We start from the raw sequence: 56,385 nt of genomic DNA on the forward strand, positions 1-56,385 counted from the left end.
GCAAGACGCCTGAGCAAAGACTATGAGAAAGACAGAGTCAATGCCCAGAGCATGGTCTATTTGGCGATGATCTCTATTATGTTAAAAAGGCCTTAATAGGTTTTAAAACAGCTTCTAATCCTGAAAATAAGAAGGGGCAGGCAATAAAGAAGTATGTTGACCAGAACTTCAATTTCTCTTTGACTCAAGAAAATAAGAAAGGCCTTATTAAAGATTTAGCCTCAAGCTTTGTGGATGGAGAAATTTGCCACTATCTCTTTATCAAGAACTCAGTTAAAATTGGAGAGGGATTCGACAATTGTGAAATAAATTACTTGAACCCTAAATACTTTCATTTGACGGCTGAACATCTTGAAATTTTAGGAGATGTATACATCCATTTAACCGATGAACTAAATTAAAAATAGTATCCTACAACAAGATAGTATCCTACAACAAGATAGTATCCTACAACAAGGTTTTATACCTTATGCTTCGGATGACAGCCTCGCACACGTTATACACAAGACGTTAGCGGCAAAATACATAAGAAATGAAACTCGTATATTAGTAGAGTTTTTAAATGAAAAAAGCATGGCAGCAAAAACGGTAAATATAGATACTATACTTAATCAGGTAAGGCAGCTTGATTATATGGACAAAATTAATTTATTGGAAAGGGTAATCTCATTGATCAAAAAAGAGAATGTGGTAAAAGAGCAGGTGAAACTGACCTCAATTAATGGGCTAGGCTCTGAAATTTGGGAAAATATGGATTTAGATAAGTATGTGGAGAATGAGAGACAATGGGACTAATAAAGTTCAAATCACAAAAAGTCTTTCTGGACACAGCCCCGCTAATTTATTTTATAGAAGGTAATACAGTCTACCAAACAAGTCTGATTAAACTATTTACCGCTTATGATAATGGTGACTTTTCATTCATTACCTCTACGCTAACGCTTCTGGAAGTTCTCGTTCAACCAATGAAATTGAATCGGCAAGATTTAGTTGAGCAATTTCAACGCATTTTATCCGAAGCATTAGGTATAGAATTAGTTGAAATTACAGCGGCTGTCGCAGTTAAAGCAGCTGAATTAAGAGCAAAATATGGATTAAAAACACCAGACTCTATCCAAGTTGCAACAGCTGTAACAAATGAAGCAAAGTATTTTCTGACAAACGACATTAGGCTAAAAACAGTCAAGGAAATTGTAACTGTTACTCCGAATGATTTATAGAAGCATATTGCTCAACCAAATGCGTACTTAACCCTACTCCCGGCAGCTTCAACTACACAGTGCCGAGCGGGAAAACGCGACCCAGCTTAAGAAGGGCCGCTACCCCAGGCGTGGAGCGCAAAGCAAGCTATGGAATAAGGCTGTTTGAGTTTTGAAATAACCGCTATATTCTCGAGTTAACGTAAAAGTACTCACCTATTGGCCGGGGGGTATAGTTGGTGGTTTAGGCAGGCCGAGGCTACCGGAGTTGCGAAGCGTTCCATACATTGTTATCTAGAAAAGTTTATTTATACATCCTCCATGAAGCATCCTGTAAATTTTATCGCCGCTTTGGGTATAGCACTGCTACAGTTCTTGCCTGCCTTGTCGTTTGCCCAAATCACAGACAAGAATTCGATAGTCGCAAAGGGGGCGCAGGTCGAGAAGCTGGGCGAGGGGTATACCTTTACCGAAGGCCCGGCAGTGGACGCGGAGGGAAATGTGTACTTCACGGATCAGCCCAACGATAAGATTATCCGCTGGGATGCGGCTACCGGCGAACTGAGCACCTTTCTGGACAAAACGGGCCGCTCCAACGGCATGTACTTCGACCAAAAGGGCAATCTGGTTACCACCGCCGACAGCACCAACGCGATCTGGGCCTTCGACAAAGCAGGCAAGCACACTGTGCTGGTCACCGATTTTGAGGGCAAGCTGTTGAACGGGCCCAACGACCTTTGGATAGCCCCCAATGGCGGAATGTACATCACGGACCCGCTGTACAAGCGCGGCTACTGGACCCGCGACCCGGAAATGCAGCCGGACGGCGAACACCTCTATTACCTGGCACCTGGCAGCAGTCGACTTATCAAAGCAGACGATAGCATGGAAAAGCCCAACGGTATTGTAGGCACTCCAAACGGCCGGAAACTATATGTGGCGGATATCGGCGCAGATAAAACCTATGTATATGACATTGCCGCAGACGGCTCCCTCAAGAACAAAAAGCTGTTTGCCCCGAAGGGGTCGGATGGCATGACCATCGATAGCAAAGGCAACATTTACCTCACGGGCAAAGGCGTGACCGTGTTCAACAAAAAAGGCGAGCAAATTGCCCACATCCCGATTGATGCAGGCTGGACGGCCAACGTGGTGTTCGGTGGGAAAGACCGCAAAACGCTTTTCATCACCGCCATGGACGCCGTATACGCCCTGAAAATGAAAGTAAAAGGCGTACAGTAATCATCCGAACTCCCCTCCTCATTTCGAAGGATGGTATACATCAGTAGCAACGAATTCTCAGGTAGGCAGTTTCGTACTTGCCTGCCTGTGGCTCGTGAGCTACTCATGTTGGGCCTCTGGCCCAGTCGGGTAGCATACCCGACTTTATTGATAAGCACGGATTACAAATCCGCGCCATGATAAGAAGCCTCTTCAGCCTTAAAACTCCCCTCCTTAATTTCAAGGAGGGGTAGTTCTAACACCTTGGTGTTCTCTATTCTGTATATGAACCAGCTGGGCCTTGCAGCATTACATGCCACGGACATCCTGCCACAACATTAGGCTACTGGCCCATTCGAGTCACAGACTCGAAATTATTGAAAGGCACGGATTACAAATCCGCGCCATGATAAGGAGCCGCTGCTGCCTTAAAACTCCCCTCCTTATTTTCAAGGAGGGGCAGGGGGTGGTCTTACACAAGCAGAACCTGAAGCCTCAAGAAGGTATAAACAAAATCTGCTTTACTTCTTTTACAACAGCAGCAACCCCTTCTCCCGCAATTCAAACCAACTCGGCGAGGCCAGGAACTCGGTAAAGCTCAGGTGCGCGTCCGTCGGGAAGGTTGCTTCCAGTTGCTTTAGCAGCACCGGCGCTGTATGGTCGGGGTGTATCTTTTGCAGCGCATCAAACAGCCACTGCCCGATGTTGGCAGTCGTCTTCACCTGAAAATCCTCGCCTTTCTCATAGAACGTGAGCACACAGCGCTCAATCGTCTGACCTTTTTTGGCGATCATGGTGAGCTCCAGTTCCGGCTGGTTGCCCAGCCACAATACGCGGGCGTTCGGTCGCTCTGCATCTGGTTTCTGGGGGTGCTGGATGGCTTTGTAGATCAGGTCCGGGCGGGTTTTCACACGTGGAACCTTGAAATCGAACCAGAACGAGAGCGGCTGCTCCAGTCCCACGCCGTGCATGTAATTGTAAATCGCCTTGGCCAGGCCCTGCCCGAACAGCTCGTGGTCGGTGCCGGTGGGGTCGTCGTGCCAGAGGTCGTTGTTGGCGAAGGGCCCTTCCTCCGGGCCGACTTTCACCACGCCATACTTCTCCGGGTTCTTGCCCACGGGGCTGTGCGCCGTCATGCTGAAGCGGTGCCAGTAGCCTGACTGTATCACGTTGTTGATGAACAGCTGCCGCACCACTTCCAGCGAGTCGACGGTTTCCTGGGCGGTCTGTGTCGGGAAGCCATACATTAGGTAGGCGTGCACCATAATGCCCGCCTGCGTGAACGCGTCGGTTACGCGGGCTACCTGCTCAATGCTCACGCCCTTCTCCATCAGTTCCAGCAGCCTGTCAGAAGCCACCTCCAGCCCCCCTGACACGGCAATACAGCCCGAGGCGGCCAAAAGGCGGCACAAGTCCGGGGAGAATGTTTTCTCAAAGCGGATGTTACCCCACCACGAGATCTTGACACCCCTTCGGATCAATTCAATGGCCATGTCGCGGAGCGGGGCAGGCGGCGCGGCCTCGTCCACAAAATGGAAACCGGTCTGCCCGGTCTGGGCGATGATCTGCTCGATGCGATCGACCAGCAGCGTGGCCGGGGCCACCTCGTAGCGGTTTATATAGTCTAAGGTGATGTCGCAGAAAGAGCAGCGCTTCCAGTAGCAGCCGTGGGCGATGGTGAGTTTGTTCCAGCGGCCGTCGCTCCAAAGGCGGTGCATCGGGTTGATCACGTCGATCACCGAAAGGTAGTCCTGCAACGGCAGGTCGCTGTAGTCGGGCGTCCCGATTTCAGTGTGCGGCACATCGGCGTCGGTGCTGCCGTTGCTATACTGCACCTCGCCCTCAGCCAGTACAAACGTGCGCTGCAAGGCCTCCGCGTCGCGCTGGCCCTGCAGGTGCTCCAGCAGTTTAAGCCAGGGTCCCTCGCCATCATCCAATGTCACAAAGTCGATGTAGTTGAACAGGCGCGGCTCGCGCAGGCTGCGCAGCTCGGTGTTGGGGTAGCCGCCGCCCATCGTGGTTTTTATGTGCGGATACTTCGCTTTTATATACTGCGCCATCCGGAGGCCGCCATACAGGTTGCCCGGAAAGGGTATGGAGAAGCCAACCACGGTGGGCTGCACCGCCTGCAGGCGCTCCTCCAGCAGTTCAAGCAGCAGTTGGTCCACCAGGTTGGGGGTTTCCTGCAGCGCCTCTTCCATGGGGTCGAAGTGCGTGGCCGACATGGCCAGGCTGTCGGCATAGCGGCTGAAGGCAAAGTAAGGGCAGATCGTTTCCTTAATCAGGTCGCCGAGGTCCTCTAAATACAGCGTGGCCAGGTAGCGCGCCCTGTCGGTGATGCCCATGCTGCCAAAAGCCCAGTCGATGTCCTCCACCTGGTCGAAGCGGGCGGCCTCGGGCAGAAAGCGGCTGAAGCTGATCTGCTGTGCCAGCGTGTTGTCCTTGTTCTGGAGAAAGCGGATCACGGGCTCAATCGTCTGCAGGTACTCGCGCTTGAGGCGCAGCATCCGCAGACTATTGTCCGACAACGCATACCCGCCTGCCTCGATGGCATCGAAGATCTGTTGCAGCCCTTTGCGGCTGAACATGCGCAGCACCAGTTCTATCCCCATATCGGCCTGTGTCACCTGATGGCCGCGGCCCGTTAAAAAGCCTTTCAGGTAAGCCGTGGCGGGGTATGGGGTGTTGAGCTGGGTAAGTGGGGGCGTGATGAGCAGTATGGCTGGTTTCTCCAAAATAAAATCAATATAAAATGACTGGGCGCGTGGGCGCTTACAGGCGCAAAGTTACGCAAAATAGTGCAGTCGCTGGCAACGGTGCCCTGGCAACAGCCCTCGCTGCCGGGGAGTTCAATATCCAGATTATATATAACCGTATCTATATTTTGACTACTTGATATGAAAGAATAAATATTTTGTATAAAAACTTTTATGTTGAAAAAAATTCATATATTTGTAACGTTCTATATAAGAACAAAATGATTATACGCCTCTGGCAACCTGTTACCAACGCACCCTAATCGCCCTTATCATGTTTTCACGAAAAAATATTCAGATGATTGTGACGGTTGCTTTGCTGATCATGGCAGCAGCCTGTTCGCTTTTTAAGCAGGATGTGAACGTTCCGCAGACGTTTGAGCTACGCCTGGACCGTCCGGCCGGTGCCGCCCAGCAGTTTGCCGTTTTGAAGGACGTGGACACGAACACAGAGGAACTGAAGAAATACAAAGGTGACGTGGAGTCTTTCGACATCAACTCCATTACATATAGGATTGAGGATTTTAAGGGCCACAGCGATGCGGTTATCTCCGGCAACCTGGAGTTTGCCGTTTCTGGCAGCAGCGAGTTTACCGTGCTGGACACGATATCGGACCTGCACCTGCGGAAGATGCAGGAAAGCGGCCAGCCGAACACCGTGGTGCTGCACGACCAGGCCGTGAAGCAAAAGCTGGCCATGCTCCTGCAGCGCGGCAGTGTGGTTACCTTCCGCCTGAACGCCACCACCACAGACAGCCCGATCGCCGCCAGCCTGATCGTGGCCATCGACACGAAAATGACTGTGGAGCTGTAAGGAAAAACCGCTCCGTAGCTATACCATACCATCTGAAAGCCTGCACCGCGTGCAGGCTTTTTTTATTTGACTACTTTGCTGGCGACGTAGTTTACGGCTGGCACAATGGCGAGCACCGTCACGGCGATCAGAACGAAAAACACCAGGGTGCTGTTCAGCCACCGGCCCGCAAAGCCAGCGGAAAACCCGAAGGTATAAATCTGGAGGGCAGAGCCCAGAAACAGGCTAACCAGCCCGATCAGCAGCAGGCTGCGTTTCAGCTGCGGCGAGAGCACTTGTTTTTTCATAAGCGAATACCGTAAGGGCGCAAAGGTATGCAGCGGCAGGCAGATATGTGTGTCAGGCGTGCCCTTTTTCTGCCTCCTCGTCTTCTTTGGCCGCGTCGCCAGCTTGCTTCTCTCCTGGTTGCGGTGGCGGCGACTGCTTGTCCTGCTTCACTTTTTCTATGTCCGACGAGTCGTCTTTTGTGGTTTCTGTCATTGGTTGTTTCGGCTTGTTGTCTTGCATGGGGTTTTGGTTTTGGTGGGATAGTCTGTTTACGGAGCGATGCGTGCCGTGGTGCCACTATTTCAACAATAAGCCTGCGGCGGACGTACATGAAGGGGTTGGCTGCCAGAAATGCAGCCGAAATATATGTTTAACCGGAAAGAGACGAATCAGATGAACAGCAATAAACTTAAGACACCTTTACTTACGCTGGGCGTAGCGGCGCTAACCACCTTTGGGCTGGCTTCCTGTAGCACAGGCACTGAGCCGGGCGACGTCAACATCGAGCGGAGCGATATAAAAGACGAGGGGTCGATGATAGGGGATGAGGACAATGAGGCCACCCGCGACAGCGACACTACCGACCTGGAGGAAAAATACTACGGCGACGACCGCAAAAACAGCGGCGAGGCCATCGGCGACGGTGCCTACGACGGCAAGGGCGATGGCAAGCAGCGCGACGAGGTGAAACAGTAGACACGCAGACAGGTATAAAAAAAGCGCCTTCCCGGCTTTCGGGGAGGCGCTTTTTGCATCTGGGGCAAGCCAGGTTAGAGCATGTTTAAATTTCGTTTTTGGAAGCGAAAATTGTTCAGGAAGGGTTCTGGCGAAGCGTTTTTTGAGCCGCATAGCAGCGCTATGGGGTGATAAAAAGGCGAAGTCAGGTTCCTTAATGAACAATTTGCAGCCCAAAAGATGAATTTTAAACATGCTCTTAGTTAAACACGAAGCCGTTCGGCCCAATGCCGACTTTAAACTCTTTCACCTTGGTGCCATCCGGCTGGTAAATGAAAACTGTTCCATCGCCGGAAAACCCGTTTTGGTCGGAGCCATAGATGTAGCCGTTGTCGGGGTCTATGCCCAGGCCGTAGAAGCTCCGGTTGATGAGGGGAGTAGAGGCAAGGCTGGTGGCACTGGCGCTTTGGGCATAGGTGGCACCCTGATAGTTGTAGTATAACTTCGCGCCGTCACCGGTTATGGCCAGGTTCCCGGGCGAAGCCTGGTTGCTGCCAAAGGTAAGTGTGTTCAGCACGGTGCTGTTGGCCGTGTTGATGGCAATCAGGGCACCGGGGGTTGTCTCGCTGTAGTTCACGGTCCAGTCGGAGTTGTACACGGTTCTGCCCTTGGCAAGCACCCAGAGCCTTTTGTCTGCGTCCAGTTCCAGTTCTGCCGGTCCGTCCGTCACTGTGATATCACGTTCCACCACGTCGGTGCTGGTATTGATGACGGTGACCACGTTAGACCCGTTGATGGCGACGTACAGCTTCCCGTCCGCTACCAGCAGCTCCTCGGGCAGTGGCCCAACAGGTATGGTTTTCACCACTTGCAAGGTTTTCAGGTCAATAACCGACACCTGGCCCGGCTGCCCATACGTTATCCACTCCGAAACATAGGCTTTGTCTGCGCTGGCGGCGGCAAAAAAGCGCGGCTGCTTCAGCTCTACCGCGCCCTCCGTCTGAAAGGTATAGGCATTCACCACCTCCAGCTTGTTGCTGTTGTTGGCCACAATATAAGCGCGGTCGCCTACAATGTCCAGGTCCATCACCACATCCCCCAGCGGGCGGTCGTTATTGGCTTTTTGCGAAATGCTGTTGATAACCGTCTGGTTGGCGCTATCGCTTAAGAAAGAAATGGAGCCGTTTGGTGTGCCGTAGTTGCCCTCGTTCAGGATAAAGACGCCGTGCTGGTCGTAGGGGCCCCGCACCTCGGTGCTGGTGGCAGGCGTTACGTCGTTGTCTTTATCGCAGCTGGTAAGGCCAAGAGAGCCGGAAAAAAGCGCTGTAGCCACAAAGAGGCTACGGAAGAAATTACTGTTTTTCATGGTATGTATTGGTATAGGTTGGTTTAGTTGCTATAAGATGATGCTCGGGAAGGGCAGTGATACCCGTGTGCCGGGTACCGGCGATTTCGTGCTGTTACGGCAGGCTGAAGCGTATGCTAAAGGTATAGCTGCGTGGTGGCATGGCCCGGTACGCCATGGTCTGGTACACGGTATTCGTCACGTTGTCGGAGCGGAGCGTGAGCAGGAGCGGGGTTTCCCAGAGCTCCAGTTTTTTGCTCAGGGCCAGCTGCAACAGCAGGAAGCCGTTTAGGCTGGTGGTTTCGGAGTTGGTGGTATAGCGCAGGCCGGTATAGTTCAGGTTGCCCAGCAGCGCCCAGTTGTGGTACTGCGCCGTTGTAGCGAAGATGGCCTTGTGCAAGGGCACATACATCAGTTGCTTGCCTTTGTCGCCTGTGCCGTCGTATACCTTCTCCTGCTCCGAGGAGGTATAGGTATAGCCGGCAGAACCGCTCAGCTTCATCTCGCCCACCGTGGCTGTTACCTGGCTGCTGAGCTCCACCCCCCTCGACCGTACCTTCTGCAGGTTGGCGGGCCTCCAACGGCCTATGTCGTCCGGTGCCCACTGGATCCAATCATCGATCAGCATGTGGTATGCGGTTGCCTCTGTCTCCAGCAGCAGGGTGCTGCCCAATGGCAGCACGTGGCGCAGGCCACTTTCGTAGCTCCAGCCCTGCTCAGGCCTCAGGTCGGGGTTGCCCGCGCCAATCCAGTAGCGGTCGTTTAGGGTAGGCACGCGGTAACTGCCCGAGGCGCTTCCTTTCAGGGATAGCCGGTGTTGGTGCTGCTTGTAAAACGTCCAGTCGAAGCCCAGCGCTGGCGTGGGCATGGGGCTATACCCCTCCACCAGCGCCTGTCGCAGATTCAGGCTCAGGGCCAGCGGGGCTACGGGGTTATAGCGGAAAAGCGCGAACACGGCAGCCCGGTTCTCCTGCTGCTGTCCGGCGTAGCCATCGTTCTCGGCCACAAAATGCTGTAGGTTTATACCCCCGCGCAGGCTCCAGTTGCTGCCCTTGGTATAGGTTTGCTCCGCCTGTAGCTGGTAGGTCTGCACGTCGGCTTCGGAGTTGGTGGTGTTGTCGGTATAGTGCAGGTAATCTTTGAAGTAAGCCGCCTTCACGTCTGTCTGGCCCCAGCGGCTGCTATGTTTCAGTTCCGCTAGCAGCCGCAGGTTTTCGTCCTTTTGCGCCGCGTTATCGGGGGCAGAGCCCATGGCGGGCTGCAGGTCGCGGGCGGTGTAGGTATACCAGCCGTGCAGCGCCACTTGCGTTTTGTCGGTAAGGTGATAGGTGATATCCTGGGTGATGCCGTGCTGCTGCAGGGCGGCGTACTCCTGCTTTACCCTGGGTGTCTGATAGCGGGAAAGGTCGGTATAGGTGAAGTCGTTCCCGGCGAGGCGCAGGTAGGCGCTGGCGCCCACCTCCAGCTTCTGGCTGCCATAGCTGAGGCGGCCACTGCCAAAGTAACGGCCAAAGCTCCCCGCTTCCAGTTGCGCCTCCCACCCAAGCCCTTCGCCTTTGTACTCGGGAGAGTGGAGCAGCACCGCCCCACCGATCGCGCCGCTTCCGTAGGTGGCCGCTGCCGCACCGTGCTGCACCTCCACTGCGCCGATGCCACCTACCGGCAGCGTCGAGAAGTCGGTTTGCCCCAGCGTGGCCGACGCAATATTCAGCCCGTTCCAAAGCACGGCGGTTTGAGACGCGTTGGTCCCCCGAAACGACACGGAAGACAAGCCGCTGGCACCGTAGCTTTTGAAGTAGAGGGGGGTGCGGGCCTGCAACGCATCTGCCAGCGAGCCGGAGGCATAGGTGCGGAGGTAGCTGCTGTCGATGGCGCTCACACGGCTGCCCGCGGCGTATACCTCGGCAGGCCTGCCAAACACCTCCACGGTGCGCAGTTGGTGCACAGTAGAATCGGGCTGCTGCGCCACTGCCGTAAACGACAAGGCCAGCAGGCAGGCGGTTAAGCCCCAAAAATCACGGAAAGAAAATAATGCCACGTACCCGGTTGCTTAAATCCCGAAGCATGCAAAACAGGCAGAAAGGCAGAGACAGCAAGCGCTAACATAGCGGAGGCCGTGCAGCTTTTTACCCGAAAGCATACGACAAATCAGTGTCGGACTGGCAGGTCTCCTGGCTCTCTTCAGTTAGCTCGCCTTCCCATGCAGCAAGTGCCGCACAGTGGCCGTTGGTATGGGCTAACCCCTTTTGTGAAGATGACAGTTGCGGGAACAGCACAGGTTTTGCACCTGTTTCCCTTTTAAGGCTCTTACCACGGCAGTAGTAAGCGCCACCAATCTGAGAGCAAAAGTAGTGAATAATTACGAATTACGAGTTACGAATTCCGAATTAGGTGGTACCAAAGGCGTTGCCGCTTTTAACCAGACCGCCACCCTATCGTACTACCAAACACAAACCACGAAATACGAACAACGAATAACACCCATATATTAAAACCATTTACGAACAACGAACAACGAAAAACAAACAACGACCGTGAAGCTTCCGAAAGAATTCTATACCCGCCCGAATGTGGTGGCGCTTGCCCAGGAACTGATCGGGAAGCATCTGTATACCGCTGTGGATGGCATCCTGACCGGTGGCATGATCGTGGAGACGGAGGCCTACTCCGGGGAGAACGACCGGGCCTGCCACGCGCACCTCAGCCGCCGAACCCCGCGCACCGAGATCATGTACCACGAGGGCGGGGTGGCTTATGTATACCTGGTGTACGGGATCTACCACCTCTTCAATATCATCACAAACACACACGGCAGAGCCGATGCCGTGCTGGTGCGGGCCATTGCGCCGGAAGAGGGGATTGAAGAAATGCAACTGCGCCGCAACATGGCCACCCTGAAACCGAACCTGACGGCAGGCCCCGGGGTGATGAGCAACGCCCTGGGGATCAGCAAAAAACTGTACGGTGCCGACCTGACCGGCGACACCATCTGGCTGGAGGATAGAGGGATGCGTTTCACTGCTGCAGAAATTGCCACAGGCCCCCGCATCGGCATCGACTATGCCGGAGAGGATGCCAGCCTGCCGTGGCGTTTCTGGCTAAAAGGGAACAAGTGGGTGAGCCGGAAAAAGTAGTATAGCGTGGACTCGGTTGGTATCAACGCCGATATCTCTATGGCGCAAGCGTCCGCTTGTGCCTCACAATGCAATCCCACCTGCCGCCTAACATGATAGGCACAAGCGGACGCTTGCGCCAGGGTTTATAGGCTCCAAAATCACGAAATAAAAATGCTCCAGTGCGCAACATCCATTCGATAATGGTATAACAGGTATTTTAAGTGCCTGAACTAAAGCAACTACAAAGTATAACTACCGCATTTCGGCTTGCCGGTGAAAACACGCGGCAAGGGCGGCGGGAGTTTTTGTGATTTATTTTGAGCGACCGCTTAACTCTTCCTTTTAGCAGAAGTTCTATATGCAATTTTCAGGTGCTACGGTTTATAATGGGCTTTCTGCGCTACGTGATATTATCGCCACAAATGAGAACTAAGATCTTTTCTGCGTTTTATAGCGGACTTACCGCTCTACTTCCGGCGCATCTCAGAAAATATGAGCAGCTTGATGTTCTGATCTGACTATTGAATTGGGTTGCTTGTATAAATGATGGATGATCAAAAAGAGGTATGATCACTGATTGCCGCGGTTATTTTACATTAGTATCTCGCAGCAGCTTTTACTTCCTGGCAGGCAGAATGCTTTTCAGGGCAAACGGCATGCGTTTGGCCCAGGCCGCCTCCGCATGTTTTGCCTCTGCGTCTTTCACCCAGATAAAGTCTTTTCCTGCTTCATACCCCTTTTCCTTCAAGGCGGCCAGCATGTCATCTATACCGGGTTGCAGGCGCTCTTCCAGGTCAATGCCGCCATTATCGATATAAAAGAAAAGGGGCTTCTTTTTGCCGTTGTAGCCACGGACGTCCTGCACATAATCGATATGCTGAATCTTGAAGGCCGGCGACATGCAGATGGCTTTGGAGAAAACATATGGGTGCTCCCAGGCCAGCATGAACGCCATGATGCCGCCAGCGGAGGAGCCGCCGGTATACGTATGCTTTCTGCCTTTTCGGGTGCGGTACGCCTGGTCGATGAAGGGTTTGGCGGTGTTCACCACGAAATCCATATAGGCTGTGCCTTTTTCTCCCGGCGTGTACTCGTCGCTTCGGTCGGGGGTGTTGTAGATGCCCACTATGATGGCGGGGGCCATGGCTCCGGCCCTGATCAGGCTGTCTGCCGTCTCGTCAATCTGCCAGTCGGTGCCGAAGGAGCTGGTGGCGGGGTCGAACACGTTCTGGCCATCGTGCATGTATAGCACCTGATAGCGCTTGCGGCCGGATTCATAGCCAGGCGGCAACCACACCATCAGGTCGCGGGGGCGGATGCCCTTGCCGGTGAGGTTTGTGTGCAGCCTGGTTGTGCCGGTTATACCCCCTTTGCTCGGTGCGGGCTTCTTTTCGAGCCAATACCTCACCTCATCTTTAACAAGGGTGTCTTTAGATGCCCGCACGCTGAAATTGGGCAGCGCCTGCGCCTGGGCGTCTGTGGCCTCGCGCTCCCAGGAGCCCAGGGTATACTTATAGGCAAACGACTGCGGCTGTTGCAGCTGTATCTGTTTTGCCCAGATGTGGTTTCCCTGGTAGGCCATTTTAACTTTTGCCGGGTCCCAGTCGCCTAACTGCCCGAGGCTGCCCGTGATGTATACCGCAGTGGTATCGGAGAGGGTGGGGGCATGCAGCTGGATCTGCACCCGGACAGGCTGTTGGGCGCAGGCCGCTGTCAGCGACAACACGAAAGAAGCCAACAAGAGAAGCAGTAGTTTCATGGTAGGGGGTATGAGTGGGTCGACTTAAGCGCACGTCTGAATTTCATCTTTTGGAAGCAAAGTTCAAAAATACGCCTGAACCCCAAGATATGGTTTTTGGAGCAAAACAGGGTTAGGGGTAAAACAAAACAGCCACAACGTATGCGGTTGTGGCTGTTTCAGGCAGTGCAGATGCGCTGTTACTTGTTGTGCTTTTTCACCTCTGCGTCCTGCTCGTTATCGGTGCGTGCCTGCGGCGTCTTGTCCTCTGGCATTTTGGTGTCGGTCACGTCGCGCTCCAGGCTGTTGGTGATGTCTTTCTTTTCGTCCTTGCCTTTGTTGGTCAGCTCCGACTGGTTTTGCTTGTTTTCCTTATCTGTGCTCATGGTTCTCAGGTTAAAATTAAAAAATAAAGTACTGCCCTGCGTGGAGCGATGCGCCCGCAGCTGCGGGAGGGTGCTACACACAGGGCTTTATTAGTACGGATGCCTGCCCCGGTGGTTTTGCAGGCGGGCACAGTCCGGGGAGATGCCGCCATAGGCGAAGCGCTGATTTGCCGGAAGCCGTTCTATGCCTTTCGGCAAATCAGCACCACAGGCTTTTGGTGCATGTCGGTGGTGAAGAAGAGGTAGGTATGGCCGCCCTCCCTGATACCCGTTTTCTGCCGGATGCCCGCCACCGTGTCGGGAAAGTTGCGCACCGTGATGTTGGCCTGCTTGCCTGGCAGGTGGCGCAGCAGCTCCTTTTTGTTGTAGCGGCTCATGGCCAGGCACACAAAGCTGCGCCCCGGAAAGTCAGGAACCAGCGTGGCGGAGGTATAGAGGTGGCTGTTGGGGTGTAGCTTTTGCAACTGCAGACGCTGGGCCAGGTAGCGGTAAGCCCCGGCTTTCAGGATGGCGGCGTTCGGCTCGTAGATATACCGCTGCGGGTCGGCAAAGGAAACGTCCGCGTCTTCTTCGGCCGCCTTTGTAAAGACGATCTCTTGCGTGGTGCCATTCGGCAGCAGGTTGATGGCCGTGCGTATGGCCTGTGCCGGTGGCGTGGCCCCGGGCTCCAGCAGGTAGAGCACTTCTTTCACTTCGTTCTGCACCGCCACGATCCATACCCTGGCCACATGCTGCAGTTGCTCCAGGGCCAGGTCGATGTCCAGCATCGGGGAGGATTTCAGCAACACCGCACTTGCCTTCGTGAAGAGCAGCGGCAGCAGGTGCAGCACATCGGGCTCGCAATCCTGCAGCAGGTGCAGCTTTTGGTTGCTGCCGCCCCGGCGGGCTGGGTCGAGGTAGAGCATGTCGGCCATACCGGTAAAGCTTTGCAGAAACGCCTCTGCCGTAATAGCCATGCTCTGGATGTTGCCTGCCTCCAGCAGCCCAAAGTTATACCGGGCAATCTCCTGCAAGTCCGGGTTCTGCTCTACATGTATGACCTCCGCGAAACGCGTGGCAAAGTAAAAGCTGTCTACGCCAAATCCGCCGGTCAAATCCACCAGCAGCTTCCCCGATACCAGCGAGGCCTTGTAGGCCGCGGCAGCCTCCGACGAGCTCTGCTCCACCGACAGGGTAACCGGAAAGACTGTATCCGGATGCTGCGCCCAGGTGGGCAGTTTCTGCTCCGCTTTCTGGCGGGCCTGTATCTGCTGCACCAGTTCCTGCAGCGGCAAATGCGGGTAGCGCTTGGCCTGCAGCATCAGCGCAGCCGGTTCCTGGTGCCGGTGCTCCTGCATAAACGCTCTCTCTTCCGGAGTAAATTGGCGCATCGTGTTAGGGTTAGCCACGGGAGTCGTGGACGGTTACAGCAAACCGCAAAGGTACGCTTTTTGGGGGCGTTTCAGCACAGGGCATCCGTCACGATTCCTCCAGGCTCTGCGTTCACGCGATTGTGCTTTGCTTCCGCAGCAGGCACAGTGGCTAACAAAAGTTGAAGATGCGCAACAAATTGTGTATTTTTGTGTTCTCAACAGATGAAAACGAATAGTATGATAGACACAGAACTGAAGTATAAGGTAAAGGATATTTCGCTGGCTGAATGGGGCCGCAAAGAGATTAGACTGGCCGAGGCTGAGATGCCGGGCCTGATGGCAATCCGCGAGGAGTTTGGCCCAAGCAAGCCGCTGGCCGGAGCCCGCATTGCCGGTTGCCTGCACATGACCATCCAAACGGCCGTGCTGATTGAGACGCTGGTAGAACTGGGCGCGGAAGTGACCTGGTCCTCGTGCAACATCTTCTCTACCCAGGACCATGCCGCCGCCGCGATTGCCGCCGCCGGCATTTCGGTATATGCCTGGAAAGGTATGACGGCCGAGGAGTTTGACTGGTGCATCGAGCAGACGCTGTTTTTCGGCGACGATCGCAAGCCACTGAACATGATTCTGGACGATGGCGGTGACCTGACCAACATGGTGCTCGACAATTATCCTGAGCTGGCCGCGGGTATCAAAGGTCTGTCTGAAGAAACAACCACAGGCGTGCACCGCCTATACGAGCGCATGAAGAACGGCACGCTGCCTATGCCTGCCATCAACGTGAACGACTCTGTGACGAAGTCTAAATTCGATAACAAATATGGCTGCAAAGAGTCGCTGGTGGATGCGATCCGCCGTGCCACAGACGTGATGATGGCCGGTAAAGTGGCCGTTGTGGCGGGGTATGGCGACGTTGGGAAAGGCTCTGCTGCCTCGTTGCGTGGTGCAGGTGCCCGCGTGATCGTGACGGAGATTGACCCGATTTGCGCACTGCAGGCTGCCATGGACGGCTTTGCGGTGAAGCGCATGGAGGATGCCGTGAAAGAGGCGGACATCATCGTAACAGCCACTGGTAACAAAGACATCATCCGTGAGTCCGAGTTCCGTGCCCTGAAGGATAAAGCCATTGTGTGCAACATCGGCCACTTCGACAACGAGATCGACATGGCCTGGCTGAACAAATCCTACGGCAACACCAAAGACGTGATCAAGCCGCAGGTAGACCTCTACAACATCGACGGAAAAGACATTATCGTGCTGGCGGAAGGCCGACTGGTAAACCTTGGCTGTGCTACGGGTCACCCGTCCTTCGTGATGTCAAACTCCTTCTCGAACCAGACCCTGGCGCAGCTGGAACTCTGGACCAACAGTAAGGCGTATGCCAACGAGGTATACACCCTGCCAAAGCAACTGGATGAGAAAGTTGCCCGCCTGCACCTGAGCAAGATTGGCGTGGAACTGGATGAGCTTCGTCCGGACCAGGCCAGCTATATCGGTGTGGAAGTGGAAGGCCCTTACAAGCCGGAGTACTACAGATACTAAACGACAGGTATACAGAAAAAAGAAAGCCGGTGCTGCAAAGCACCGGCTTTCTTTTTTTAAGGTCATTCCCGGATTCAGCGTTCCTGCCAAACACGCGTTAGGTGAAATCCATACCTCTTCCACGGAAATAAAGATTCATGAAAAAATGCAGTATTTAGTAAAGCGGGTCAGGGGCACCGTAGGCGTGCTGTCATATAATGTTGAAGCGTGACATAAGCGTTTTCTTGTAAGACTTTCCGATTGGGATGTCGCCTTTGGCAAACACCACGGAGTTCTCCTCCAGCGCCTCAATCTTGTCGAGGTTGGCGATGTAGGAGCGGTGCACGCGCACGAAGTTCTGCGACGGGAGCTTGTGCTCCATATCCTTCAGTGTGGAGGAAACCAGGTACTTTTGGTCAGCCGTAACGATGAAGGAATAATTGTCATACGCCTCTACCCAAAGGATCTCGCTGTAGTGCACCTTGATGATCCGGTGCTTTACTTTCACAAAGATATAGTCCGTGGCTACCTCCTGGTCTTTGGGGCTTGTCGCCGCGCCGTTTGTCTCTTTGTTGCTGTTGTCGTGCTTGTAGAGCGCAATCTCGATGGCCGAGCGGAGGCTTTTCTCATCGAAGGGCTTTACCAGGAACCCGTCCGGCTCGGTCTTCTTCGCACGGTCAATAGTGGCGCGGTCGGCATAGGCGGTCAGGTATATAAAAGGGATATGAAACTCGTCTTTTATGCGTGCCCCGATCTCCACGCCATCGGCATCGCCGCGCAGGTTAATGTCTAACAGCACCAGGTCAGGGTGCAGCTCTCGGATCATGTCGATGGTGTCCTCGCCGGAGTCTATTGCGCACGTTTCGTAACCCAGGTCTGCAAGGCTCGCCGCAATATCTTCAGCAATGATGGCCTCATCTTCCGAGATAAGGATTTTTGGTTTTATCATAGCATTAAGATTTTACGTGAAAAACCGACTTATGATGCCAAAACAAAATACAATATTGATTTAGTGCCATTTTTGTTATCAAATTTAAAGTGCCCTTCCAGATTCCGGCTCAACGATGTTACTAGTTTCAGCCCGAAAGACTGGCTTGTCTGCGGATTAAAGTTATGCGGCAACCCCTGGCCGTTATCGCTCACGGTTAAGGTATACTGCACGGCGTCGTGCCGTACAAGAACGATGCGCACCACGCCAGCCTGGCCATTGGGGAAAGCGTATTTCAGCGAGTTGGAAATAAGCTCGTTTACAATTAACCCCAACGTAATGGCTGCATCAATGTTCACCTTTATCCGCGGCATGTCTATTTCCAGGGCGATGCGGCTCATGGTTACCCCGTAGGCGGCATACAGACTCTCGCAAATCTCCTCAAAATACTCTTCCAGATCGATACAGTCGAGGTCGGCGTGCTGGTAAAGGCGCTCATGCAGGATAGACATCGACCGCACCCGGCTCCGGATGGCCTGCATCACTTCGGCCGCCAGCGGGTCGCTGACGTGGCGCGCCTGCAGGTTGAGCATGCTGATCACGATCTGAAGGTTGTTCTTCACGCGGTGGTGGATCTCCTGAAGCAGCATCTCCTTTTCGCGGTTTTTGCGCTCCAGTAGGCGGGTGCGGTGGTTTACCCGCATCTCCAGCAGCGAGTTCATCTTAACCAGGCTCTGCTCGCGCAGGCGCACCACGCTCAGCACCGTGGCCGCCACCACCAGCAGCAGCACCCCGACAAACCACTCGCGCCGCCAGATCGGAGGAACGATGGCGAAGGTATACGTCACGGGCTCGTCGGCCCAGAAGCCGTCGTTGTTGCGGGCCAGCAGCTCGAAGGTATACGTGCCCGGCGACAGGTTGGCGTAGGTGGTAAAGGACTGCTCCACGGGTGGAGACCACTGCTCGTCAAACCCCATCAGCCGATACCGGTAACGCACCTGCTCCGGCCCCGACAGGCAAATGGCGTGAAAGTCGAAGGACAGGTAATTCTGGTTGTAGGGCAGCCGGAGGTTCTCTGGCAGGCCGGTCGTGCTGTCGGTGGGATAGCCCAGGGCGGTCCAGTCGGTTGGCTTGGAGTATAGCATCACGTCGGTGAGCATCACTTTGGGATCGGTGGCGTTACGGCGGTCCAGGCTGGGGAGGTACTGCGTCAGGCCTTTGGTGGTGCCAAACCACATGGTGCCGTCCGGCGACTGGGCCATGGCGTTGTCGCATACCTCCAGCCCCCTGAACCCGTTCTGACTCGTGTAGCTTCTGTAGTTCAGCTGGCCATCCTGCCGCAGTTGCGGCAGCCGCAGTTTCAGCACATTGCGGCTGGTGGCCACCCACATGTTGTCGCGCTTGTCTATATAGAGCGTCTTGATGGCTTCGGTCGGCAGCCCGTCTTTCGCCGTAAAAACCCTGGCATGGCTGTCCGCCAGCATCAGGATGCCCTGGTTGAAACCGGCAAAGTAGAGGTTGCCCAGCTTGTCTTCCGCCACAGAGCCCACCTCCGAAAACTTCACCCCCTCTAATGCGGGCGGGGAGATGATGCTATGGCCCCTGAGCTGGTATACCCCATCCTCAGCGCCGACCCAAACGCTGTTTTTGCTGTCGCGGAAGAGGCAGTTGGTCTTGCTGAAAGCACCTGAGGGAGCGGCGATAGGCACAAACACACTGTCCTGAAAATAGGCAAGCCCACCGGCTGTGGCAACCCACATGGTGCCGGCGGCGTCGGCTACAGCCTGATATACCTCAGCGGAGGGAAGCCCGTGGGCAGTGGTATAATGCAGTGTGGTGTCTGGCCGCAGCAGCCAGACGCCATCGCTGCTGCAAACCCAAGTCGCCTGTTCATTTAGGGGGTATATGGTATTGAGTGTAGTGCCTTTTGGCCAGGGCAGGTGGGTTTGCCAGTTCGGGTGGGTTTTGGGCATGCTGGCAAACTCGCCCTCATCCGTGCCAAGCCACATGGTGCCACTGCTGTCGCAGGCGAGGGCCGTGATGCGCGGCTCATTCATGTTCTCGAAATCAAAGTAATGCACAAACCACGGCGATTTATACTGCTGCAGCCCATAGCCGTTCGTCCCGATCCAGATGTTGCCTTCCGAGTCGGAGGCGAGGGAGCTGATGCGGGGGGTGCGGAGGCCGTTGCGGCGTGTCAGGTGAGTAAACTTCCCCTGGGTATACCTGAGCAGGCCGTTGCGCTCCAGCCCAACCCACACGTTGCCTTGCGCGTCGTAGGTAAAACTGGACACAGCGGGGGCCTGCAGCACACTGGGTAGCGCAGGAGTGGTAAGCGTGCCATGCTGCAGGCGCGAAAGCCCTTTGTCGGTGCCGATCCACAGCGCGCCCGAAGGGGCAACAGACAGCGCGGTGATGCTGTTGCTCGGGAGCGCACTGTTGGCCGTGGAATACCGCGCCATCCGCTTGCCAGAAATTTTATAGAGGCCGTGTTCCCTTGAGCCAACCCACAGCGTGCCGTCAGCTGCGTGGCTGATGGCGGTATAAACGCCCTCGGGCAAAGCGGTATAGCGGTGGAACGAGCCATTGGCAAAATAATAGGCGCCTTTGCCTGTGGCCAGCCAGACACGGCCAAGCGTATCCTCAGAAATGGCATATATGGTTTTGGCAGGGAGTCCCTGCGCAGCACCGTAGGACTGAAAGCGGACCCCGTTATACAGCACCAGCCCGGCGTCCATGGTGCCGATCCAAAGCCTCTTCTGCCCATCCTGGTGTATGGCGGAAATGTTATGGCTGGTCAGCCCGTCCCGCTTGGTATACGTCCGGAAGTTGATACCGTCGAAGCGGCTAAGCCCGCCGCGGGTGGCAAGCCAGAGAAACCCCTGGGCGTCCTGGGTGATGGCCGTGATCTGCGACTGCGGCAAGCCCTGCTCCAATGTCCAGCTACGGAAATTATACTGCTGTGCCTGCGGGTGGCGGGCAATAAGCAGCAAGGAAAACAGCAATAGGCAGCGTACAAAATATATCACAGGCTCATACTTTTACCCTCCCATTCGGGTTGGCACGCGTCAGGGCACCAACGAAGAGACGTTCCGGGTATAATTTGCTTACGAATGCGCAAGCGAAAAAGACAACGCTAAAAATTGTTTTAAAGTTTTAGCGAACACCTAAAACTTCTTTGTAAACAGCTGCAGTTTTGAGGGCAGTCTGCTCTTTTGAAAACGTTAGCGCCATTTTGTAGGCTTGTTCCGTGAGGCTTTCGCGCAACGTAGCGTCGCTGAGAAGACGCTGGAGGTGGCTAGCCAAGGCGGGAGCGTCTTTAACGGCTGCCAGTAGCCCTGTCTTTTCATGCAGCACGATTTCGGGTATGCCGCCGGCGGCTGTGGCTACCACCGCTGTGCGGCACGCAAAGGCGTCCAGGATGGTGGTTCCGAGTCCTTCTGTCTCCGACGTGACCAGCAGCACGTCCAGTTCCGGCATCAGTTGGGGCACATCCTCCCGAAAGCCAGTGAAAATAATAGACTCCTGCAGGCCTTTCTCCTGCACGTAGGCCTCTACCTGCCGGCGTAGCGGCCCGTCCCCGATGATGAAAAAGGTGAGGTCGGTGCGCTGTTGCAGCAGCAAGGCGGCAGTGTCCACGAACGTAAAGTAGTCTTTGTGCGGGGCGATGGCCGACACGTTTCCGATTAGCTTCTGCTGAGGAGGCAGGTTGTATGCGCGGTGCAGGTTTTGCTGCCTGTTGCTGGCGGCAAAGCGGCTCATATCGATGCCGCTGTGCACGGTAACGCAAACCTCCGGCCGCTTCAGGCTCCTCGACACCACCTCTTTTATCTTATCAGACACACAGATTATGCGCTTGATGCCTCCGAAGTTATACTTATACCGCGAGAGGGCATTGTCCTTTACCGGAAAATCAACCCTGCGGCTGAGAATGATGGGCCTCCGGTTGCCAAGCAGGTATGACCAAACGCTGATGGCGTGCGCGTGGCCACTGTGGGCATGCACCAGGTCTATCTGCTGTTGCTGGCAATACTGCTTTATCTTTTGTGCCGTTCCCAGATCGAACTCGTTGGCGTAGGGCAGGGCGATGTATGGCAGCTTCCACTGTTGGCAGTGCGCCTCAAAGGGCGTGTTTTTACGGCAAGCCACATAGCAGCCGATGCCTTGTCTCGTCAGCTCTTCTATGAGGTAGGCCACCTGCTGCTCGCCGCCGCGCCATGTCTTTTCCGATACCAGATGCAATACACGCATGTTATTTCGTCTTTTGGGGCTCTTCCTGAAGGCGCCATATTTTGAGGTAGCGCATAAACACGCTGCTGGCAGCCAGGTAAGCGATAATAAATCCAATGCGCCCGTCCAGGATGCCAAGCTTTAGGAAATACTGCTTCAGGAAGCGCACCATCGGTTTTATGGCCAAGTGAAAGAGCGTCACCTTCCCGGTTTTTTTCGCTTTGTCCTGCGCCGAGAGCGAGCTGTACTGGTCCCATTTTGCAAGGAAGTGCGGGAGGTTGCGGTAGGTATAATGCAGCATCCGGTGGCGGAGTTTGCCGATGCTGCCGGGCACTACCAATTCCTCGTGCACCTGTTTGTCGGTATAGCGGCACTGGGTTTTGTCGAACAGGCGCGTCACGGCATCGTTTTGCCAGCCGCTGTACCGCACCTGCCTGCCCATGAAAAAGTTTTTGCGATGGATCTTGTAGGCAGCGTGCGCTGGTGTGCCTTCCAGAAGCTGCTGGAACTCCTGCTGCAGGTCGGCGGGGATGCGCTCGTCGGCATCCAGCATGAGCACCCAGGGCTGCGTGGTCTGCTCAATGGCCCAGTTGCGCTGGCGCGAGTAGTTGTCGAAGGGGCGTTGCAGCACCCGGACCGGGTACTGGCCTGCAATCCGCAGGGTATCGTCTGTGCTGTAAGAGTCTACCAGCAGCACCTCGTCTGCCCAAAGCAGCGACTCGATGGCCCCTGCTATAAACTGCTCCTCGTCCTTACAAATGATAACGGCGCTTATACCTCGCATAAGAGTGAAATGAAAATACCAGCAACCGCAAATTACCGCAAAGAAATTCACTTACCAGCACAAGCGTTGGAATTGTACGGAAATGCGAGAGGCAGGATCAGCTTGAGAACAGTGGCTAAAACCCTTCCGCGACAGCCGGTTTATACCAGTTTCTGCGCGCGCACAATCATCGTCTCCCCAAACAGTATGGGGGTGGCGTATAACTCTGCTATAATTTCTTTGTTCCGGTTTTGCTGGCCGGGGTCTTTCTCCTCGCTGCTGTATACCAGCTTCGTGGTTAGGTATGCGAGCGGCACAAGCGGGGCGTATACCCACGCCACAGGCTTGATCCTGTTTGTGGCGATCGTGTCTATTTTGAAATTGTTAGAGTGCAGCAGATACCGCATCTCAGGATACGACAGCATCCCTATATGGTGAGAAGGGTCGGGATGCTGCTCATTCAGCGGGACCTTGCATTTGTTATGGTGACCGGTCAGAAGCCACCTGAACCTGGAATGCAGGGAGCTTATATTCGGGGTGGAAACGATGAAAACGCCTTGAGGCTTCAAAATCCGGTTTACTTCCTTCACGAAGTCGAACTGCCTGTTAATGTGCTCGATGCCGTCGATGCAAACCACTGCGTCTACAGTGTTGTCGTCGTATGGAAGGCGCTCGTTCATGTTGCCCAGCATAAAGCGGTCATGGTCGATCTGTAGCCCATTCACCACGTCTACGCTGATTACATTGGTATACCCCTTGTCTTTCAGCCGCTGCGTAAAAGCGCCAGCTCCGGAAGGGATATCCAAAACTGTGATGGCCTTGTTCTGAGGAAGCAGCGAAAAGACTTTTTCGTGGGTGTTTTTGGAGGTGTTGATCGGAATACCTTTGTATTGCCTTCTCATAACTGTCTGGTTAATAAATACGGTCGCAAAAGCTGGGCGTTTTTATCTAAAGCTTTCTGTGGATTTTATCGCGAATGGAAGCCTCAACGAGAGCAAAGGCTACTTATCAAAGGCATCTCTCCATGCGGCAGAATGAAACCAGGGATTGCCTAAAAATGCCTTTGCCGCTTCTTAGTAAAAGGAAACCCTGATCTAAGAAGCGGCAAAGGTGGTATGGAGTGCTCAGCGAAAGCACGAGTATATCCAGAGTGCGTTTTATCTTTTCTCCATGTCGATGTAGTTGCGCTCTGTCTCGCCCACATAAACCTGGCGCGGACGACCGATCGGCTCTTTGTTCTCGCGCATCTCTTTCCACTGAGCGATCCAGCCGGGCAGGCGGCCAAGGGCAAACATCACCGTAAACATGTTGGTCGGGATGCCGATGGCGCGGTAAATGATGCCAGAGTAAAAGTCTACGTTCGGGTATAGCTTGCGCTCCACAAAGTACGGGTCGTTGAGGGCGGCCTCTTCCAGTTCTTTGGCGATGTTCAGGATCGGGTCCTTCACACCGAGGGCGGCCAGCACTTCATCCGCCGACTTCTTGATGATCTTCGCGCGCGGGTCGAAGTTTTTATACACACGGTGTCCGAAGCCCATCAGGCGGAACGGATCATTTTTGTCTTTGGCCTTCTCGATAAATTTCTTGGAATCGCCGCCGTCCGCCTTGATGGCCTCCAGCATCTCGATCACGGCCTGGTTGGCTCCGCCATGCAGGGGGCCCCAAAGCGCACTGATACCGGCAGACACCGAAGAGTAGAGGCTGGCGTGTGCCGAGCCCACCAGACGCACCGTAGACGTGGAGCAGTTCTGCTCGTGGTCGGCGTGCAGAATCAGCAGCTTGTTCAGGGCATCCACCACCACCGGGTTGGTTTCGTATGTCTCGGTTGGGTAGGCAAACATCATGTGCATGAAGTTTGAGCAGTAATCGAGGTTGTTTTTCGGGTAATTCACCGGGTGGCCCACAGAGTTCTTGTAAGACCAGGCCGCGATAGTAGGCATCTTGGCCATCAGGCGAACGATCGAAAGCTCCATCTCCTCATCGCTCTGGTTCGATTTGAGCGACTCCGGGTAAAACGCAGTAAGGGAGCTGACCAGGGCAGAGAGGATGCCCATGGGGTGCGCCGCAGACGGGAAACCATCCAAAATCTTACGCATGTCTTCATTCACCAGGGTATGGCGGCTGATTCTGTCGCTGAAATCCTGCAGTTCGGCTGTAGTGGGCAACGAGCCGTATATGAGCAGGTAGGCTACCTCAATAAAGCTAGATTTCTCAGCCAACTGCTCAATCGGATACCCTCTGTAACGCAGAATGCCCTTTTCACCGTCCAGAAAGGTAATGGCACTGGTGGTGGCACCAGTATTCTTATATCCTGCATCCAGCGTGATATACCCAGACGCCGAGCGTAAGGACGAGATGTCAATGGCTTTTTCGTCTTCAGTACCCACCACAACTGGCATTTGGTAGGATTTACCCTCTAAAGTAATTTCAGCAATATCTGACATGTTTTATCTTAGTTTATGTCCCGTGTTGAATTGTGTCACTAATAAAGCGAAATTATGGAAAAATGTTCTAAAATGAAATCAGCCTCCCCCTTTATATCAGACAAGGCCAATGTTTTCATAATCCTGCCGCTTACGTACATATAAACGGCTGCAGGCGAAAAGGTTTGTTGTAACAATTTTTTCAGCCTGCGGTTGTGCGGCGCGTCGCTGTGGCCATACCACGGAGAGTGCTGACGCCATACCTGGAGAAAGCGAAAAGCAGCGTCGGCCACAGAGGGCGGTGCAGGAGCGGGGTAGTTAAAAAGCTGATTAAACAGCGTTTATAGCCCGCTGCGGCCATTTGAGAGGCGGGTTGTAACAGGGCCGTACACGGGGAAACCGGGGCCAGCCAAAAAACAGCCGGGCAAAGTGCGCTCCCTGCAACCCTAGGGCTGTAAGCGAGGTATGTAATTAAAATTTCTATATTTGCGTATATTCGCAATAAGGGGATTACACCTAAAGTACAAACTTAGTACAAACTGCAAGTAAATGAGCGAGCAAACGGGGAAACAACTGAGTAAAGAGGAGAAGGACGCACGGTTCGAGGCCGAACTGCTGCCCGTGCTCGATCCCCTATACAACTTTGCCTATAGGCTCACCTTAGACGAAGACGACGCCAATGACCTGGTGCAGGAGACCTATCTGAAGGCGTACCGCTTTTTCGACTACTTCGAGCAAGGAACTAATGCAAAAGCGTGGCTGTTCCGAATCCTGAAGAACTCTTTCATTAATGAGTTCCGGAAAAAGAGCAAACAGCCTGCCAAAGTAGACTACAGCGAGGTAGAAGGCTACTATAACTCAGAGGACGTAGAGGGCGAGAGCGGGGTGGCCACCACCACCGACATGCGCACCGAAAGCGTGCAGGACCTGATCGGGGATGAAGTGGCCAGCGCGCTGAATGCCCTGCCCGTCGATTTCAGGACTGTGATTATCCTTTGCGACCTTGAGGGATTCACCTACGAGGAGATGGCCAAGATACTCGACATCCCAATCGGGACTGTCCGATCCAGACTGCACCGCGCCCGGAATTCTTTGAAAGAGAAGCTAGAGAAATACGCCAAAACCATGGGTTATAACAGTTAAGGTATCTTAAAGAGTTTGAGTGAAGATGGAAACAAAATATACAGAAGTTTACCAAAATGCGCCGGTCGCGAGCAAAGAGGCCGAGTGTGAAAAAGTGTCGATGTTGCTGGACCTGGTCATAGATGGGGAGGCGACTTCCGAAGACCAGCAGTATTTTAACCACCATATCGAAGATTGCGTTTCCTGCTTCGAAAGCCATCAGAAACAAAAGCTCCTCAAAGGCCTCGTTTGCGGCCATCTTAAGCGCGTGATAGTGCCCGAAAGCCTGGCACACCTTATCAAAGCGAAGATTCAAGAAACATTATAATCCTCTAATGCAAGGTAAAATCATCATTTTCTCGGCTCCCTCCGGTGCCGGGAAAACCACTATTGTAAAGCATCTGCTCAGCACTAACCCCCAACTGAGCTTTTCTATCTCTGCCTGCACCCGCGACAAGCGCGGCCGCTCCGAGGAAAACGGCAAGGACTACTACTTCATCACCCCCGAGGAATTTAAGAAGAGGATTGGCGCAGACGAGTTCGTGGAGTGGGAAGAGGTATATGAGGGTGCCTTCTACGGCACGCTGAAGTCTGAGATCGAGCGCATCTGGAAACAAGGCAAGCACGTGATTCTGGATGTGGACGTGAAAGGCGGGCTGAGCATCAAGAACTTCTACAAAGACCGCGCACTCGCCGTTTTCGTCAAGCCACCCTCCATCGAGGAACTGGCCAACCGCCTGACCGCCCGCAACACCGACTCCACCTCCAGCATCAGCAGCCGTGTGTTTAAGGCCAAGTTTGAGATGAGCTTCGAAGACCAGTTTGACAAGGTGATCGTGAACGACGACCTGAACAAAGCCTTCGCCGAAGCCGAGAACCTCGTGAGCCAGTTTTTGAACACAGAACCGGCTATCGTATGAAGGTAGGGCTTTTGTTTGGCTCTTTTAATCCCATACACATCGGCCACCTGATCCTGGCCAACTACATGGCCACCAACACCGACCTGGACACGGTATGGCTGGTGGTGTCGCCGCAGAACCCGTTTAAGCCCAGCAACACGCTGCAGCACGAGTTCGACCGGCTGCAGATGGTGACGCTGGCAATAGAGGACAACCCGAACCTGGGTGTCTCGAATATCGAGTTTAGCATGCCAAAGCCCAGCTATACCATCGACACGCTCACGTACCTGCAGGGGAAGTATCCCAGCTATGAGTTTGTGCTGATCATGGGCGAAGACAACATTCCGCTCTTCCCAAAATGGAAAAACGCAGAGCGTATCCTGGAGTATCATCAGGTATATGTATACCCGCGTTCCGGCTCTGTTACGGAGGCGCTGCCCGACATGCCCAATGCCACGTTTGTAAAAGCCCCCATTCTGGACATCTCGGCCACGTTTATACGCAAATGCATCAGGGAGGAGAAAAGCATTAAGTATCTGGTGCCCGACGCAGTGGCGGAATATATACAGGTGCATAAGCTGTATCAGTAGCAGGAGGAACTGCTCCATTATACCCCCATACATATAAAAACGGCGTTGCGGATACATCGGCAACGCCGTTTTTATATGTATGGGGGCCTGCGAAAAAGTTGGTTGGGGGCGGTTATACATATAATAATAGCAATCAGTCAGGGAGCTATTGGCCGGCCGTTAAAATGCCTCAGATTTATTAGGTTGATTCCTGTTTTATATAGAAATTGGCCTAACCGAAACCTCAACTATGAATTATTTACCTGTTTTCTTCAGATCAATAACTGCTGTGGCAGTTGTGCTGCTGTTCCAAATGTGCCAGCCTAACAACGAGCAGGCAAAAGGCAACCCACCCATGGAGGGCTTCAACGAAGCGGCCTCCGATGCAAAGGCCATCCAGCTTGCCGACTCCGTGATGGCAGCGCAAGGTGGCCGTCAGAGCTGGGACAATACCCGCTACATTGCCTGGAACTTCTTTGGCAACCGGAAACTGCTCTGGGACAAAGCCACTGGCGATGTGCGGGTAGAATACCTGAAGGAGGACGCCAAGACACTGGTGAACATAAATACCGGAGAAGGCAAAGTATACCGCAACGGCACAGAGCTCACGCAGCCCGACTCAGTGGCCAAGTACCTGCAGCGGGGCAAGGAGGCCTGGGTGAACGACTCTTACTGGCTCGTGATGCCGTATAAGCTCAAGGACTCTGGCGTGACCCTGAAGTACCTTGGCGAGGAAACCACGCAGGCAGGGCAACCGGCCGACGTGCTGCAGCTGACTTTCGACAAAGTGGGCGTTACACCGGAGAACAGGTATAAAGTGTTTGTGGACAAAGAGACGAAGCTGGTGTCGCAATGGGCCTACTTCCCGAGCGCCAACGACACGGTGCCCGCCTTTGTGATGCCCTGGCAGGATTACAAGATGTACGACGGGATAAAGCTCTCCGGAGACAGGGGGCAGGCCAAAATCACAGACATCCAGGTGCTGAAGGAAGTGCCAAAAGAGGCCTTCACCTCTTTTGCGCCTGTACAGCTTTAAGGAGCCACTACAAAAGGCATACAAAAGGGAAGCCCCGCGAATTTACGTTCGCGGGGCTTCCCTTTTGTACATAGTGTGCGGCGTCGTCGGTTTTAGATCGTCATGATCTCGGCCTCTTTCTTAGACAGCAGCTCGTCTACCTTCACGATGTAATGGTCCGTCAGCTTCTGTACCTTGGCTTCCGCGTCGCGCACGAAATCCTCGGCGGTGCCTTCTTTCTGCAGCTTGCGCAGCGCGTCGTTCACGTCTTTGCGGATGTTGCGGATGCTGACCTTGCCATTCTCTGTTTCAGTCTTCACCTGCTTCACCAGGTCACGGCGGCGCTCCTCTGTCGGGGCCGGTATGTTCAGGCGAATGGCGTCTGCTTCCTGCTGCGGGTTCAGCCCGAGGTCGCTGTTCTTGATTGCTTTGTTTATCTCGCCCAGCATGTTTTTTTCCCAGGGCTTGATCAGGAGCGTGCGCGCGTCGGGTGTGGCCACATTTGCTACCTGAGAGAGAGGAGTTGGGGCGCCATAGTAATCCACGCGCAAATGCTCAACCATGGCGGGAGATGCTTTGCCGGCACGTATCTTCGTCAATTCAGCATTCGTGTGCTGCACTGCCTTTTCCATCGACTCCTCAGCTTCGCTGAGGTAAAACTGAATTTCTTCCGTCATATCAATATTAACTTAGTGTAGTTCTGAAATAGTTAAAGCGTGTTTGAATTATACCTTTGAAGGCGAAAAATGAGCTTTGTCAGAATTTTAAAGCACCCATTCGCAGTGCAAAGGGTAAATTATAAACATGCTCATAGGGCAAAAATACGAATTTTTATTATTTATTCGGCTGCAGCCCTTTTCCTGTCTGCAGCTGGTCTGCCGTTTCGCGCAGTGTGTCAGCTACATCGTCCATGCTCACCAGCGTCCCGATCTCCTCGCCGTTTACCAGGCGCTTCAGGTTGCCCTGCGTGTTCATGTCAAAAACGATGATCGACAGGTCGTTTTCCTTACACAGCGTGAAAGCGGTCATGTCCATCACGTTCAGGCCTTTCTCAAACACATCTTTAAACGAGATGTTGCGATAGAAGATAGCGTCTGGGTCTTTCTCCGGGTCCGCAGAGTAGATGCCGTCCACGCGGGTGCCTTTCAGCACCACGTCTGCCTCAATCTCGATGGCGCGCAGCGAGGCGGCCGAGTCGGTGGTGAAGTATGGGTTGCCGGTTCCGGCCCCGAAGATTACGACACGGCCTTTTTCCAGGTGCCGCACCGCGCGGCGGCGGATGTATGGCTCACATACCTGCTGGATGTTGATGCCGGAGAGCAGTCGCGTGAAAACGCCCAGTTTCTCGAGCGCGCTTTGCAGCGCCATGCTGTTTATAACCGTGGCCAGCATACCCATATAGTCGCCCTGCACACGGTCCAGCCCTACCTGCTCGGCCTGCACCCCCCTAAAGATATTGCCTCCGCCTATCACAACCGCCACTTCCACGCCAAGTGCGGATACCTCCTTTATCTCCTGCGCGTATTGTAGCAATCGGTTAGAGTCGATTCCGTACTGTTGGTCACCCATGAGCGCTTCACCACTCAGCTTTAGCAAAATTCGTTTATACTTCACGGTATATATCTATATTGGTTATAAATTCTGGCTTACACAGCAAAGCGGCTACCGTGGCAGCCGCTTCTCCCTATTGGTCAGGCTTACTGGAAGAGCAACAGCACCTGGCTCTTCTCCACGTTCTGTTTCTCCTTTACCTTTATTTCCTTCACGGTGCCGTCTCCCGGCGACTTGATGATGTTCTCCATCTTCATGGCTTCCAGAATCAGGATCGGGTCGCCTTTTTTCACCTCCTGGCCCGGCTGTACTTTTATCTCCAGTATAAGTCCCGGCATGGGAGCCTTCACATCGTTTATCTTGTTGGCGTTGGCGTTGCTCATGCCCAGCTTCTCCAGCAGCAGGTCGAAGCGGTCTTTAACCCGCACGGTCTGCACCTTCCCGTTGATCTTGAAGGTGAAAGTTTTCTCCTCGTAGTTCGCCGACACCAACTCTGCCGTATACGACCGTGCGTCTTTTATGATGTGGTATGTGTTGGGGCCGATAGGGGAGATGTCCCAGTCAAAAGGGGCATTATTTAGGAGTATGGTGCCTTTTTGAATATCAACCTGCCATGTTTTGTCGTCAGCGGTTTTTACCTGGAGCATCGTAGTATGTGTGGTTTTGACCTTAAAGTTAGTTGATTTCTCAGAGTAATTTCAGAACTTCACCTCAAAATTAAAACATTCTACCATGAATCATAGGTTTTTGAGCATTGCGGGCCTGGCTGCTGCCATGGCGTTTACAGGTGGCTGCAGTGCCAACAAAGCTGTTACAGATATAAGCGAGAAGCCCGTGGCTGTCGCTGAGCCGGTGGTTGCGCCCGTGGCCCAAACGCCAGCGTGGGTGCCCCAGCAGCACGCGTTTAACCCTTCCCGCACCAAAGCACACGACCTGCTGCACACCAAGCTGCGCGTCAGCTTCGATTGGGAAAAGCAGTACCTCAACGGCACGGCCGAGCTCAAGCTCAAGCCCTGGTTTTACCCGCAGGACTCGCTGGTGCTGGACGCCAAGGGCATGACCATACATAGCGTTAGCCTGATGAAAGGGATGGACGGGACACCGCTAAAGTACAACTACGACGGGAAGCAGCTCACCATACGCCTCAACAAAGCCTATACCCGTTCCGAGGAGTATGTGGTAGAGGTGAATTATACCGCCAGGCCAAACGAGCTGCCGACCGGCGGCAGCGACGCCATCTCCTCAGACAAGGGCCTGTATTTTATCAATCCGCTTGGGCAGGAGGCCAACAAACCCACCCAGATATGGACACAGGGCGAGACAGAGGCAAACTCCGCCTGGTTCCCGACGATAGACGCGCCGAACGAGCGCATGACGCAGGAGGTATACATCACCGTTGACCCAAAGTATACCACTATCTCTAACGGTATGTTCATGTATTCCAGGCAAAACGCCGACGGCACCAAAACCGACTACTGGAAGCAGGAGTTGCCGCACGCCCCCTACCTGGCCATGATGGCAATCGGGGAGTTTGCGGTGGTAAAGGACAAGTGGCGTGACAAGGAAGTAAATTACTACGTAGAGCCCGCCTACAAAGGCACCGCCAAGAAGATCTTCGGGAACACGCCCGCGATGATGGAGTTCTTCTCCACCAAGCTGGGCGTGCCATACCCCTGGGCTAAGTACGCGCAGGTAGTCGTGCGCGACTACGTGTCCGGGGCGATGGAAAACACATCCGCCTCCATCTTTATGGAAAGCCTGCAGCTGAACGAGCGCGAGCTGCTGGACAAGAACTGGGATGGCATTATTGCGCACGAGCTCTTTCACCAGTGGTTTGGCGACTACGTGACCACGGAGTCGTGGGCCAACCTGCCGCTGAACGAGTCGTTTGCCAACTACTCTGAGTACCTCTGGGCTGAGCATAAATCCGGGGCAGACGAGGCGGCATACCTGCAACTGGACGAGCTGAGCCAGTATCTGGACGAAGCCGAGACCAAGCGCGTGCCGCTTATCCGCTACCGTTACAAAGACCGCGAAGACATGTTTGACAGCCACTCCTACGCCAAGGGCGGGCGGGTGCTCCACATGCTGCGCAAGCTCGTGGGCGACGAGGCCTGGTGGGCCTCCCTCAACCTATACCTGACACGAAACAAATTCTCGGATGTGGAGGTGGCAGAGCTGCGCATGGCCTTCGAGGACGTGACCGGCATGGACCTGATGTGGTTCTTCGACCAGTGGTTTATGAACGCCGGCCACCCCGAACTGCAGGTGAAGGACACCTACCAGAACGGGCAGCTGACCCTGCAGGTAACGCAGACACAGGACTCCACCTACGCCCCGGTGTATAAACTGCCGTTACAGGTGGCCGTTTGGGCCGGAGGCAAGAAAACGGTATACTCCATCACGGTGGACAAGGCGGCGCAAACCTTCACGTTTAGTGTGGACACTGCCCCAGAGTTAGTTCTGTTTGACGCAGAACAGCAATTGCTTGGCGTGGTGCAGCACCAGAAAACAGACCAACAGTTGCTTTTCCAGTTCAGGAACGCCAACCAGCTCGCACCCAAGCTAGAGGCGCTGGCCGCTCTAGAGGACAAGCTGACGGAGCCCGCAGTGATGCAAATCTACCAACTGGCCCTGCGCGACGCGTACTGGCGGGTGCGCAGCAGCGCCCTCTCAAGCCTGGCAAAGCTGAAAGAGGCCCAAGCCACTGCCATAGCGCCAACCATCCGGGAAATGGCGCAGCACGACAAGAAAGGGGAAGTGCGCGCAGACGCGCTCCTGGCCCTTGCCAATTGGGGCAGTGAGAAGTACAAGCCATTGTTTGCGCAAGCCATGCGCGACAGCTCATACCAGGCCACGGCAGCGGCCATACTCGCCTATGCCGGAACCGGTGCCGCCGACACAAAGCAGCAACTGGCCAGGTTCGACAAAGAGAGTAACGACGAAGTGGTGCTCGCGCTGTCTTCCTTCTACGCCGTGCAGGGCGGGCCGGAGAAATACGACTGGTTTCTGCAGCAGGTGAAGAAAGCGAGCGGCGGCCAGCTGTATTATCTGCTGCAAAGCTTCGGCGCATACCTGGCCGCCAACAACCAGGCAAACACCCCCGAGGTGATTGCCCTGCTGGCAGACATGGCCCGGAATAATTCGCTCTATTATGTGCGGGCCTCAGCGTATCAGGCACTTATGGTTATGTCGGAGAAGCCGGAAGTGAAGGCGCTGCTAGATGAGATACGCCAGAACGAGAAAGACGAGCGGTTGCTGCAACTGTATGGCAGTTAAGCCGCTAGAAAATATTTCGTTTTTTTTTCACCGAATGTTTGACTGGAAAGAAAAAGGGCTTAATTTTGCATCTCTTTAGAACAAGCAGGGCATCGAAAGGATGTCAGTCTAAAGAGAAGTTTTGCTGATTTTTGTGATTAGTGAAATCGGGGAGATTCCAGAGCGGCCAAATGGAACGGACTGTAACTCCGTTAGTGTAAACTTTCGCAGGTTCGAATCCTGCTCTCCCCACAACTAATTTTGAATAACTGAATGAGCGAATAGCTGAATTGGACTTAGTTGTTTTGCTCAATCATTCAAAATTATGTCATTCATGATTAGTAAAAGCGGGAGTAGCTCAGTTGGTAGAGCGATAGCCTTCCAAGCTATAGGCCGCGAGTTCGACCCTCGTCTCCCGCTCAGTTAAGTTATAGATTGCGACTTATTTCATTTACGGATTAACTGGAGAAGGAAATTCATGCAGATGAGCTTCCTTTTTACTGTAAATAGGGTTGTAATATTATATGAACTTAGAAGCCGACGTAGCTCAGGGGTAGAGTGCTTCCTTGGTAAGGAAGAGGTCGTGGGTTCAATTCCCATCGTTGGCTCAAAGTCCGTTACGTGTAATTAAAAAGCGCAACATAAACTTAAACGTTTTAACCTTAATTTAATATCATACAATGGCTAAAGAAACATTTGACCGTTCCAAACCGCACGTAAATATCGGTACTATTGGTCACGTTGACCACGGCAAAACTACTTTGACAGCTGCTATCACAACTGTGCTGGCGAATAAAGGTCTTGCTAAGCTTCGTGATTTCTCTTCAATTGACAACGCTCCTGAAGAAAAAGAAAGAGGTATTACTATCAATACATCACACGTAGAATACGCAACTGTAAACCGTCACTATGCTCACGTTGACTGCCCAGGTCACGCTGACTACGTGAAGAACATGGTTACGGGTGCTGCCCAGATGGACGGCGCCATCCTTGTGGTTGCCGCTACTGATGGCCCTATGCCACAGACACGTGAGCACATCCTGCTTGCCCGTCAGGTAGGTGTTCCTCAGCTTGTTGTTTTCATGAACAAAGTGGACATGGTTGACGATCCAGAGCTTCTTGAGCTTGTTGAGATGGAAATCCGTGAACTTCTTTCTTTCTACGATTTCGACGGCGACAACATTCCAGTAATTCAGGGTTCTGCTCTTGGTGGCCTGAACGGCGACGAGAAGTGGGTGAAGACTATTGAAGAACTGATGGATGCTGTGGATAGCTTTATTCCAATCCCAGCGCGTCTGACAGATCTTCCGTTCCTGATGCCAGTAGAGGACGTGTTCTCTATCACGGGTCGTGGTACTGTGGCTACAGGCCGTATCGAGCGTGGTGTAATCAACTCTGGTGAGCAGGTTGACATCCTGGGTATGGGTGCTGAGAACCTGAAGTCAGTAGTTACAGGTGTTGAGATGTTCCGTAAGATCCTTGACAGAGGAGAAGCCGGTGACAACGTAGGTCTGTTGCTGCGTGGTATTGAGAAAACTGATATCCGCCGTGGTATGGTTATCTGCAAGCCAGGTTCAGTGAAGCCGCACCAGGAGTTCAAAGCTGAGGTATATGTTCTTTCTAAAGAAGAAGGTGGCCGACACACGCCATTCTTCAACAAGTACCGTCCACAGTTCTACCTGAGAACTACAGACGTTACAGGTGAGATCGTACTTCCAGAAGGCGTAGAAATGGTAATGCCAGGAGACAACATCACAATCACTGTGAAGTTGATCAACAAAGTGGCCATGGAGAAAGGTCTGCGTTTCGCTATCCGTGAGGGTGGTAGAACTGTAGGTGCCGGCCAGGTAACTGAGATCCTTGACTAATACTTTATGAATCGGACCCGTTCTTGAAAAGATTTTTCAGGAACGGGTTTGTTTTCATAGATAATTTGAATAAGTTTGCACTCCATTTAGAAAAATGGCGTGCATTTTTTTACGGGTGTAGCTCAATTGGTAGAGTAGTGGTCTCCAAAACCATTGGCTGGGAGTTCGAGTCTCTCCACCCGTGCAATTTTTCACCCTCAGTAAAGCGAAGCGATGAGCAAAGTAACAACCTATGTAAACGACACAGTAGAGGAGATGAGAGACAAAGTCTCTTGGCCTACCTATTCAGAGTTGCAGCGCAGTTCTGTGTTAGTATTGATAGGTTCTTTGATTTTCGCGCTCGTAGTTGGTGCCATGGATTTTGTTTTCGATTCAGGCCTGACATGGTTTTACAACCAGTTTTAGATTAGGAATATGGCTGATTTAAAGTGGTATGTAGTTCGCGCTGTAAGTGGCCAGGAGAAGAAAGCCAAGGCTTACCTGGAGAATGAGATAATGAGACAAGGCCTTGAAGAGTACGTGCCGCAGGTGCTGATTCCTGCGGAGAAAGTGTACGAAATGCGGGGCGGCAAGAAAAGAATCAGGGAGCGCAGCTTCTTTCCGGGGTACGTGCTGATTCACGCCGACTTGTCTCATGGAGAGGCAGAGCATATTATCATCAGCACACCGGGGGTTATTGGCTTTCTGGGCGCAAATGATGGTTCTGCAACCAAAAAGGCAGTTCCGCTCCGCCAGTCTGAGGTAAACAGGATACTGGGTACCGTGGATGAAGCCGAGGAGCAGGCAGAAGTGCTGGACACACCGTTTGTGGTAGGCGAAACCATCAAAGTGATGGACGGCCCATTCAGCGGATTCTCCGGAACAGTGGAGGAAGTGTTCGAGGAGCGCAAAAAGCTGAACGTAATGGTGAAGATCTTCGGCCGCAACACGCCGGTAGAGCTGAACTACATGCAAGTAGAAAAGGAATCGTAGTAAATTTAAATAATGGCAAAAGAAATAAAAGGTTACCTGAAAATTCAGGTAAAGGGAGGTGCCGCGAATCCATCGCCACCGATTGGACCTGCACTTGGTTCGAAGGGTCTTAACATCATGGAGTTCTGTAAGCAGTTTAACGCCAGAACGCAGGATAAGCCCGGACAAGTGTTACCAGTATTGATTACAATCTATGCAGACAAGTCTTTTGATTTCGTTATCAAGACGCCTCCTGCTCCAGTATTGTTAATGGATGCTGCTAAAATCAAGGGCGGTTCAAAAGAGCCGAACAGAAATAAGGTAGGTTCTGTAACATGGGATCAGATCAGAGAAATTGCAGAGATCAAGATGCCCGATTTGAATGCGTTTAAAGTTGAGGCCGCTATGAAGCAAGTAGCAGGTACAGCAAGAAGCATGGGTATCACAGTTTCTGGTAATGCTCCGTGGAACGAATAATAAGTTAAAGGACTAATGGCGAAGATTTCAAAAAAGAGGAAGGCTGCTTTAGAAAAAGCTGACCTGACAAAAGAGTATTCTTTAACAGATGCCGCTTCAGTAGTAAAGGACATTACCTTCACCAAGTTTGATGCCTCTGTTGACATAGACGTGCGCTTAGGCGTTGACCCGCGTAAGGCAGACCAAATGGTGCGTGGCATTGTTACACTGCCCCACGGTACAGGGAAGGATGTTAAAGTACTTGCCCTGGTTACACCTGACAAAGAGCAGGAAGCCAAAGACGCAGGCGCTGATTTTGTTGGTCTGGACGACTATATCCAGAAAATCGAAAAAGGCTGGACAGATGTGGACGTGATTATCACGATGCCTGCCGTAATGGCAAAGGTAGGTCGCCTTGGAAGAATCCTGGGACCCCGTAACCTGATGCCAAACCCTAAGTCTGGCACCGTGACACAGGATGTGGCAAAAGCGGTAAGAGAAGTGAAAGCCGGTAAAATTGACTTTAAAGTTGACAAGTTCGGAATCATTCACACAAGCGTTGGGAAGGCTTCTTTCACTACTGAGCAACTTGCTGCAAATGCAGCTGAAGTAATCCAGACGCTGAACCGTCTGAAGCCATCTTCAGCAAAGGGCACATACATCAGAAGCATCACGATGTCCAGCACCATGAGCCCGGCCGTAATCGTTGACAAGAACGCAACAATCTAAGAACATGACCAGGGAAGAAAAAGAGATAATCGTAAATGAACTGAGTGAGAAGTTCGCCAACACGAACTACTTCTATATTACAGATGCCTCTACCATGAGCGTAGCCAGCATCAACCAGTTCAGGAGAATGTGCTTCGACCGCGGTCTTGAGTACAAAGTTTACAAGAACACACTCATCCAAAAGGCTCTAGGCACTCTGGAGGCTGATACAACTGCACTGGAAGGTGTTTTGAAAGGCGCTTCTGGTATCCTGTTCTCTGCGGAGTCAGGCAATGCCCCTGCAAAACTCCTCAAGGATTTCAGAAAGAAAGGCACTACGCTTCCACTTCTGAAAGGTGCATACATCGATGCAGGCCTGTACATAGGCGATGACCAACTGGAGACCTTGTCTCAGATCAAGTCTAAAAACGAGCTCATCGGTGATATTATCAGCTTACTGCAGTCTCCTGCGAAGAACGTTGTTTCTGCGCTACAGAGCAGTGGAGGTAAATTGGCCGGTATCCTGAAGACTTTATCGGAAAAAGAATAATTTAAAAACGTAATCAATAAGTAACTTTTAATTTCAATAAAAATGGCAGATTTGAAAGCATTCGCTGAGCAGTTAGTAAACTTAACTGTTAAGGAAGTTAGTGAACTAGCTACTATTCTGAAGGACGAGTACGGTATCGAGCCAGCTGCTGCAGCCCCAATGATGGTAGCAGGTGGTGGTGGCGCTGAAGCAGGAGCCGCTGCAGAAGAAAAAACTTCTTTTGATGTAGTCCTGAAGGCAGCAGGTGCCTCTAAATTAGCAGTTGTGAAACTGGTAAAAGAGTTAACTGGTCTTGGTCTGAAAGAGGCAAAAGAATTAGTTGATGGCGCTCCTAAAACCTTGAAAGAAGGTGTGGATAAAAACGAAGCTGAATCACTGAAGAAATCTTTGGAAGAAGCTGGTGCTGAAGTGGAGGTTAAATAATCCCACTATATCAACATACCGATAACAGGTAGACCTGGCAGTTTCGTCAGGTCTTTTCCTGTTTGTTATGGATTCAAGTTTTCTTGGATCCTTTTTTTGCCCACAGTTGTTTTGGACTCTGTGTGTGTGTAACTGTTCATTAACTAAAATTCCAAGGCTTTGGCTAACAATAGAACGACAGAGCGAATTAGTTTCGCCTCTATTAATCCGGTCATTGACTATCCTGACTTCCTCGATGTTCAGCTTCAGTCATTCCAGGACTTCTTTCAGTTGGAAACCCCGGCGGAGAATAGAGCCCAGGAGGGTTTGTTCAAGGTATTTGCCGAGAACTTTCCCATATCAGATTCGAGAGAAAACTTCGTGTTGGAGTTTATCGACTATCATATAGACCCTCCTAAATACTCCGTTGACGAGAGCATCGACAGAGGCTTGACGTATTCCGTGCCGCTCAAAGCAAAACTTCGCCTGATCTGCAACGATGAGGACAACGAGGACTTTGAGACAATTGAGCAGGAAGTGTTTTTGGGTAACATCCCCTATATGACCGAGAAAGGCTCTTTTGTAATAAACGGAGCTGAGCGCGTGATTGTATCCCAATTGCACCGTTCGCCGGGTGTGTTCTTTGCGCAAAGCAAGCACACAAACGGCACAAAACTATATTCTGCCAGAATTATTCCTTTTAAAGGTTCTTGGGTTGAATTCGCCACCGACGTGAATAACGTGATGTATGCGTATATCGACCGCAAGAAGAAATTCCCGGTTACGACGCTGCTACGCGCTATCGGCTACGGTACTGACAAAGACATCCTCGATCTGTTCGGGTTGTCTGAGGAGATCCCGGCTGACAAAGGCACGCTGAAAAACTCTATCGGAAGACGACTTGCCGCACGCGTTCTGAGAACATGGACGGAAGACTTTGTGGATGAGGATACAGGTGAAGTAGTTTCTATTGACCGTAACGAAGTGATTCTGGAGCGTGACTCTGAGATCACTGCCGAAGACATCGACGTGATCGTAGACTCAGGTGTGAAGTCAATCATCCTGCACCGCGAGAACGTGAACATCGCGGACTACGCCATCATCTATAACACACTTCAGAAAGACAACTCTAACTCAGAGCAGGAGGCCGTAGAGCAGATCTACCGTCAGCTGCGAAATACAGAGGCTCCAGACGTTGAGACAGCGCGTGATATCATCCAGAAGCTGTTCTTTTCTGACAAGCGCTATGACCTGGGCGAGGTTGGTCGTTACAGAATCAACAAGAAGCTTGGCCTTGACACAAACTGGGAAGCGAAAGTGCTGACCAACGAGGATATCGTCCTGATCGTGAAGTACCTGATCGGTCTGATCAACTCCAAGGCTGTTGTCGATGATATTGACCACTTGAGCAACCGCCGTGTACGAACGGTAGGCGAGCAGCTATATGCACAGTTCGGCGTTGGCCTGGCCCGTATGGCCCGTACCATCAAAGAGCGTATGAACGTGCGCGACAACGAAGACTTCAAGCCTGTTGACCTAATCAATGCGCGTACGCTGTCTTCTGTGATCAACTCGTTCTTCGGAACAAACCAGCTGTCTCAGTTTATGGACCAGACTAACCCACTAGCTGAAGTGACGCACAAGCGTCGTGTATCAGCACTGGGGCCAGGTGGTCTGTCAAGAGAGCGTGCCGGTTTCGAGGTTCGTGACGTGCATTACACACACTACGGACGACTTTGTACCATTGAAACACCAGAGGGACCAAACATCGGTCTGATCTCTTCACTGTGTGTGCACGCCCGCGTGAACCACATGGGCTTTATCGAGACACCATACAGAAAGGTGATCGGAGGTAAGGTAGTGATAGACGGTACTGTAGAGTACCTGACAGCAGAGGAGGAAGACACCCACCACATCGCACAGGCGAACGCCGTGATCGACGATGGCGGTAACTTTGTTAACCCAACTGTAAAAGGACGTTTCGAAGGTGACTTCCCGGTTGAAGCACCAGAGACTTATACCTATATGGACGTTGCGCCGAACCAGATTGTGTCGGTGGCAGCATCAATGATTCCGTTCCTGGAGCATGATGACGCCAACCGTGCCCTGATGGGTTCGAACATGCAGCGCCAGGCCGTGCCACTTCTGAAGCCGCAGGCTCCGATAGTAGGTACTGGTTTGGAGAGGAGAGCAGCAATTGACTCAAGAGCACTGGTTATCGCTGAAGGCGAAGGTGAGATTGACTTTGTTGACTCAACCAAGATTGTGGTGAAGTATGACCTGAGCGATGATGAGAAACTCGTTTCTTTCGACGCCGAGTATGTTACCTACAAATTGATCAAATTCAGAAGAACAAACCAGGATACATGCATCAACCTTTCTCCGATTGTGAGAAAAGGCCAGCGTGTAACCAAAGGAGAGCCGTTGTGCGAGGGCTATGCCACAAACGAAGGCGAGCTGGCACTGGGCCGTAACCTGCAGGTGGCGTTCATGCCTTGGCAGGGGTATAACTTCGAGGATGCGATTGTAATCTCCGAGAAAGTAGTGCGTGACGATGTGTTCACGTCTATCCACATCGAGGAGTTTGAGCTTGAGGTGCGCGAAACGAAGCGTGGCGAGGAGGAACTGACCTCTGAGATCCCGAACGTAAGTGAAGAGGCGGTTCGTAACCTGGACGAAAACGGTATTATCCGTATCGGTGCTGAGGTTCGTGAAGGAGATATCCTGATCGGAAAGATCACACCGAAGGGCGAGACTGACCCGACTCCAGAGGAGAAACTGCTCCGTGCTATCTTCGGAGACAAGGCCGGTGATGTGAAGGATGCCTCGCTTAAGGCGCCGCCATCATTAAATGGCGTGGTTATTGAGACCAAGCTGTTCTCACGTCCGAAGAAAGACAAGAACCTCCGTGCCAAGTCGAAGAAGGAAGTTGAAGAGCTGAAGGTAAAATACAGCAAAGAGCTGATCGCGATCAAGAACGTGATGGCAGACAAGCTTGTAGCATTACTGGAAGGCAAGACTTCACAAGGAATTAAGCACAAGTTTGGGGATGATATTCTGACGAAAGGATCCAAGTTCTCAAGAAAGAATATTTCAGAGGCATTGTTCCCGGAGAAGAACCCATATAAAGACGAGAGCAACTACGCTGTTCCGGAAGAAGTGAACATGTTCAAGGATCTGATCCTGGAGAACTGGACTGCTGACGACAAAACGAACGGCATGCTGGTTGAGCTTGTGAAAAATTACAACAAGCGCAGAAACATCGTATCCGCGCACTTCAAGCGTGAGCGTTTCACACTGGAGGTAGGAGACGAGTTGCCGGCAGGTATCGTGCAGCTGGCCAAAGTATACATCGCCAAGAAGCGCAAGCTGAAGGTGGGAGACAAGATGGCAGGCCGTCACGGTAACAAGGGTGTGGTAGCAAGGATCGTTCGTGAGGAGGATATGCCGTTCCTGGAGGACGGAACCCCAATGGACATCGTGTTGAACCCACTTGGTGTGCCATCCCGAATGAACATCGGGCAGATATATGAGACAGTGCTTGGATGGGCAGGTCTGAAGTTAGGCAGAACGTATGCGACGCCAATTTTCGACGGTGCCACGGAAGAGCAGGTTTCTGCAGAACTGGCTGAGGCAGGACTTCCTGTGTTCGGTCGTTCATACCTGTTCGATGGATTGAGCGGCGACCGCTTCGACCAGCCGGTAACAGTAGGTGTAATTTACATGCTGAAACTGGGCCACTTGGTAGATGATAAGATGCACGCGCGTTCTATCGGACCATACTCATTGATCACGCAGCAGCCATTGGGTGGTAAAGCCCAGTTCGGTGGTCAGCGTTTCGGTGAGATGGAGGTATGGGCGCTGGAGGCCTTCGGTGCCTCTAACGTGTTGCAGGAAATACTTACAGTGAAATCAGATGACGTGATCGGCCGTGCGAAAGCTTATGAAGCAATCGTGAAAGGCGACGTGTTGCCGAAGCCGAATATCCCGGAATCATTCAACGTACTGATTCACGAGCTAAGAGGCCTGGCACTGGAGATTACGTTAGAGTAGTAAAGTATAAGCTAAGCGCCAAGGTATAGATGCCGGGGCGCTTAGCGCACTTTATACTGGTGTAGCTGTAGAGCAAATTCATTGTATCGACATTATTATTTTATAATATGGCATTTGCAAAAAATAAAAAGCTTTCTCAGGACTTCTCAAAAGTAACGATTAGTCTGGCTTCCCCGGAATCCATTCTGGAGCGTTCCAACGGAGAGGTGACAAAGCCTGAGACCATTAACTATAGAACTTACAAGCCGGAGATGGGTGGTTTATTCTGCGAAAGAATATTCGGGCCTGTAAAGGATTGGGAATGCCACTGCGGAAAATACAAGAGAATCAGATATAAGGGCATCATCTGCGACCGTTGCGGTGTAGAGGTGACCGAGAAGAAAGTGCGCCGCGAGCGCATGGGCCATATCGAGCTGGTAGTTCCTGTGGCGCACATCTGGTATTTCAAATCACTTCCGAACAAAATTGGATATCTGTTAGGCTTACCAACCAAGAAGCTTGACCAGATCATCTATTACGAGCGATATGCAGTAATCCAGCCGGGTATTCTGGCAGAGGACGGTGTGAACACACTGGACTTCCTGACAGAAGACGAATACCTGGACATGGTAGACAAGCTTCCGCGCGAGAACCAGCAACTGGACAACAGCGACCCGAACAAATTCATCGCTAAGATGGGTGCCGAGGCGCTGCAAATGCTGTTAGAGCGTACGAACCTCGATGACCTGTCATACGAGCTTCGCCACGCAGCGGCACACGAGACTTCTCAGCAGCGTAAAGCAGAGGCTTTAAAGCGCCTGCGTGTTGTAGAGGCTTTCCGTGATGCTACTACACGAATCGAGAACAGACCAGAGTGGATGATCATCCGTATGGTGCCTGTTATCCCGCCAGAACTTCGCCCACTCGTTCCGTTGGACGGTGGCCGTTTCGCGACTTCTGACCTGAACGACCTATACCGACGCGTTATTATCCGTAACAACCGTCTGAAGCGTCTGATCGAGATCAAAGCGCCAGAGGTGATTCTCCGTAACGAGAAGCGTATGCTTCAGGAGGCGGTTGACTCCCTGTTCGACAACTCACGTAAAGTGAACGCTGTCCGGGCAGAAGGTAACCGTGCGCTGAAATCGCTTTCTGACATGCTGAAAGGTAAGCAAGGGCGTTTCCGTCAGAACTTGCTTGGTAAGCGTGTTGACTACTCTGGCCGTTCGGTAATTGTTGTTGGTCCTGAACTAAAGCTGCATGAGTGCGGTCTGCCTAAGAACATGGCAGCTGAGCTCTTCAAGCCGTTCATCATCCGCAAGCTGATCGAAAGAGGCATCGTGAAAACGGTGAAGTCTGCTAAGAAGATTGTAGACCGCAAGGACCCTGTTGTTTGGGATATCCTGGAGAACGTGTTGAAAGGCCACCCAGTGCTCCTTAACCGTGCTCCTACGCTCCACAGACTTGGTATCCAGGCGTTCCAGCCAAAACTAATCGAAGGAAAGGCAATCCAGCTGCACCCATTGGTATGTACGGCATTCAACGCCGACTTTGACGGTGACCAGATGGCGGTGCACGTTCCACTCGGACCTGCTGCTGTACTGGAAGCCTCTATGCTGATGCTGGCGTCGCACAACATCCTGAACCCTGCCAATGGTGCGCCTATCGCGGTACCTTCTCAGGACATGGTACTAGGTTTATACTATGTATCAAAAGGAAAGCGCACCACAGAAACAGAAAACATCCCGGGTGAGGGTATGAGCTTCTACGCAGCAGAGGAAGTGATCATCGCCATCAACGAAGGGCGTCTGTCTAAGCAGGCATATATAAAAGTAAGAGCCACGATCAGAAATGAGCAAGGCGTTCTTGAGCATAAGCTGATCGAGACGGTAGCCGGACGCGTTATCTTTAACCAGTTCGTGCCCGAGGAAGTTGGCTACATTGATGAGCTGCTAACGAAGAAGAAACTGCAGCAGATCATCTCCCGTGTGTTTAAGGAGACAGGTATGGCCCGCGCCGCTCAGTTCCTGGATGATATCAAGACACTCGGATTCCAGTCAGCCTACAAAGGCGGTCTGTCAATGGGGCTTGGCGATATCCAGATACCGAAAGAGAAAGACATATTGGTTGCTCAGGCCAAGAAAGATGTAGACGCCGTATGGCAGAACTACTCTATGGGTCTGATCACAGACAACGAGCGTTACAACCAGGTAATTGACATCTGGACCCGTATCAACAACCAGATCACGGAAACGTTGATGCGCCGTCTGGAGAACGACGACCAAGGCTTCAACTCTATCTTCATGATGATGCACTCCGGAGCCCGTGGTTCAAGAGAGCAGATCCGTCAGTTGGGTGGTATGCGAGGTCTGATGGCCAAGCCTCAGAAGTCACTGCAGGGTTCTGTGGGTGAGATTATCGAGAACCCGATCCTTTCCAACTTTAAGGAAGGTCTGGATGTAATCGAGTACTTTATCTCTACACACGGTGCGCGTAAAGGTCTTGCCGATACGGCCCTTAAAACTGCCGATGCGGGTTACCTGACCCGTCGTCTGGTAGACGTATCGCAGGATGTGATCGTGAACGAAGAAGACTGCGGAACGCTGCGTGGCCTTGAAGTGAGTGCACTGAAAGACAACGAGGATATCGTGGAGTCGCTTTCTGAGCGTATCCTGGGCCGTGTAATGGTGCACGATGTATACGACCCGATTACCAACGAGCTGGTAGCTGAGTCTGGCGTCGAGATCACAGAAGAAATTGCCCGTGCTATTGAGGAGACGGCAATCGACACTGTAGAGATACGCTCCGTACTCACCTGCGAGTCTAAGCGCGGTATTTGTGCCAAGTGCTACGGCCGTAACCTGGCGACAGGCTTTATGGTGCAGCGTGGTGAGGCTGTTGGTGTTATCGCCGCACAGTCAATTGGTGAGCCGGGTACACAGCTGACACTCCGTACTTTCCACGTGGGTGGTACGGCGTCTAACATTGCGGTAGATGCCACTATTCTGGCAAAGTTCGGCGGTAAGATCGAGTTTGAAGATATTCGCTCACTGGATACAGTGAACAACGAAGGTGCTCCGGTAAAAGTAGTGATGGGCCGTTCAGGCGAGGTAAGAGTAGTAGACCCTAACACAGGCAAACTGCTCATCAGTAACCACGTTCCGTATGGCTCATTCCTACACGTAACTGATGGACAGACTGTGGAGAAAGGAGCTCAGTTGTGTAACTGGGATCCATATAACGCGGTTATCCTGTCTGAGTTCGACGGCGATATCGCGTATGAGGCTATCATTGAAGGCATCACATACCGTGAGGAGTCGGATGAGCAGACAGGTTACCGTGAGAAAGTAATCATCGACACAAAAGACAAGACGCAGAACCCTGCCATTATCGTGAACCCGAAGAACGGCGAGTCGAAAGGCTACAACATTCCGGTGGGCGCGCACTTAACGGTAGAGAACGGCGAGAAAATCAAAGCTGGCCAGATCCTGGTGAAGATACCGCGTGCCATTGGTAAGACTAGGGACATTACAGGTGGTCTGCCACGTGTGACGGAACTGTTCGAGGCGCGTAACCCATCTAACCCGGCCGTTGTGTCTGAGATTGATGGCGTGGTAACCTACGGAAGCGTAAAACGCGGTAACCGTGAAATTTACATCGAGTCGAAAGACGGTGTGAAGAAGAAATACATGGTTCCCCTGTCCAAGCACATTCTGGTGCAGGACAATGATTTCGTGCGTGCCGGTATGCCATTGTCGGATGGAGCGATCACTCCGTCAGACATTCTGAACATACAGGGTCCGGGAGCCGTGCAGGAATACCTGGTGAACGAGATTCAGGAGGTATACCGCTTGCAGGGTGTAAAGATCAACGACAAGCACATTGAAGTAGTGGTGCGTCAGATGATGCAGAAAGTGATCGTGGTGGACGCCGGTGACACAAGCTTCCTGGAAAACCAGGTGGTGGACAAAATCACGTTCATGGAAGAGAACGACCGCATCATCGACATGAAAGTAGTGGAAGAGTCAGGCGATTCGGCAACGATGAAGCCAGGCCAGATCATCACTGCCAGAAAGCTGCGTGACGAGAACTCAAGCCTGAAGCGCCGTGACATGCAACTGGTAACTGTGCGTGATGCACAGCCATCAGTGTCCAGACCTACGCTGCAGGGTATCACACAGGCATCCTTGGGTACGCAAAGCTTTATATCTGCCGCATCCTTCCAGGAGACGACAAAGGTGCTGAGTGAGGCTGCTATCAAAGGTAAAGCGGATGAACTGCTTGGTCTGAAAGAAAACGTGATCGTAGGTCACTTGATTCCTGCAGGTACGGGACTGAGAGAGTATCAGAAGCTGATTGTGGGAAGCCAGGAGGAGTATGATGCACTGGTAGACTCGAAGAAAGCGACAACCAAGAGACAGCAGGAGTTACAAAGCAAATAACAAGGACATGGCGGAAGATCTGCAGAAGCAAAATCAGATAAACATTGAGTTGACGGAGGAGATAGCGGAGGGCGAATATGCCAACCTGGCTATGATCGCCCATTCCAGCAGTGAGTTTGTGATTGACTTTATACGACTGATGCCAGGTCTGCCAAAAGCAAAAGTAAAATCAAGAGTCGTTATCACGCCAGAGCATGCCAAGCGATTATTGGCGGCTCTGGCCGATAACGTCAAGAAATTTGAGGCGAGCTTTGGCGAGATCAAGCATGCCGACGAAGCCCCGTCTTTCCCCATGAACTTTGGGGGAACGGTAGGGGAGGCCTAAGGTGCTAATAATTAATGAATTAAAATTTTGAATTTGCAAGCGTATTTACATACCTTTGCAGTCCGAATTTTTGAGTAGAAAAAATCTATAATTAACAGATTGTAAATGCCTACTATACAGCAATTAGTAAGAAAGGGAAGAGAGAAATTGACTTCAAAGTCAAAGTCTCCGGCCCTAGATTCATGCCCACAGCGTCGTGGAGTATGTACAAGAGTATATACCACAACGCCTAAGAAGCCAAACTCTGCGATGCGTAAAGTTGCCAGGGTACGATTAACGAACGGCAAGGAAGTCAATGCCTACATTCCGGGTGAAGGCCACAACCTGCAGGAGCACTCTATTGTGCTGATCAGAGGTGGTAGAGTAAAAGACCTTCCAGGTGTGCGATACCATATCGTGCGTGGAGCGTTGGATACAGCGGGAGTAAGCGGACGTCTTCAGTCACGTTCTAAGTACGGCGCGAAGCGACCAAAACCAGGACAGGCTGCGGCTCCTACAAAAGGTAAAAAGAAATAATCTATAGTGAACTAATACGATGAGAAAAGCAAAGCCGAAAAGTAGAATACTCCTTCCTGATCCAAAATACAAAGAGACATTGGTAACACGTTTCGTTAACTACATGATGGAAGACGGAAAGAAAAGTGTTGCTTATGGTATCTTCTACGACGCTGTAGAAATAGTAGAGCAAAGGACAAAGGAAAACGGTCTTGAGATGTGGAAGAAGGCGTTGAACAACGTCATGCCAAGCGTCGAAGTAAAAAGCCGTCGCGTAGGAGGAGCTACTTTCCAAGTGCCGACTGAGGTTCGTCCGGACCGCAGAGTATCTCTGGGAATCAAGTGGATGATTTCCTACGCTCGCAAGAGAGGTGAGAAGACAATGAAGGACAGATTAGCAGGGGAGATAGTAGCTGCTGCTAAAGGTGAAGGTGCTGCCGTTAAGAAGAAAGACGACACACACAGAATGGCAGAAGCGAACAAAGCGTTCTCACATTTTAGATTCTAGTAATGGCAAGAGACTTAAAATACACACGAAATATTGGTATTGCCGCGCATATTGATGCCGGTAAGACCACTACGACCGAACGTATATTATATTATGCAGGAGTAAGCCATAAAATTGGAGAAGTTCATGATGGCGCTGCAACAATGGACTGGATGGAGCAGGAGCAGGAGCGTGGCATCACGATTACTTCAGCTGCGACAACAGTTACCTGGCCTTACAGAGGTGACAGCTACCATATCAACATCATTGACACTCCCGGACACGTTGACTTTACCGTAGAGGTAAACCGTTCACTGCGCGTACTGGATGGTCTGGTGTTTCTTTTTTCTGCCGTTGACGGCGTGGAGCCTCAGTCTGAGACTAACTGGCGCCTGGCAGACAACTACAAGGTTGCCCGTATCGGATTCGTTAACAAAATGGACCGTTCTGGCGCTGATTTCCTTGCTGTTTGTAAGCAGGTAAAAGAAATGCTGGGAAGCAACGCTGTAGCCCTTCAGTTGCCTATTGGCGGCGAGGATAACTTCAGAGGTGTTGTGGACCTGGTAAACAACCGCGGTATCATCTGGAACGAGGAAGATAAGGGTATGACCTTTACCGAAATTCCAATCCCAGAGGATATGGTTGAGGAGGCTACTGAGTACAGAGAGAAACTTCTCGAGGCAGTAGCTGAGTACGACGAAACGCTGATGGAGAAATATTTCGAGGATCCGGATTCAATTTCGGAAGAAGAAATCATCGCTGCGCTTCGTGCCGCTACCATCGACATGGCCATTGTGCCTATGCTTTGCGGTTCATCTTTCAAGAACAAAGGCGTACAGACAATGCTTGACTATGTGATGGCGCTTTGCCCGTCACCAATGGATAAGGAGAGCATCAAAGGTATAAACCCAGACACAGGCGAGGATATTTTTCGCAAGCCAAGTGAAAGCGAGCCTTTCGCAGGCCTTGCGTTTAAGATCGCAACTGACCCTTATGTAGGCCGTCTTTGCTTTGTGCGTGCTTACTCTGGTGTGCTGGAATCTGGTTCATATATCTTCAACACGCGCTCTGGTAACAAAGAGCGTATCTCCCGTATCTTCCAGATGCATGCCAACAAGCAGAACCAGATCGAAAGACTGGCTGCCGGTGACATTGCTGCCGTGGTAGGTTTCAAGGACATCAAAACAGGAGACACCCTTTGCGACCAAAGCGCGAAGATTGTTCTAGAGTCTATGGACTTCCCTGAGCCAGTAATCGGGTATGCAATTGAGCCAAAGACACAGGCTGACTCTGACAAAATGGGTATGGCGATTGCCAAGCTTGTGGAAGAGGATCCAACACTTCAGGTGAACACGGACGAGGAGACTGGCCAGACGATCCTGAGAGGTATGGGTGAGCTTCACCTGGAGATCATCATCGACCGTATGAAGCGCGAGTTCAAGGTTGAGCTAAACCAGGGTGCTCCGCAGGTAGCTTACAAAGAGACCATCACAAAGTCTATTGAGCACCGTGAGGTATTCAAGAAGCAGTCTGGTGGTCGTGGTAAGTTCGCTGACATCGTGTTCAACATGGGCCCACGTGAAGACGGCAAGCAAGGGCTTGAATTCGAGAATGCTATTGTGGGTGGTGTGATTCCACGTGAATTCATACCAGCTATCCAAAAAGGCTTCGAAGAGGCGATGAAGAACGGTATACTTGCTGGCTTTCCTATCGATTCAATGAAAGTGCGTCTGTTCCACGGATCATTCCACGACGTTGACTCTGATGCATTGTCTTTCGAACTGGCTGCACGTCAAGGTTTCAGAGAGGCTGGCAAGCAGTGCGCGCCAAGACTTCTTGAGCCGATCATGGGTGTTGACGTAGTGACACCTGATGAGTATACTGGTCCGGTAACAGGTGACTTAAACAGAAGAAGAGGTTTGATGAAAGGTATGGATACGAAAGGCACCGCCACTGTGGTAAAAGCCGACGTTCCGCTTTCTGAACTGTTCGGTTATGTAACAGACCTTCGTACCATTACTTCTGGTAGAGCTACAGCGTCGCTTACCTTCTCGCATTACGAGCAGGTACCGCAGAACTTAGCAGATGCCATCATTGCCAAATTAAAAGGAACTGCAGCTAAATAGTAGTAAAAAATGAATCAGAAAATAAGAATAAAGCTTAAGTCTTACGACCATAACCTGGTAGACAAGTCTTCTGAGAAGATCGTAAAAGCTGTAAAAGCAACTGGTGCCATCGTAAGCGGACCAATTCCTCTTCCAACCGAGAAAGACAAGTTCACGGTACTGCGATCGCCGCACGTTAACAAGAAGTCTCGTGAGCAGTTCCAACTTTGCACCTACAAGCGCTTGGTAGACATCTACTCAACAAGCTCTAAAACAGTAGATGCACTGATGAAACTTGAATTGCCTAGCGGCGTGGATGTAGAGATCAAGGTTTGATGCACTACAAGGCTATATAAAAAAAGAGAACCGGGAAACTGGTTCTCTTTTTTTATAACTACGTGATTCATAAATAATTTAAGGCGATGTTATTGAAACCTAAAAATATTTTATAACTTTGCACTCCCTTAGAAAACTGAGGGCAAACCATATATTATATCCATCTTTTAAAAAATTAGTTGAATGCCTGGAATTATCGGTAAGAAAATCGGAATGACAAGCCTCTTCACAGCAGATGGTAAATACACTCCAGTTACGCTTATTCAAGCTGGCCCATGTGTAGTTACTCAGGTGAAGACAGTCGAAACGGATGGCTACGAAGCTGTACAGATCGGCTTTGGCGAGAAGAAACTGAAGAGAGTAACTAAGGCAGAAGCCGGACATTACAAGAAAGCAAACACAGCTCCTAGCAAAAAAGTAGCTGAATTTGACATGGAAGGTATCTCTCCAAGCTTAGGGGATACAATCGATGTGAATCTGTTTATTGAAGGTGAGTACGTGGATGTGGTTGGAACCTCGAAAGGTAAAGGTTTCCAGGGCGTTGTGAAGCGTCATAACTTTGCCGGTGTTGGCGGCCAGACGCACGGTCAGCACAACAGGGCAAGGCACCCTGGTTCAATTGGTGCATGTTCTTGGCCATCAAGAGTGTTCAAGGGTATGCGCATGGCTGGTAGAATGGGCGGTAACCGCGTTAAGATCGAGAACTTAACCGTGCTGCGCGTGATACAAGACAAAAACCTTTTGGTTGTTAGTGGCTCTGTACCAGGTGCCAAAAATTCTTACGTATTAATCGAGAAATAATAATGGAGCTTTCTGTATTAAATAGCAAAGGTGAGGATACAGGCAGAAAGGTAACACTTTCTGATGCTGTGTTTGGTTTAGAGCCAAATGAGCATGCAATGTATCTTGACGTGAAGCAGTACCTGGCAAATCAGCGCCAAGGTACGCACAAATCAAAGGAGCGCGCAGAAGTTGCTGGCTCAACAAAGAAGATCAAGAAGCAAAAAGGTACTGGCGGAGCCCGTGCGGGTTCTATAAAGTCGCCTTTGTTTGTGGGTGGTGGCCGTGTGTTCGGTCCTAAGCCAAGAAACTATAGCTTTAAGCTGAACAAGAAACTGAAGAGAGCAGCACGTCTTTCTGCCCTTTCTTTACTGGCCCGCGACAACCGGGTTGCTTTGGTTGAGGCGTTCAAACTGGATGCGCCGAAGACGAGCGAGTTCAAAGGCATTCTGAGCAACCTGCAGGCAACCGGCAAGACGCTTATCGTGCTTCCTGCTGTAGACAAGAACGTTGTTCTTTCTGGCCGTAACTTGCAGAAGGTTAAAATATCTACTGCCAGCGATGTAAACACATACGACCTGTTGAACACAGAGAAGTTGTTGTTGGTAGAAGAGTCAGTTAATGTATTAGAAACCCTCTTTAGCGAAAAGTAATGAACGTTCTGAAAAGACCCATAATCACAGAGAAATTTGCAGCCTTGAACGAGGTAGGCAAATATGCTTTTGAGGTGAGCAAGAACGCCAATAAAGTAGAAATCAAGAAGCAGATAGAGAAACAGTACGGCGTTACCGTGGAGAAAGTGGCTACCATGCGCTCTATCGGTAAGGTGAAGACGAAGTACACAAAGTCAGGAGCTGTTAGCGGTCGTACTTCTCTGATCAAGAAAGCAATAGTAACCCTGAAAGAGGGCGAAGTAATAGACTTTTACAGCGGCATATAATTAAGTTAAAATGGCTTTAAAAAAGTTAAGACCAACAACACCAGGTCAAAGATTTAGAGTAGCCCCTGCCTTTGATGAAATCACGGCATCTACTCCAGAGAAATCTTTGTTGGCACCTATTAAAAAATCTGGTGGACGCAACAACTCAGGTAAAATGACCATGCGCTATTTAGGCGGCGGTCATAAGAAGAAATACCGGGTTATCGATTTCAAGCGTACCAAGCACGGCATTCCGGCTACAGTGAAGACGATCGAGTACGATCCGAACAGAACTGCCCGTATCGCGCTGCTGCATTACGTTGACGGCGAGAAAGCATATATCATTGCTCCTGCCGGCTTGCAAGTAGGCACTGTTATTACTTCAGGCCCGGGCGTAGCCCCTGAGGTAGGTAACTGCCTTCCTTTATCTGATATTCCTCTAGGTACTATCATTCACAACATTGAGCTTCAGCCCGGCAACGGTGCAATTCTTGCCCGTAGTGCAGGCTCTTACGCTCAGCTAGTAGCCAGAGAAGGTCGTTATGCTACAATTAAACTTCCTTCAGGCGAGTTGAGAATGGTACTTGTAAACTGTTCAGCTACAGTTGGTACTGTTTCTAATGGCGACCATATGAACGTGAAGCTTGGTAAAGCCGGACGTAACAGATGGTTAGGTAAGCGTCCTCGCGTGCGTGGTGTTGCCATGAACCCTGTCGATCACCCTATGGGTGGTGGTGAAGGTAAGTCTTCAGGCGGTCACCCACGTTCTCGTAAGGGCTTGTATTCTAAAGGCCTTAAGACCAGAAACAAGAACAAGTATTCTGAAAAGCTTATTGTTAACAGAGGAAAGAAAAAATAAATGGCTAGATCATTAAAAAAAGGGCCTTACATTGACTTTAGGCTCGAGAAGAAAGTGACTGTAATGAATGAGGCTGGCAAGAAGTCTGTTATCAAGACTTGGTCACGCAGATCCATGATTTCTCCGGATTTCGTTGGTCATACCTTTGCAGTACACAATGGCAATAAATTTATTCCGGTATATGTGACGGAGAACATGGTAGGACACAAACTCGGCGAGTTTGCCCCAACCAGAAACTTCAGAGGTCACGTTGCTAAAAAAGATAAAGGCAAGCGATAACCATGGAAGCAGTAGCAAAATTAAATAACGTGCCTACTTCTCCTCGTAAAATGAGATTAGTAGCAGGCTTGATCCGTGGCAAAAGCGTATCAAGAGCCCTTAGCCTATTGAAGTTCGAGCCGAACTCTGGTTCTGAGAGACTTGAAAAGCTTCTTCTGTCTGCCTTGTCTAATTGGCAGGCTAAAAACGAAGACGCTCGCATTGAAGAGGCCAACCTTTTCATTAAAGAGATCTACGTGAACGAAGGCAAAATGCTGAAGCGTCTTCGTCCGGCCCCACAGGGTCGCGGCTACCGCATCAGGAAGCGATCTAACCATGTTACGGTGATCATCGACAGCCTGACTGAGGAGCAAATGGAACAGCAATCAAAGAAATCTAAAAAAGCCAACAAGTAAGAAAATGGGACAGAAAGTAAATCCAATCGGTTTTCGACTCGGCATTATTAAAGGTTGGGATTCTAACTGGTATGGCGGCAAAGATTTCGCTGAGAAGCTGATCGAAGACGAGAGAATCAGAAAATATATATTAGCGCGTATTCCTAAAGGCGGAATTTCTAAAATCATCATCGAGAGAACGCTGAAGCGTATCACCATCACTGTAAACACTGCCCGTCCGGGTGTGGTTATCGGTAAAGGCGGCCAGGAAGTAGATAAGATCAAGGAAGAGCTCAAGAAGCTGACGAACAAGGATATTCAGATCAACATCTTTGAGATCAAGCGCCCTGAGTTGGATGCCAAGCTGGTAGGCGAGTCAATCGCGCAGCAGCTGCAGGCACGTATCTCTTTCCGCCGTGCCATGAAGCAGGCAATCTCCTCTGCTCTCCGCGTTGGAGCCGAAGGTATCAAGGTACAGGTGTCAGGCCGCTTGGGCGGTGCTGAAATGGCCAGAACGGAGCACTACAAAGAGGGAAGAACTCCTCTTCACACGCTCCGTGCCGACATCGACTATGCTTTGTCTGAAGCACAGACGGTGTATGGAAAACTTGGTATCAAGGTTTGGGTATTTAAAGGCGAGGTATACGGTAAGCGCGATCTTACTCCGAATGCTGGCATGGAGAGTGGCAAAGGACCTGCTGGTTCAAGTGCTGGTGGTGGTGACAGACGTGGCGGCAACCGTAAGAAAACGGATAATGCCGGTGGGCCAAAGCGCAACACCAAGCGTCGTCAGTAATCGATTGATAACATTATTAGGATTTTAGAAAATGTTACAGCCTAAAAGGACTAAATATAGAAAAATGCAAAAAGGCCGCGTGAAGGGTCTGGCTCATAGAGGCAGCACCATTTCATTTGGTTCATTTGCAATAAAATCGCTGGAAGCATCATGGATTACAAGCCGCCAGATTGAGGCCGCCCGTATTGCCATGACGAGAGCTATGAAGCGTGAAGGACAAGTATGGATCCGGATTTTCCCTGACAAGCCTATCACAAAGAAGCCTGCAGAGGTTCGAATGGGTAAGGGTAAGGGTTCGCCTGAGTATTGGGTAGCCGTGGTGAAGCCAGGAACGATCATGTTTGAATCGGATGGCGTTACCCTGGATGTGGCCAAAGAGTCGTTGCGATTAGCAGCTCAGAAGCTCCCAGTTAAGTCAAAATTTGTAGTACGTAGGGATTACGTTGAGAAATAGAAAATGAAAAATTCAGAGATCAAGGCTTTATCTTCAGAAGAGCTGAAAGAGAAGCTAAACACTGAGCGCTCCAACATGCAGAACCTGCGTTTTGCACATGCTATATCTCCGTTGGAGAACCCAATGAAAATCCGTGAGTCGAAGCGCACGATCGCTCGTCTCCACACGGAAATCAACAGTCGTGAATCACAAGCTAACTCTTAAGACCTAGTTATATCATGGAAGAGAGAAATCTAAGAAAAGAAAGAAGTGGTAAGGTTGTTAGCAACAAGATGAACAAGTCTATCACGGTAATGGTGGAAAGCAGAATGAAGCATCCGATGTACGGAAAGTTTCTGAAGAAATCCAACAAGTTCATGGCTCACGACGAGAACAACGATTGCAACATTGGAGACTTTGTTCGCATTGAGGAGACACGCCCGCTTAGCAAGAATAAGAACTGGCGTTTAGTAGAAATCATAGAAAGAGCGAAATAAGATGATACAGCAGGAATCAAGACTTAGTGTGGCTGACAATAGCGGTGCCAAAGAGGTGCTTTGCATCCGCGTGTTAGGTGGTACTGGCAAGAAATACGCTTCTATCGGAGATAGAATCGTGGTGACTGTAAAATCAGCTCTTTCTTCTGGTAACATTAAAAAAGGAACTGTTTCAAAAGCAGTTATTGTAAGAACAAAGAAAGAGGTTAGAAGAAAGGACGGATCATATATTCGTTTTGACGACAATGCAGCCGTTCTTCTAAATGCAAACAATGAGCCACGCGGCACCCGGATCTTCGGACCAGTAGCCCGTGAGCTTCGTGAAAAGCAATTCATGAAGATTGTTTCGTTAGCGCCTGAAGTTCTTTAACCTATAATTCAGATTAAAATGAATAAGAAAAAACTTCATGTAAAGACTGGCGATACAGTTAAAGTTATTGCCGGTGACGATCGCGGTAAAACAGGCCGTGTAATCGCTGTGAATGCAGATAAGCAGAGAGTAACTATTGAAGGCCTTAACATGGTGACTAAGCACGCTAAGCCTAGCGCGCAGAATCCACAGGGCGGCATCAGCCAGATAGAAGCTCCGGTACACGCTAGCAATGTCGCGTTGGTTGACCCTAAGACAGGAGAGACGACTAAAGCTGCTAGAAGAACGAACAGCGAAGGTAAATCAGAGCGTTACTCTAAAAAGACAGGGGAGGTTATCTAAGATGGCAACTACAAGATTCAAAGAAAAATACGAAAATGAGGTAGTGCCTGCCTTGAAAGAGAAGTTCCAGTATAAGAACATCATGCAGGTGCCTAAACTCACAAAAATCTCTATCAACAAAGGTATCGGTGCAGCCGTTTCCGACAAAAAGTTGGTGGACATTGGTGTGGAGGAGCTTTCGACTATTACAGGACAGAAGGCTGTTTCTACAATCGCGAAGAAGTCTGTTTCGAACTTTAAGCTGCGTGAGGGCATGCCGATTGGCGCCCGCGTGACGCTAAGAGGTGAGAAGATGTATGAGTTCCTGGACCGTTTGGTGACGATTGCCCTTCCACGTGTGCGTGACTTTAGAGGCATCAACGAAAAAGGGTTTGATGGCCGCGGAAACTACACACTGGGTGTAAAGGAGCAGATCATCTTCCCAGAAA

57 protein-coding genes, 4 tRNA genes and 1 riboswitch (1 of these 62 only partly in view) are annotated in these 56,385 nt (G+C 51.5%); of the genes, 44 read left to right on the plus strand and 17 right to left on the minus strand.

Features of this window, described 5'->3' with window-relative positions:
• Positions 1–573: 573 nt before the first annotated feature.
• The 3 genes from MKJ04_RS18615 to MKJ04_RS18625 all read left to right on the plus strand — a co-directional run bounded on the left by MKJ04_RS18615 (position 574) and on the right by MKJ04_RS18625 (position 2,441).
• A complete protein-coding gene (locus tag MKJ04_RS18615) occupies positions 574–795 on the plus strand; it encodes a hypothetical protein (RefSeq protein WP_241643177.1) in 222 nt (73 codons plus the stop codon).
• Complete coding sequence (locus tag MKJ04_RS18620; protein WP_241643178.1) at positions 786–1,220, plus strand: type II toxin-antitoxin system VapC family toxin; 435 nt, start codon at positions 786–788, stop codon at positions 1,218–1,220. The genes MKJ04_RS18615 and MKJ04_RS18620 overlap by 10 nt, the downstream gene beginning before the upstream one ends.
• A gap of 300 nt (positions 1,221–1,520) precedes the next feature.
• Positions 1,521–2,441 carry an SMP-30/gluconolactonase/LRE family protein gene (locus MKJ04_RS18625; protein ID WP_241643179.1) on the plus strand — a complete coding sequence of 307 codons (921 nt, stop codon included), beginning with the start codon at positions 1,521–1,523 and terminating at the stop codon, positions 2,439–2,441.
• Positions 2,442–2,950: 509 nt separating this feature from the next.
• Here the strand turns inward: MKJ04_RS18625 and MKJ04_RS18630 are convergent.
• Positions 2,951–5,155 carry a B12-binding domain-containing radical SAM protein gene (locus tag MKJ04_RS18630; RefSeq protein ID WP_241643180.1) on the minus strand — a complete coding sequence of 735 codons (2,205 nt, stop codon included), beginning with the start codon at positions 5,153–5,155 and terminating at the stop codon, positions 2,951–2,953.
• A gap of 295 nt (positions 5,156–5,450) precedes the next feature.
• On the opposite strand from MKJ04_RS18630, the gene MKJ04_RS18635 reads away from it, so the two are divergent.
• Complete coding sequence (locus MKJ04_RS18635; RefSeq protein WP_241643181.1) at positions 5,451–5,990, plus strand: hypothetical protein; 540 nt, start codon at positions 5,451–5,453, stop codon at positions 5,988–5,990.
• Between the two features lie 62 nt (positions 5,991–6,052).
• Here MKJ04_RS18635 and MKJ04_RS18640 read toward each other — a convergent pair whose 3' ends face one another.
• Both MKJ04_RS18640 and MKJ04_RS18645 read right to left on the minus strand, forming a co-directional pair.
• Positions 6,053–6,277 (minus strand): DUF2798 domain-containing protein, encoded by a 225-nt coding sequence (locus MKJ04_RS18640; RefSeq protein ID WP_241643182.1) that lies wholly within the window; start codon positions 6,275–6,277, stop codon positions 6,053–6,055.
• Positions 6,278–6,329: 52 nt separating this feature from the next.
• Positions 6,330–6,497: a hypothetical protein gene (locus MKJ04_RS18645; RefSeq protein WP_241643183.1), complete on the minus strand. Its 168-nt coding sequence runs from the start codon at positions 6,495–6,497 to the stop codon at positions 6,330–6,332.
• 153 nt (positions 6,498–6,650) lie between these two features.
• Between MKJ04_RS18645 and MKJ04_RS18650 the strand changes: the two genes are divergently transcribed.
• Complete coding sequence (locus MKJ04_RS18650; protein ID WP_241643184.1) at positions 6,651–6,953, plus strand: hypothetical protein; 303 nt, start codon at positions 6,651–6,653, stop codon at positions 6,951–6,953.
• 238 nt (positions 6,954–7,191) lie between these two features.
• Here the strand turns inward: MKJ04_RS18650 and MKJ04_RS18655 are convergent, their stop codons facing one another.
• Both MKJ04_RS18655 and MKJ04_RS18660 read right to left on the minus strand, forming a co-directional pair.
• Positions 7,192–8,298 (minus strand): YncE family protein, encoded by a 1,107-nt coding sequence (locus MKJ04_RS18655; RefSeq protein WP_241643185.1) that lies wholly within the window; start codon positions 8,296–8,298, stop codon positions 7,192–7,194.
• A 94-nt stretch (positions 8,299–8,392) separates the two neighbouring features.
• On the minus strand, positions 8,393–10,315 hold the full coding sequence (locus MKJ04_RS18660; protein WP_241643186.1) for a TonB-dependent receptor plug domain-containing protein: 1,923 nt from the start codon (positions 10,313–10,315) through the stop codon (positions 8,393–8,395).
• A gap of 105 nt (positions 10,316–10,420) precedes the next feature.
• Positions 10,421–10,628, minus strand: a riboswitch (cobalamin riboswitch).
• A gap of 183 nt (positions 10,629–10,811) precedes the next feature.
• Between MKJ04_RS18660 and MKJ04_RS18665 the strand changes: the two genes are divergently transcribed.
• Positions 10,812–11,411, plus strand: coding sequence for a DNA-3-methyladenine glycosylase (locus MKJ04_RS18665; protein WP_241643187.1), 600 nt, complete (start codon positions 10,812–10,814; stop codon positions 11,409–11,411).
• A gap of 598 nt (positions 11,412–12,009) precedes the next feature.
• Here the strand turns inward: MKJ04_RS18665 and MKJ04_RS18670 are convergent.
• The 3 genes from MKJ04_RS18670 to MKJ04_RS18680 all read right to left on the minus strand — a co-directional run bounded on the left by MKJ04_RS18670 (position 12,010) and on the right by MKJ04_RS18680 (position 14,887).
• Positions 12,010–13,152 (minus strand): alpha/beta hydrolase-fold protein, encoded by a 1,143-nt coding sequence (locus tag MKJ04_RS18670; RefSeq protein WP_241643188.1) that lies wholly within the window; start codon positions 13,150–13,152, stop codon positions 12,010–12,012.
• Positions 13,153–13,331: 179 nt separating this feature from the next.
• A complete protein-coding gene (locus MKJ04_RS18675; RefSeq protein ID WP_241643189.1) occupies positions 13,332–13,517 on the minus strand; it encodes a hypothetical protein in 186 nt (61 codons plus the stop codon).
• Between the two features lie 182 nt (positions 13,518–13,699).
• A complete protein-coding gene (locus MKJ04_RS18680; RefSeq protein ID WP_241643190.1) occupies positions 13,700–14,887 on the minus strand; it encodes a class I SAM-dependent methyltransferase in 1,188 nt (395 codons plus the stop codon).
• Positions 14,888–15,106: 219 nt separating this feature from the next.
• Between MKJ04_RS18680 and ahcY the strand changes: the two genes are divergently transcribed.
• A complete protein-coding gene (ahcY, locus tag MKJ04_RS18685; RefSeq protein WP_241643191.1) occupies positions 15,107–16,414 on the plus strand; it encodes an adenosylhomocysteinase in 1,308 nt (435 codons plus the stop codon).
• A gap of 190 nt (positions 16,415–16,604) precedes the next feature.
• On the opposite strand, the gene MKJ04_RS18690 is transcribed toward ahcY, so the two are convergent.
• The 6 genes from MKJ04_RS18690 to MKJ04_RS18715 all read right to left on the minus strand — a co-directional run bounded on the left by MKJ04_RS18690 (position 16,605) and on the right by MKJ04_RS18715 (position 24,758).
• Positions 16,605–17,342, minus strand: a complete 738-nt coding sequence (locus tag MKJ04_RS18690; RefSeq protein WP_241643192.1) for a LytR/AlgR family response regulator transcription factor — start codon at positions 17,340–17,342, stop codon at positions 16,605–16,607.
• Between the two features lie 29 nt (positions 17,343–17,371).
• Positions 17,372–20,350, minus strand: a complete 2,979-nt coding sequence (locus MKJ04_RS18695) for a two-component regulator propeller domain-containing protein (protein WP_241643193.1) — start codon at positions 20,348–20,350, stop codon at positions 17,372–17,374.
• Between the two features lie 127 nt (positions 20,351–20,477).
• Positions 20,478–21,572: a glycosyltransferase family 4 protein gene (locus MKJ04_RS18700; protein WP_241643194.1), complete on the minus strand. Its 1,095-nt coding sequence runs from the start codon at positions 21,570–21,572 to the stop codon at positions 20,478–20,480.
• A gap of 1 nt (position 21,573) precedes the next feature.
• Positions 21,574–22,335: a glycosyltransferase family 2 protein gene (locus MKJ04_RS18705; RefSeq protein ID WP_241643195.1), complete on the minus strand. Its 762-nt coding sequence runs from the start codon at positions 22,333–22,335 to the stop codon at positions 21,574–21,576.
• A gap of 140 nt (positions 22,336–22,475) precedes the next feature.
• Positions 22,476–23,216, minus strand: coding sequence for a class I SAM-dependent methyltransferase (locus tag MKJ04_RS18710; protein WP_241643196.1), 741 nt, complete (start codon positions 23,214–23,216; stop codon positions 22,476–22,478).
• Between the two features lie 255 nt (positions 23,217–23,471).
• The gene (locus MKJ04_RS18715; protein ID WP_241643197.1) at positions 23,472–24,758 is read right to left on the minus strand and encodes a citrate synthase; all 1,287 of its coding nucleotides are present in this window, start codon (positions 24,756–24,758) and stop codon (positions 23,472–23,474) included.
• Between the two features lie 528 nt (positions 24,759–25,286).
• On the opposite strand from MKJ04_RS18715, the gene MKJ04_RS18720 reads away from it, so the two are divergent.
• The 5 genes from MKJ04_RS18720 (at position 25,287) to MKJ04_RS18740 (ending at position 28,363) form a co-directional block, all read left to right on the plus strand.
• A complete protein-coding gene (locus tag MKJ04_RS18720) occupies positions 25,287–25,880 on the plus strand; it encodes a sigma-70 family RNA polymerase sigma factor (RefSeq protein ID WP_161889970.1) in 594 nt (197 codons plus the stop codon).
• Between the two features lie 25 nt (positions 25,881–25,905).
• A complete protein-coding gene (locus MKJ04_RS18725; RefSeq protein WP_241643198.1) occupies positions 25,906–26,187 on the plus strand; it encodes a zf-HC2 domain-containing protein in 282 nt (93 codons plus the stop codon).
• 7 nt (positions 26,188–26,194) lie between these two features.
• On the plus strand, positions 26,195–26,779 hold the full coding sequence (gmk, locus tag MKJ04_RS18730) for a guanylate kinase (protein ID WP_241643199.1): 585 nt from the start codon (positions 26,195–26,197) through the stop codon (positions 26,777–26,779).
• Positions 26,776–27,348: a nicotinate (nicotinamide) nucleotide adenylyltransferase gene (nadD, locus tag MKJ04_RS18735; RefSeq protein ID WP_241643200.1), complete on the plus strand. Its 573-nt coding sequence runs from the start codon at positions 26,776–26,778 to the stop codon at positions 27,346–27,348. The genes gmk and nadD overlap by 4 nt, the downstream gene beginning before the upstream one ends.
• Positions 27,349–27,577: 229 nt before the next feature.
• Positions 27,578–28,363 (plus strand): hypothetical protein, encoded by a 786-nt coding sequence (locus MKJ04_RS18740; protein WP_241643201.1) that lies wholly within the window; start codon positions 27,578–27,580, stop codon positions 28,361–28,363.
• Positions 28,364–28,455: 92 nt separating this feature from the next.
• On the opposite strand, the gene frr is transcribed toward MKJ04_RS18740, so the two are convergent.
• The 3 genes from frr to MKJ04_RS18755 all read right to left on the minus strand — a co-directional run bounded on the left by frr (position 28,456) and on the right by MKJ04_RS18755 (position 30,540).
• Positions 28,456–29,019: a ribosome recycling factor gene (frr, locus tag MKJ04_RS18745; protein WP_241643202.1), complete on the minus strand. Its 564-nt coding sequence runs from the start codon at positions 29,017–29,019 to the stop codon at positions 28,456–28,458.
• Between the two features lie 157 nt (positions 29,020–29,176).
• Positions 29,177–29,956, minus strand: a complete 780-nt coding sequence (pyrH, locus tag MKJ04_RS18750; protein ID WP_241643203.1) for a UMP kinase — start codon at positions 29,954–29,956, stop codon at positions 29,177–29,179.
• Positions 29,957–30,039: 83 nt separating this feature from the next.
• Positions 30,040–30,540, minus strand: coding sequence for an acetyl-CoA carboxylase biotin carboxyl carrier protein subunit (locus tag MKJ04_RS18755; protein WP_241643204.1), 501 nt, complete (start codon positions 30,538–30,540; stop codon positions 30,040–30,042).
• An 85-nt stretch (positions 30,541–30,625) separates the two neighbouring features.
• Between MKJ04_RS18755 and MKJ04_RS18760 the strand changes: the two genes are divergently transcribed.
• From MKJ04_RS18760 to rplE, 32 genes are all read left to right on the plus strand, one after another.
• A complete protein-coding gene (locus MKJ04_RS18760; protein ID WP_241643205.1) occupies positions 30,626–33,172 on the plus strand; it encodes a M1 family metallopeptidase in 2,547 nt (848 codons plus the stop codon).
• Between the two features lie 148 nt (positions 33,173–33,320).
• Positions 33,321–33,403 (plus strand) — tRNA-Tyr (locus MKJ04_RS18765).
• A gap of 95 nt (positions 33,404–33,498) precedes the next feature.
• Positions 33,499–33,571: transfer RNA gene (locus tag MKJ04_RS18770), tRNA-Gly, on the plus strand.
• A gap of 116 nt (positions 33,572–33,687) precedes the next feature.
• Positions 33,688–33,759 (plus strand) — tRNA-Thr (locus tag MKJ04_RS18775).
• A gap of 72 nt (positions 33,760–33,831) precedes the next feature.
• A complete protein-coding gene (gene tuf, locus MKJ04_RS18780) occupies positions 33,832–35,019 on the plus strand; it encodes an elongation factor Tu (RefSeq protein WP_241643206.1) in 1,188 nt (395 codons plus the stop codon).
• Positions 35,020–35,130: 111 nt separating this feature from the next.
• Positions 35,131–35,203, plus strand: a tRNA-Trp gene (locus MKJ04_RS18785).
• Between the two features lie 29 nt (positions 35,204–35,232).
• On the plus strand, positions 35,233–35,424 hold the full coding sequence (gene secE / locus MKJ04_RS18790; protein WP_241643207.1) for a preprotein translocase subunit SecE: 192 nt from the start codon (positions 35,233–35,235) through the stop codon (positions 35,422–35,424).
• A 9-nt stretch (positions 35,425–35,433) separates the two neighbouring features.
• Complete coding sequence (gene nusG / locus MKJ04_RS18795; protein WP_161889980.1) at positions 35,434–35,991, plus strand: transcription termination/antitermination protein NusG; 558 nt, start codon at positions 35,434–35,436, stop codon at positions 35,989–35,991.
• A gap of 12 nt (positions 35,992–36,003) precedes the next feature.
• Positions 36,004–36,447: a 50S ribosomal protein L11 gene (rplK, locus tag MKJ04_RS18800; RefSeq protein WP_241643208.1), complete on the plus strand. Its 444-nt coding sequence runs from the start codon at positions 36,004–36,006 to the stop codon at positions 36,445–36,447.
• A 15-nt stretch (positions 36,448–36,462) separates the two neighbouring features.
• A complete protein-coding gene (gene rplA, locus MKJ04_RS18805; protein WP_241643209.1) occupies positions 36,463–37,155 on the plus strand; it encodes a 50S ribosomal protein L1 in 693 nt (230 codons plus the stop codon).
• A gap of 4 nt (positions 37,156–37,159) precedes the next feature.
• Positions 37,160–37,684 carry a 50S ribosomal protein L10 gene (gene rplJ, locus MKJ04_RS18810; protein ID WP_241643210.1) on the plus strand — a complete coding sequence of 175 codons (525 nt, stop codon included), beginning with the start codon at positions 37,160–37,162 and terminating at the stop codon, positions 37,682–37,684.
• A gap of 42 nt (positions 37,685–37,726) precedes the next feature.
• Complete coding sequence (gene rplL, locus MKJ04_RS18815; protein WP_241643211.1) at positions 37,727–38,107, plus strand: 50S ribosomal protein L7/L12; 381 nt, start codon at positions 37,727–37,729, stop codon at positions 38,105–38,107.
• A 159-nt stretch (positions 38,108–38,266) separates the two neighbouring features.
• On the plus strand, positions 38,267–42,139 hold the full coding sequence (rpoB, locus tag MKJ04_RS18820; RefSeq protein ID WP_241643212.1) for a DNA-directed RNA polymerase subunit beta: 3,873 nt from the start codon (positions 38,267–38,269) through the stop codon (positions 42,137–42,139).
• Positions 42,140–42,246: 107 nt separating this feature from the next.
• The gene (rpoC, locus tag MKJ04_RS18825) at positions 42,247–46,560 is read left to right on the plus strand and encodes a DNA-directed RNA polymerase subunit beta' (protein WP_241643213.1); all 4,314 of its coding nucleotides are present in this window, start codon (positions 42,247–42,249) and stop codon (positions 46,558–46,560) included.
• A 7-nt stretch (positions 46,561–46,567) separates the two neighbouring features.
• Complete coding sequence (locus MKJ04_RS18830; RefSeq protein ID WP_241643214.1) at positions 46,568–46,885, plus strand: DUF3467 domain-containing protein; 318 nt, start codon at positions 46,568–46,570, stop codon at positions 46,883–46,885.
• A 105-nt stretch (positions 46,886–46,990) separates the two neighbouring features.
• Positions 46,991–47,401 carry a 30S ribosomal protein S12 gene (rpsL, locus tag MKJ04_RS18835; RefSeq protein ID WP_241643215.1) on the plus strand — a complete coding sequence of 137 codons (411 nt, stop codon included), beginning with the start codon at positions 46,991–46,993 and terminating at the stop codon, positions 47,399–47,401.
• A gap of 19 nt (positions 47,402–47,420) precedes the next feature.
• A complete protein-coding gene (gene rpsG / locus MKJ04_RS18840) occupies positions 47,421–47,888 on the plus strand; it encodes a 30S ribosomal protein S7 (protein ID WP_241643216.1) in 468 nt (155 codons plus the stop codon).
• Positions 47,889–47,890: 2 nt separating this feature from the next.
• Positions 47,891–49,993, plus strand: a complete 2,103-nt coding sequence (fusA, locus tag MKJ04_RS18845) for an elongation factor G (RefSeq protein ID WP_241643217.1) — start codon at positions 47,891–47,893, stop codon at positions 49,991–49,993.
• A gap of 9 nt (positions 49,994–50,002) precedes the next feature.
• A complete protein-coding gene (rpsJ, locus tag MKJ04_RS18850) occupies positions 50,003–50,308 on the plus strand; it encodes a 30S ribosomal protein S10 (RefSeq protein WP_007654312.1) in 306 nt (101 codons plus the stop codon).
• Between the two features lie 183 nt (positions 50,309–50,491).
• Entirely contained in the window at positions 50,492–51,109 is a 618-nt protein-coding gene (gene rplC, locus MKJ04_RS18855) for a 50S ribosomal protein L3 (RefSeq protein WP_241643218.1), read from the plus strand.
• A 2-nt stretch (positions 51,110–51,111) separates the two neighbouring features.
• Complete coding sequence (rplD, locus tag MKJ04_RS18860) at positions 51,112–51,741, plus strand: 50S ribosomal protein L4 (protein WP_241643219.1); 630 nt, start codon at positions 51,112–51,114, stop codon at positions 51,739–51,741.
• The gene (rplW, locus tag MKJ04_RS18865) at positions 51,741–52,028 is read left to right on the plus strand and encodes a 50S ribosomal protein L23 (protein WP_241643220.1); all 288 of its coding nucleotides are present in this window, start codon (positions 51,741–51,743) and stop codon (positions 52,026–52,028) included. Before rplD ends, rplW begins: the two co-directional genes overlap by 1 nt.
• A 10-nt stretch (positions 52,029–52,038) precedes the next feature.
• Entirely contained in the window at positions 52,039–52,866 is an 828-nt protein-coding gene (gene rplB / locus MKJ04_RS18870; protein WP_241643221.1) for a 50S ribosomal protein L2, read from the plus strand.
• Complete coding sequence (gene rpsS, locus MKJ04_RS18875; RefSeq protein ID WP_241643222.1) at positions 52,867–53,145, plus strand: 30S ribosomal protein S19; 279 nt, start codon at positions 52,867–52,869, stop codon at positions 53,143–53,145.
• 2 nt (positions 53,146–53,147) lie between these two features.
• Positions 53,148–53,540 carry a 50S ribosomal protein L22 gene (gene rplV / locus MKJ04_RS18880; protein WP_241643223.1) on the plus strand — a complete coding sequence of 131 codons (393 nt, stop codon included), beginning with the start codon at positions 53,148–53,150 and terminating at the stop codon, positions 53,538–53,540.
• A 4-nt stretch (positions 53,541–53,544) separates the two neighbouring features.
• The gene (gene rpsC, locus MKJ04_RS18885) at positions 53,545–54,315 is read left to right on the plus strand and encodes a 30S ribosomal protein S3 (RefSeq protein WP_241643224.1); all 771 of its coding nucleotides are present in this window, start codon (positions 53,545–53,547) and stop codon (positions 54,313–54,315) included.
• A 31-nt stretch (positions 54,316–54,346) separates the two neighbouring features.
• A complete protein-coding gene (gene rplP, locus MKJ04_RS18890; RefSeq protein ID WP_241643225.1) occupies positions 54,347–54,769 on the plus strand; it encodes a 50S ribosomal protein L16 in 423 nt (140 codons plus the stop codon).
• A 3-nt stretch (positions 54,770–54,772) separates the two neighbouring features.
• A complete protein-coding gene (rpmC, locus tag MKJ04_RS18895) occupies positions 54,773–54,973 on the plus strand; it encodes a 50S ribosomal protein L29 (RefSeq protein ID WP_241643226.1) in 201 nt (66 codons plus the stop codon).
• Positions 54,974–54,987: 14 nt separating this feature from the next.
• The gene (gene rpsQ, locus MKJ04_RS18900; RefSeq protein WP_241643227.1) at positions 54,988–55,245 is read left to right on the plus strand and encodes a 30S ribosomal protein S17; all 258 of its coding nucleotides are present in this window, start codon (positions 54,988–54,990) and stop codon (positions 55,243–55,245) included.
• 1 nt (position 55,246) lies between these two features.
• Positions 55,247–55,615: a 50S ribosomal protein L14 gene (rplN, locus tag MKJ04_RS18905; protein WP_241643228.1), complete on the plus strand. Its 369-nt coding sequence runs from the start codon at positions 55,247–55,249 to the stop codon at positions 55,613–55,615.
• Positions 55,616–55,633: 18 nt separating this feature from the next.
• The gene (rplX, locus tag MKJ04_RS18910) at positions 55,634–55,957 is read left to right on the plus strand and encodes a 50S ribosomal protein L24 (RefSeq protein ID WP_241643229.1); all 324 of its coding nucleotides are present in this window, start codon (positions 55,634–55,636) and stop codon (positions 55,955–55,957) included.
• Between the two features lies 1 nt (position 55,958).
• On the plus strand, positions 55,959–56,385 hold the 5' portion of the coding sequence (gene rplE, locus MKJ04_RS18915; RefSeq protein WP_241643230.1) for a 50S ribosomal protein L5. It continues 128 nt past the right edge of the window; only the first 427 of its 555 coding nucleotides appear in the window; the start codon lies at positions 55,959–55,961; its stop codon lies off the right edge, out of view.

It is taken from the genome of Pontibacter sp. E15-1 (assembly GCF_022601975.1).
Taxonomy (GTDB): domain Bacteria; phylum Bacteroidota; class Bacteroidia; order Cytophagales; family Hymenobacteraceae; genus Pontibacter.

Bases quoted from the DNA above. Each gene is read 5' to 3' on its own strand.
- MKJ04_RS18720 (WP_161889970.1), top strand. From the start codon at position 25,287: ATGAGCGAGCAAACGGGGAAACAACTGAGTAAAGAGGAGAAGGACGCA.
- rplW (WP_241643220.1), top strand. From the start codon at position 51,741: ATGAACGTTCTGAAAAGACCCATAATCACAGAGAAATTTGCAGCCTTG.
- MKJ04_RS18680 (WP_241643190.1), bottom strand. From the start codon at position 14,887: ATGCGCCAATTTACTCCGGAAGAGAGAGCGTTTATGCAGGAGCACCGG.
- rplX (WP_241643229.1), top strand. From the start codon at position 55,634: ATGAATAAGAAAAAACTTCATGTAAAGACTGGCGATACAGTTAAAGTT.
- nadD (WP_241643200.1), top strand. From the start codon at position 26,776: ATGAAGGTAGGGCTTTTGTTTGGCTCTTTTAATCCCATACACATCGGC.
- MKJ04_RS18760 (WP_241643205.1), top strand. From the start codon at position 30,626: ATGAATCATAGGTTTTTGAGCATTGCGGGCCTGGCTGCTGCCATGGCG.
- MKJ04_RS18755 (WP_241643204.1), bottom strand. From the start codon at position 30,540: ATGCTCCAGGTAAAAACCGCTGACGACAAAACATGGCAGGTTGATATT.
- MKJ04_RS18645 (WP_241643183.1), bottom strand. From the start codon at position 6,497: ATGCAAGACAACAAGCCGAAACAACCAATGACAGAAACCACAAAAGAC.
- gmk (WP_241643199.1), top strand. From the start codon at position 26,195: ATGCAAGGTAAAATCATCATTTTCTCGGCTCCCTCCGGTGCCGGGAAA.
- MKJ04_RS18705 (WP_241643195.1), bottom strand. From the start codon at position 22,335: ATGCGAGGTATAAGCGCCGTTATCATTTGTAAGGACGAGGAGCAGTTT.
- MKJ04_RS18650 (WP_241643184.1), top strand. From the start codon at position 6,651: ATGAACAGCAATAAACTTAAGACACCTTTACTTACGCTGGGCGTAGCG.
- MKJ04_RS18625 (WP_241643179.1), top strand. From the start codon at position 1,521: ATGAAGCATCCTGTAAATTTTATCGCCGCTTTGGGTATAGCACTGCTA.
- MKJ04_RS18670 (WP_241643188.1), bottom strand. From the start codon at position 13,152: ATGAAACTACTGCTTCTCTTGTTGGCTTCTTTCGTGTTGTCGCTGACA.
- fusA (WP_241643217.1), top strand. From the start codon at position 47,891: ATGGCAAGAGACTTAAAATACACACGAAATATTGGTATTGCCGCGCAT.
- MKJ04_RS18725 (WP_241643198.1), top strand. From the start codon at position 25,906: ATGGAAACAAAATATACAGAAGTTTACCAAAATGCGCCGGTCGCGAGC.
- rplA (WP_241643209.1), top strand. From the start codon at position 36,463: ATGGCGAAGATTTCAAAAAAGAGGAAGGCTGCTTTAGAAAAAGCTGAC.
- rplL (WP_241643211.1), top strand. From the start codon at position 37,727: ATGGCAGATTTGAAAGCATTCGCTGAGCAGTTAGTAAACTTAACTGTT.
- tuf (WP_241643206.1), top strand. From the start codon at position 33,832: ATGGCTAAAGAAACATTTGACCGTTCCAAACCGCACGTAAATATCGGT.
- rpsS (WP_241643222.1), top strand. From the start codon at position 52,867: ATGGCTAGATCATTAAAAAAAGGGCCTTACATTGACTTTAGGCTCGAG.
- MKJ04_RS18710 (WP_241643196.1), bottom strand. From the start codon at position 23,216: ATGAGAAGGCAATACAAAGGTATTCCGATCAACACCTCCAAAAACACC.
- ahcY (WP_241643191.1), top strand. From the start codon at position 15,107: ATGATAGACACAGAACTGAAGTATAAGGTAAAGGATATTTCGCTGGCT.
- rplD (WP_241643219.1), top strand. From the start codon at position 51,112: ATGGAGCTTTCTGTATTAAATAGCAAAGGTGAGGATACAGGCAGAAAG.
- MKJ04_RS18740 (WP_241643201.1), top strand. From the start codon at position 27,578: ATGAATTATTTACCTGTTTTCTTCAGATCAATAACTGCTGTGGCAGTT.
- MKJ04_RS18615 (WP_241643177.1), top strand. From the start codon at position 574: ATGGCAGCAAAAACGGTAAATATAGATACTATACTTAATCAGGTAAGG.
- frr (WP_241643202.1), bottom strand. From the start codon at position 29,019: ATGACGGAAGAAATTCAGTTTTACCTCAGCGAAGCTGAGGAGTCGATG.
- MKJ04_RS18830 (WP_241643214.1), top strand. From the start codon at position 46,568: ATGGCGGAAGATCTGCAGAAGCAAAATCAGATAAACATTGAGTTGACG.
- MKJ04_RS18675 (WP_241643189.1), bottom strand. From the start codon at position 13,517: ATGAGCACAGATAAGGAAAACAAGCAAAACCAGTCGGAGCTGACCAAC.
- rpmC (WP_241643226.1), top strand. From the start codon at position 54,773: ATGAAAAATTCAGAGATCAAGGCTTTATCTTCAGAAGAGCTGAAAGAG.
- rpoC (WP_241643213.1), top strand. From the start codon at position 42,247: ATGGCATTTGCAAAAAATAAAAAGCTTTCTCAGGACTTCTCAAAAGTA.
- secE (WP_241643207.1), top strand. From the start codon at position 35,233: ATGAGCAAAGTAACAACCTATGTAAACGACACAGTAGAGGAGATGAGA.
- rplK (WP_241643208.1), top strand. From the start codon at position 36,004: ATGGCAAAAGAAATAAAAGGTTACCTGAAAATTCAGGTAAAGGGAGGT.
- rplP (WP_241643225.1), top strand. From the start codon at position 54,347: ATGTTACAGCCTAAAAGGACTAAATATAGAAAAATGCAAAAAGGCCGC.
- rpsG (WP_241643216.1), top strand. From the start codon at position 47,421: ATGAGAAAAGCAAAGCCGAAAAGTAGAATACTCCTTCCTGATCCAAAA.
- MKJ04_RS18640 (WP_241643182.1), bottom strand. From the start codon at position 6,277: ATGAAAAAACAAGTGCTCTCGCCGCAGCTGAAACGCAGCCTGCTGCTG.
- MKJ04_RS18635 (WP_241643181.1), top strand. From the start codon at position 5,451: ATGTTTTCACGAAAAAATATTCAGATGATTGTGACGGTTGCTTTGCTG.
- MKJ04_RS18690 (WP_241643192.1), bottom strand. From the start codon at position 17,342: ATGATAAAACCAAAAATCCTTATCTCGGAAGATGAGGCCATCATTGCT.
- rplJ (WP_241643210.1), top strand. From the start codon at position 37,160: ATGACCAGGGAAGAAAAAGAGATAATCGTAAATGAACTGAGTGAGAAG.
- rpsL (WP_241643215.1), top strand. From the start codon at position 46,991: ATGCCTACTATACAGCAATTAGTAAGAAAGGGAAGAGAGAAATTGACT.
- rplV (WP_241643223.1), top strand. From the start codon at position 53,148: ATGGAAGCAGTAGCAAAATTAAATAACGTGCCTACTTCTCCTCGTAAA.
- rpsJ (WP_007654312.1), top strand. From the start codon at position 50,003: ATGAATCAGAAAATAAGAATAAAGCTTAAGTCTTACGACCATAACCTG.
- MKJ04_RS18655 (WP_241643185.1), bottom strand. From the start codon at position 8,298: ATGAAAAACAGTAATTTCTTCCGTAGCCTCTTTGTGGCTACAGCGCTT.
- rplB (WP_241643221.1), top strand. From the start codon at position 52,039: ATGGCTTTAAAAAAGTTAAGACCAACAACACCAGGTCAAAGATTTAGA.
- rplN (WP_241643228.1), top strand. From the start codon at position 55,247: ATGATACAGCAGGAATCAAGACTTAGTGTGGCTGACAATAGCGGTGCC.
- rplC (WP_241643218.1), top strand. From the start codon at position 50,492: ATGCCTGGAATTATCGGTAAGAAAATCGGAATGACAAGCCTCTTCACA.
- nusG (WP_161889980.1), top strand. From the start codon at position 35,434: ATGGCTGATTTAAAGTGGTATGTAGTTCGCGCTGTAAGTGGCCAGGAG.
- MKJ04_RS18620 (WP_241643178.1), top strand. From the start codon at position 786: ATGGGACTAATAAAGTTCAAATCACAAAAAGTCTTTCTGGACACAGCC.
- rpsQ (WP_241643227.1), top strand. From the start codon at position 54,988: ATGGAAGAGAGAAATCTAAGAAAAGAAAGAAGTGGTAAGGTTGTTAGC.
- MKJ04_RS18715 (WP_241643197.1), bottom strand. From the start codon at position 24,758: ATGTCAGATATTGCTGAAATTACTTTAGAGGGTAAATCCTACCAAATG.
- MKJ04_RS18700 (WP_241643194.1), bottom strand. From the start codon at position 21,572: ATGCGTGTATTGCATCTGGTATCGGAAAAGACATGGCGCGGCGGCGAG.
- rpsC (WP_241643224.1), top strand. From the start codon at position 53,545: ATGGGACAGAAAGTAAATCCAATCGGTTTTCGACTCGGCATTATTAAA.